The 56,346-nt window shown below is 39.9% G+C and carries 64 protein-coding genes (2 of these 64 running past the window's edge); 41 read left to right on the forward strand and 23 right to left on the reverse strand.

Annotated elements, in window-relative coordinates; translation table 11 throughout:
* Positions 1–233: the final stretch of a bifunctional GNAT family N-acetyltransferase/carbon-nitrogen hydrolase family protein gene (locus tag C1A12_RS07985; protein ID WP_101843357.1), read on the forward strand. Its footprint begins 1,330 nt before the window's first position; 233 of the gene's 1,563 nt are visible here — the last part of the coding sequence; its start codon lies beyond the left edge, outside the window; its stop codon occupies positions 231–233.
* Between the two features lie 40 nt (positions 234–273).
* On the opposite strand, the gene C1A12_RS07990 is transcribed toward C1A12_RS07985, so the two are convergent.
* Positions 274–510, reverse strand: a complete 237-nt coding sequence (locus C1A12_RS07990; RefSeq protein ID WP_101843358.1) for a YhdB family protein — start codon at positions 508–510, stop codon at positions 274–276.
* A gap of 173 nt (positions 511–683) precedes the next feature.
* On the opposite strand from C1A12_RS07990, the gene C1A12_RS07995 reads away from it, so the two are divergent.
* The 8 genes from C1A12_RS07995 to C1A12_RS08030 all read left to right on the forward strand — a co-directional run bounded on the left by C1A12_RS07995 (position 684) and on the right by C1A12_RS08030 (position 8,881).
* Complete coding sequence (locus tag C1A12_RS07995) at positions 684–1,133, forward strand: hypothetical protein (RefSeq protein ID WP_101843359.1); 450 nt, start codon at positions 684–686, stop codon at positions 1,131–1,133.
* 60 nt (positions 1,134–1,193) lie between these two features.
* The gene (locus C1A12_RS08000; RefSeq protein ID WP_101843360.1) at positions 1,194–1,739 is read left to right on the forward strand and encodes a YhcN/YlaJ family sporulation lipoprotein; all 546 of its coding nucleotides are present in this window, start codon (positions 1,194–1,196) and stop codon (positions 1,737–1,739) included.
* Positions 1,740–1,903: 164 nt separating this feature from the next.
* Entirely contained in the window at positions 1,904–3,307 is a 1,404-nt protein-coding gene (locus C1A12_RS08005; RefSeq protein ID WP_101843361.1) for a SpoVR family protein, read from the forward strand.
* Positions 3,308–3,448: 141 nt separating this feature from the next.
* On the forward strand, positions 3,449–4,330 hold the full coding sequence (gene dat, locus C1A12_RS08010) for a D-amino-acid transaminase (protein WP_101843362.1): 882 nt from the start codon (positions 3,449–3,451) through the stop codon (positions 4,328–4,330).
* 46 nt (positions 4,331–4,376) lie between these two features.
* On the forward strand, positions 4,377–4,811 hold the full coding sequence (locus C1A12_RS08015) for a hypothetical protein (RefSeq protein ID WP_101843363.1): 435 nt from the start codon (positions 4,377–4,379) through the stop codon (positions 4,809–4,811).
* 285 nt (positions 4,812–5,096) lie between these two features.
* Positions 5,097–6,101, forward strand: a complete 1,005-nt coding sequence (locus C1A12_RS08020) for a TAXI family TRAP transporter solute-binding subunit (protein WP_101843364.1) — start codon at positions 5,097–5,099, stop codon at positions 6,099–6,101.
* A 141-nt stretch (positions 6,102–6,242) separates the two neighbouring features.
* Positions 6,243–6,761, forward strand: a complete 519-nt coding sequence (locus tag C1A12_RS08025) for a DUF1850 domain-containing protein (protein WP_159462168.1) — start codon at positions 6,243–6,245, stop codon at positions 6,759–6,761.
* On the forward strand, positions 6,758–8,881 hold the full coding sequence (locus C1A12_RS08030; RefSeq protein ID WP_101843366.1) for a TRAP transporter permease: 2,124 nt from the start codon (positions 6,758–6,760) through the stop codon (positions 8,879–8,881). Before C1A12_RS08025 ends, C1A12_RS08030 begins: the two co-directional genes overlap by 4 nt.
* A 399-nt stretch (positions 8,882–9,280) precedes the next feature.
* Here the strand turns inward: C1A12_RS08030 and C1A12_RS08040 are convergent, their stop codons facing one another.
* Positions 9,281–9,919, reverse strand: a complete 639-nt coding sequence (locus C1A12_RS08040; protein WP_101843368.1) for a YitT family protein — start codon at positions 9,917–9,919, stop codon at positions 9,281–9,283.
* Between the two features lie 136 nt (positions 9,920–10,055).
* On the opposite strand from C1A12_RS08040, the gene C1A12_RS08045 reads away from it, so the two are divergent.
* Together C1A12_RS08045 and C1A12_RS08050 are read left to right on the forward strand one after the other, a co-directional pair.
* Positions 10,056–10,820, forward strand: coding sequence for an SDR family NAD(P)-dependent oxidoreductase (locus C1A12_RS08045; RefSeq protein WP_101843369.1), 765 nt, complete (start codon positions 10,056–10,058; stop codon positions 10,818–10,820).
* Positions 10,821–10,979: 159 nt separating this feature from the next.
* Positions 10,980–12,038: a dipeptidase gene (locus tag C1A12_RS08050; RefSeq protein ID WP_101843370.1), complete on the forward strand. Its 1,059-nt coding sequence runs from the start codon at positions 10,980–10,982 to the stop codon at positions 12,036–12,038.
* Positions 12,039–12,078: 40 nt separating this feature from the next.
* On the opposite strand, the gene C1A12_RS08055 is transcribed toward C1A12_RS08050, so the two are convergent.
* Positions 12,079–12,942 (reverse strand): DMT family transporter, encoded by an 864-nt coding sequence (locus C1A12_RS08055; protein ID WP_101843371.1) that lies wholly within the window; start codon positions 12,940–12,942, stop codon positions 12,079–12,081.
* A gap of 151 nt (positions 12,943–13,093) precedes the next feature.
* Here C1A12_RS08055 and C1A12_RS08060 point away from each other — a divergent pair, with 151 nt between their 5' ends.
* The gene (locus C1A12_RS08060; RefSeq protein WP_101843372.1) at positions 13,094–13,372 is read left to right on the forward strand and encodes a hypothetical protein; all 279 of its coding nucleotides are present in this window, start codon (positions 13,094–13,096) and stop codon (positions 13,370–13,372) included.
* Positions 13,373–13,398: 26 nt separating this feature from the next.
* Here the strand turns inward: C1A12_RS08060 and C1A12_RS08065 are convergent, their stop codons facing one another.
* From C1A12_RS08065 to C1A12_RS08075, 3 genes are all read right to left on the reverse strand, one after another.
* The gene (locus tag C1A12_RS08065; protein WP_101843373.1) at positions 13,399–15,060 is read right to left on the reverse strand and encodes an ABC transporter permease; all 1,662 of its coding nucleotides are present in this window, start codon (positions 15,058–15,060) and stop codon (positions 13,399–13,401) included.
* Positions 15,053–15,775, reverse strand: a complete 723-nt coding sequence (locus C1A12_RS08070; protein WP_101843374.1) for an ABC transporter ATP-binding protein — start codon at positions 15,773–15,775, stop codon at positions 15,053–15,055. Before C1A12_RS08070 ends, C1A12_RS08065 begins: the two co-directional genes overlap by 8 nt.
* Positions 15,776–15,840: 65 nt before the next feature.
* The gene (locus C1A12_RS08075) at positions 15,841–16,341 is read right to left on the reverse strand and encodes a GNAT family N-acetyltransferase (RefSeq protein WP_101843375.1); all 501 of its coding nucleotides are present in this window, start codon (positions 16,339–16,341) and stop codon (positions 15,841–15,843) included.
* Positions 16,342–16,434: 93 nt separating this feature from the next.
* Here C1A12_RS08075 and C1A12_RS08080 point away from each other — a divergent pair, with 93 nt between their 5' ends.
* Together C1A12_RS08080 and map are read left to right on the forward strand one after the other, a co-directional pair.
* On the forward strand, positions 16,435–16,986 hold the full coding sequence (locus C1A12_RS08080; protein ID WP_101843376.1) for a sugar O-acetyltransferase: 552 nt from the start codon (positions 16,435–16,437) through the stop codon (positions 16,984–16,986).
* Positions 16,987–17,070: 84 nt separating this feature from the next.
* Entirely contained in the window at positions 17,071–17,823 is a 753-nt protein-coding gene (gene map, locus C1A12_RS08085) for a type I methionyl aminopeptidase (RefSeq protein ID WP_101843377.1), read from the forward strand.
* Between the two features lie 33 nt (positions 17,824–17,856).
* Here map and C1A12_RS08090 read toward each other — a convergent pair whose 3' ends face one another.
* The 4 genes from C1A12_RS08090 to C1A12_RS08105 form a co-directional block, all read right to left on the reverse strand.
* The gene (locus C1A12_RS08090) at positions 17,857–18,057 is read right to left on the reverse strand and encodes a cold-shock protein (RefSeq protein ID WP_079529279.1); all 201 of its coding nucleotides are present in this window, start codon (positions 18,055–18,057) and stop codon (positions 17,857–17,859) included.
* A 250-nt stretch (positions 18,058–18,307) separates the two neighbouring features.
* On the reverse strand, positions 18,308–18,508 hold the full coding sequence (locus tag C1A12_RS08095) for a cold-shock protein (protein WP_101843378.1): 201 nt from the start codon (positions 18,506–18,508) through the stop codon (positions 18,308–18,310).
* Between the two features lie 158 nt (positions 18,509–18,666).
* Positions 18,667–19,524 carry a hypothetical protein gene (locus tag C1A12_RS08100; protein ID WP_101843379.1) on the reverse strand — a complete coding sequence of 286 codons (858 nt, stop codon included), beginning with the start codon at positions 19,522–19,524 and terminating at the stop codon, positions 18,667–18,669.
* Between the two features lie 19 nt (positions 19,525–19,543).
* Positions 19,544–20,368, reverse strand: a complete 825-nt coding sequence (locus C1A12_RS08105; RefSeq protein ID WP_101843380.1) for an alpha/beta fold hydrolase — start codon at positions 20,366–20,368, stop codon at positions 19,544–19,546.
* Positions 20,369–20,463: 95 nt separating this feature from the next.
* Here C1A12_RS08105 and C1A12_RS08110 point away from each other — a divergent pair, with 95 nt between their 5' ends.
* On the forward strand, positions 20,464–21,237 hold the full coding sequence (locus C1A12_RS08110; protein ID WP_101844807.1) for a cobalamin-binding protein: 774 nt from the start codon (positions 20,464–20,466) through the stop codon (positions 21,235–21,237).
* A gap of 27 nt (positions 21,238–21,264) precedes the next feature.
* Here the strand turns inward: C1A12_RS08110 and C1A12_RS08115 are convergent, their stop codons facing one another.
* Together C1A12_RS08115 and nhaC are read right to left on the reverse strand one after the other, a co-directional pair.
* On the reverse strand, positions 21,265–22,098 hold the full coding sequence (locus tag C1A12_RS08115) for an MBL fold metallo-hydrolase (RefSeq protein ID WP_101843381.1): 834 nt from the start codon (positions 22,096–22,098) through the stop codon (positions 21,265–21,267).
* A 206-nt stretch (positions 22,099–22,304) separates the two neighbouring features.
* Positions 22,305–23,678, reverse strand: coding sequence for a Na+/H+ antiporter NhaC (gene nhaC / locus C1A12_RS08120; protein ID WP_101843382.1), 1,374 nt, complete (start codon positions 23,676–23,678; stop codon positions 22,305–22,307).
* A 293-nt stretch (positions 23,679–23,971) separates the two neighbouring features.
* On the opposite strand from nhaC, the gene C1A12_RS08125 reads away from it, so the two are divergent.
* The 4 genes from C1A12_RS08125 (at position 23,972) to C1A12_RS08140 (ending at position 26,117) form a co-directional block, all read left to right on the forward strand.
* Positions 23,972–24,706: an AzlC family ABC transporter permease gene (locus C1A12_RS08125; RefSeq protein WP_101843383.1), complete on the forward strand. Its 735-nt coding sequence runs from the start codon at positions 23,972–23,974 to the stop codon at positions 24,704–24,706.
* Complete coding sequence (locus tag C1A12_RS08130; RefSeq protein ID WP_101843384.1) at positions 24,703–24,996, forward strand: AzlD domain-containing protein; 294 nt, start codon at positions 24,703–24,705, stop codon at positions 24,994–24,996. The genes C1A12_RS08125 and C1A12_RS08130 overlap by 4 nt, the downstream gene beginning before the upstream one ends.
* A gap of 58 nt (positions 24,997–25,054) precedes the next feature.
* Complete coding sequence (locus C1A12_RS21225; RefSeq protein WP_200816571.1) at positions 25,055–25,504, forward strand: hypothetical protein; 450 nt, start codon at positions 25,055–25,057, stop codon at positions 25,502–25,504.
* Positions 25,505–25,586: 82 nt separating this feature from the next.
* Positions 25,587–26,117 (forward strand): GNAT family N-acetyltransferase, encoded by a 531-nt coding sequence (locus C1A12_RS08140; protein ID WP_101843385.1) that lies wholly within the window; start codon positions 25,587–25,589, stop codon positions 26,115–26,117.
* 33 nt (positions 26,118–26,150) lie between these two features.
* Here C1A12_RS08140 and C1A12_RS08145 read toward each other — a convergent pair whose 3' ends face one another.
* Positions 26,151–27,020, reverse strand: coding sequence for a cation diffusion facilitator family transporter (locus C1A12_RS08145; RefSeq protein WP_101843386.1), 870 nt, complete (start codon positions 27,018–27,020; stop codon positions 26,151–26,153).
* 217 nt (positions 27,021–27,237) lie between these two features.
* Between C1A12_RS08145 and C1A12_RS08150 the strand changes: the two genes are divergently transcribed.
* The 4 genes from C1A12_RS08150 (at position 27,238) to C1A12_RS08165 (ending at position 29,890) form a co-directional block, all read left to right on the forward strand.
* Positions 27,238–27,453, forward strand: coding sequence for a hypothetical protein (locus C1A12_RS08150; RefSeq protein ID WP_101843387.1), 216 nt, complete (start codon positions 27,238–27,240; stop codon positions 27,451–27,453).
* Between the two features lie 163 nt (positions 27,454–27,616).
* Positions 27,617–28,225, forward strand: a complete 609-nt coding sequence (wrbA, locus tag C1A12_RS08155) for an NAD(P)H:quinone oxidoreductase (RefSeq protein ID WP_101843388.1) — start codon at positions 27,617–27,619, stop codon at positions 28,223–28,225.
* Between the two features lie 330 nt (positions 28,226–28,555).
* The gene (locus C1A12_RS08160) at positions 28,556–28,798 is read left to right on the forward strand and encodes an IDEAL domain-containing protein (RefSeq protein WP_101843389.1); all 243 of its coding nucleotides are present in this window, start codon (positions 28,556–28,558) and stop codon (positions 28,796–28,798) included.
* A 204-nt stretch (positions 28,799–29,002) separates the two neighbouring features.
* On the forward strand, positions 29,003–29,890 hold the full coding sequence (locus C1A12_RS08165) for a D-alanyl-D-alanine carboxypeptidase family protein (protein ID WP_101843390.1): 888 nt from the start codon (positions 29,003–29,005) through the stop codon (positions 29,888–29,890).
* A gap of 384 nt (positions 29,891–30,274) precedes the next feature.
* Here the strand turns inward: C1A12_RS08165 and C1A12_RS08170 are convergent, their stop codons facing one another.
* Entirely contained in the window at positions 30,275–30,895 is a 621-nt protein-coding gene (locus C1A12_RS08170; protein ID WP_101843391.1) for an NAD(P)-dependent oxidoreductase, read from the reverse strand.
* A gap of 96 nt (positions 30,896–30,991) precedes the next feature.
* On the opposite strand from C1A12_RS08170, the gene C1A12_RS08175 reads away from it, so the two are divergent.
* Positions 30,992–32,287, forward strand: a complete 1,296-nt coding sequence (locus C1A12_RS08175; protein WP_101843392.1) for an MFS transporter — start codon at positions 30,992–30,994, stop codon at positions 32,285–32,287.
* Between the two features lie 137 nt (positions 32,288–32,424).
* On the opposite strand, the gene C1A12_RS08180 is transcribed toward C1A12_RS08175, so the two are convergent.
* Complete coding sequence (locus tag C1A12_RS08180) at positions 32,425–33,336, reverse strand: zinc dependent phospholipase C family protein (protein ID WP_159462169.1); 912 nt, start codon at positions 33,334–33,336, stop codon at positions 32,425–32,427.
* Positions 33,337–33,650: 314 nt separating this feature from the next.
* Here C1A12_RS08180 and fumC point away from each other — a divergent pair, with 314 nt between their 5' ends.
* Positions 33,651–35,039: a class II fumarate hydratase gene (gene fumC / locus C1A12_RS08185; RefSeq protein ID WP_101843394.1), complete on the forward strand. Its 1,389-nt coding sequence runs from the start codon at positions 33,651–33,653 to the stop codon at positions 35,037–35,039.
* Between the two features lie 115 nt (positions 35,040–35,154).
* The gene (locus C1A12_RS08190) at positions 35,155–35,358 is read left to right on the forward strand and encodes an alpha/beta-type small acid-soluble spore protein (RefSeq protein WP_101843395.1); all 204 of its coding nucleotides are present in this window, start codon (positions 35,155–35,157) and stop codon (positions 35,356–35,358) included.
* Positions 35,359–35,612: 254 nt separating this feature from the next.
* On the opposite strand, the gene C1A12_RS08195 is transcribed toward C1A12_RS08190, so the two are convergent.
* Complete coding sequence (locus tag C1A12_RS08195; RefSeq protein ID WP_101843396.1) at positions 35,613–36,710, reverse strand: ABC transporter ATP-binding protein; 1,098 nt, start codon at positions 36,708–36,710, stop codon at positions 35,613–35,615.
* A gap of 118 nt (positions 36,711–36,828) precedes the next feature.
* Complete coding sequence (locus tag C1A12_RS08200) at positions 36,829–37,728, reverse strand: CdaR family transcriptional regulator (RefSeq protein ID WP_101843397.1); 900 nt, start codon at positions 37,726–37,728, stop codon at positions 36,829–36,831.
* A gap of 112 nt (positions 37,729–37,840) precedes the next feature.
* On the opposite strand from C1A12_RS08200, the gene C1A12_RS08205 reads away from it, so the two are divergent.
* Positions 37,841–38,122 carry a metal-sensitive transcriptional regulator gene (locus C1A12_RS08205; protein ID WP_101843398.1) on the forward strand — a complete coding sequence of 94 codons (282 nt, stop codon included), beginning with the start codon at positions 37,841–37,843 and terminating at the stop codon, positions 38,120–38,122.
* Between the two features lie 313 nt (positions 38,123–38,435).
* On the opposite strand, the gene C1A12_RS21230 is transcribed toward C1A12_RS08205, so the two are convergent.
* Positions 38,436–38,606, reverse strand: coding sequence for a hypothetical protein (locus C1A12_RS21230; RefSeq protein ID WP_200816572.1), 171 nt, complete (start codon positions 38,604–38,606; stop codon positions 38,436–38,438).
* A gap of 169 nt (positions 38,607–38,775) precedes the next feature.
* Here C1A12_RS21230 and C1A12_RS08210 point away from each other — a divergent pair, with 169 nt between their 5' ends.
* The 3 genes from C1A12_RS08210 to C1A12_RS08220 all read left to right on the forward strand — a co-directional run bounded on the left by C1A12_RS08210 (position 38,776) and on the right by C1A12_RS08220 (position 41,319).
* A complete protein-coding gene (locus tag C1A12_RS08210) occupies positions 38,776–39,912 on the forward strand; it encodes a DUF445 domain-containing protein (protein ID WP_101843399.1) in 1,137 nt (378 codons plus the stop codon).
* 87 nt (positions 39,913–39,999) lie between these two features.
* Positions 40,000–40,359 carry a YlbF family regulator gene (locus C1A12_RS08215; RefSeq protein WP_101843400.1) on the forward strand — a complete coding sequence of 120 codons (360 nt, stop codon included), beginning with the start codon at positions 40,000–40,002 and terminating at the stop codon, positions 40,357–40,359.
* Positions 40,360–40,545: 186 nt separating this feature from the next.
* Positions 40,546–41,319, forward strand: a complete 774-nt coding sequence (locus C1A12_RS08220) for an enoyl-CoA hydratase (RefSeq protein WP_101843401.1) — start codon at positions 40,546–40,548, stop codon at positions 41,317–41,319.
* Between the two features lie 128 nt (positions 41,320–41,447).
* Here C1A12_RS08220 and C1A12_RS08225 read toward each other — a convergent pair whose 3' ends face one another.
* Positions 41,448–41,633 carry a YhzD family protein gene (locus C1A12_RS08225; RefSeq protein ID WP_101843402.1) on the reverse strand — a complete coding sequence of 62 codons (186 nt, stop codon included), beginning with the start codon at positions 41,631–41,633 and terminating at the stop codon, positions 41,448–41,450.
* 137 nt (positions 41,634–41,770) lie between these two features.
* Here C1A12_RS08225 and C1A12_RS08230 point away from each other — a divergent pair, with 137 nt between their 5' ends.
* From C1A12_RS08230 to C1A12_RS08260, 7 genes are all read left to right on the forward strand, one after another.
* Positions 41,771–42,670 (forward strand): ABC transporter ATP-binding protein, encoded by a 900-nt coding sequence (locus C1A12_RS08230; RefSeq protein ID WP_101843403.1) that lies wholly within the window; start codon positions 41,771–41,773, stop codon positions 42,668–42,670.
* A complete protein-coding gene (locus C1A12_RS08235; protein WP_101843404.1) occupies positions 42,663–43,919 on the forward strand; it encodes an ABC transporter permease in 1,257 nt (418 codons plus the stop codon). The genes C1A12_RS08230 and C1A12_RS08235 overlap by 8 nt, the downstream gene beginning before the upstream one ends.
* A gap of 114 nt (positions 43,920–44,033) precedes the next feature.
* Complete coding sequence (locus tag C1A12_RS08240) at positions 44,034–45,272, forward strand: DNA repair exonuclease (protein WP_101843405.1); 1,239 nt, start codon at positions 44,034–44,036, stop codon at positions 45,270–45,272.
* Positions 45,273–48,137, forward strand: a complete 2,865-nt coding sequence (locus C1A12_RS08245; protein ID WP_101843406.1) for an AAA family ATPase — start codon at positions 45,273–45,275, stop codon at positions 48,135–48,137. It begins immediately after the preceding gene.
* Positions 48,138–48,213: 76 nt separating this feature from the next.
* Positions 48,214–48,783: a GbsR/MarR family transcriptional regulator gene (locus C1A12_RS08250; protein ID WP_101843407.1), complete on the forward strand. Its 570-nt coding sequence runs from the start codon at positions 48,214–48,216 to the stop codon at positions 48,781–48,783.
* 89 nt (positions 48,784–48,872) lie between these two features.
* Entirely contained in the window at positions 48,873–49,820 is a 948-nt protein-coding gene (gene yhaM, locus C1A12_RS08255; protein WP_101844808.1) for a 3'-5' exoribonuclease YhaM, read from the forward strand.
* A 69-nt stretch (positions 49,821–49,889) separates the two neighbouring features.
* On the forward strand, positions 49,890–50,102 hold the full coding sequence (locus tag C1A12_RS08260; protein ID WP_101843408.1) for a sporulation YhaL family protein: 213 nt from the start codon (positions 49,890–49,892) through the stop codon (positions 50,100–50,102).
* 31 nt (positions 50,103–50,133) lie between these two features.
* Here the strand turns inward: C1A12_RS08260 and C1A12_RS08265 are convergent, their stop codons facing one another.
* Entirely contained in the window at positions 50,134–51,069 is a 936-nt protein-coding gene (locus tag C1A12_RS08265; protein ID WP_101844810.1) for a peptidylprolyl isomerase, read from the reverse strand.
* Positions 51,070–51,334: 265 nt separating this feature from the next.
* Here C1A12_RS08265 and C1A12_RS08270 point away from each other — a divergent pair, with 265 nt between their 5' ends.
* Positions 51,335–51,418, forward strand: coding sequence for a YjcZ family sporulation protein (locus tag C1A12_RS08270; RefSeq protein WP_101844812.1), 84 nt, complete (start codon positions 51,335–51,337; stop codon positions 51,416–51,418).
* Between the two features lie 340 nt (positions 51,419–51,758).
* On the opposite strand, the gene C1A12_RS08280 is transcribed toward C1A12_RS08270, so the two are convergent.
* The gene (locus C1A12_RS08280; protein WP_101843410.1) at positions 51,759–52,307 is read right to left on the reverse strand and encodes a DUF3267 domain-containing protein; all 549 of its coding nucleotides are present in this window, start codon (positions 52,305–52,307) and stop codon (positions 51,759–51,761) included.
* Positions 52,308–52,518: 211 nt separating this feature from the next.
* On the opposite strand from C1A12_RS08280, the gene C1A12_RS08285 reads away from it, so the two are divergent.
* Positions 52,519–52,857 carry a DUF1878 family protein gene (locus tag C1A12_RS08285; RefSeq protein ID WP_101843411.1) on the forward strand — a complete coding sequence of 113 codons (339 nt, stop codon included), beginning with the start codon at positions 52,519–52,521 and terminating at the stop codon, positions 52,855–52,857.
* 32 nt (positions 52,858–52,889) lie between these two features.
* Here C1A12_RS08285 and C1A12_RS08290 read toward each other — a convergent pair whose 3' ends face one another.
* Together C1A12_RS08290 and C1A12_RS08295 are read right to left on the reverse strand one after the other, a co-directional pair.
* Positions 52,890–53,468: an HTH-type transcriptional regulator Hpr gene (locus tag C1A12_RS08290; RefSeq protein WP_101843412.1), complete on the reverse strand. Its 579-nt coding sequence runs from the start codon at positions 53,466–53,468 to the stop codon at positions 52,890–52,892.
* A gap of 165 nt (positions 53,469–53,633) precedes the next feature.
* Positions 53,634–54,134: a GbsR/MarR family transcriptional regulator gene (locus tag C1A12_RS08295; protein ID WP_101843413.1), complete on the reverse strand. Its 501-nt coding sequence runs from the start codon at positions 54,132–54,134 to the stop codon at positions 53,634–53,636.
* 269 nt (positions 54,135–54,403) lie between these two features.
* Here C1A12_RS08295 and C1A12_RS08300 point away from each other — a divergent pair, with 269 nt between their 5' ends.
* Together C1A12_RS08300 and C1A12_RS08305 are read left to right on the forward strand one after the other, a co-directional pair.
* A complete protein-coding gene (locus tag C1A12_RS08300; RefSeq protein WP_101843414.1) occupies positions 54,404–55,606 on the forward strand; it encodes a glycine betaine/L-proline ABC transporter ATP-binding protein in 1,203 nt (400 codons plus the stop codon).
* On the forward strand, positions 55,590–56,346 hold the 5' portion of the coding sequence (locus tag C1A12_RS08305) for a proline/glycine betaine ABC transporter permease (RefSeq protein ID WP_101843415.1). It continues 95 nt past the right edge of the window; only the first 757 of its 852 coding nucleotides appear in the window; the start codon lies at positions 55,590–55,592; its stop codon lies off the right edge, out of view. Before C1A12_RS08300 ends, C1A12_RS08305 begins: the two co-directional genes overlap by 17 nt.

The raw sequence follows: 56,346 nt of genomic DNA on the forward strand, positions 1-56,346 counted from the left end.
TCCAATACGCTCAATCAGGAATTTTTACTCCGTCTGACTTCGAATTCGCCAGGGACGGAATCGTAGGGGAATGCAATCCAAATGTCGAAAGTGTGGTAGTCGGTGACGTTGACCTTGAAGTGTTGAGAAGGCAAAGAAAATCAGGAACCGTGCGGCAATTGCAAGATCGACGAAAAGATTTGTTTAATTTGAATTTCAACGTAAACACCGAATTTAAACCTGAGCGGACTTAATTAAAAAAACCACCCTTCCTACAAGGGAAGGGCGGTAAGTCTATACATAATATTCTGTTTGGGTTGTCGCAGCATGGGCGTGGTCTATATAGTGTAATAAATTTTCGTGTGATACATATAGTGAAGCTTCATGGTTTGGGTAGTGAAAAGCGTGAAGAAAACACTCGATTTTCTTAGCTAAGAAGTGATCGCGCGTCCTTACCATTAGGACGAGTAAATCATCCCATTGGCCCCAGATCATATAATGAAGAGCTTTTTCGTAGTCATCTGGATACATGAAGTCACTTCCTTCTAGGAAAGGAGTGTTTTTATTATCTCCTTGAAGGGTAACTAAAAATCAGAGAGTTCTTCACAAGAATGGAAAAATCGACAATCTTAATTGTTGGATAGAACTTAAATTATATTGTTGGGAAGGGATTCGATAGGAAAATGGAAGGAGCAATTGGGTCAATGACGGTACGGCAATGGGTGTGGGTTAACTTTGGAAGCACTGCAGCTTTCGTTCTATTCGTATTACTTACTTTAAGCACAGGTGGTCTCACTGCTCTAGTGGTAATGACGGAAATTATAGGTTTTCTTGCTTTGCTCGTTGCAATTACAACTATTATTTATCATAGAAACGAAGCCATGTGGATGGCTGTATCAGTGACAGCTTATATGATCCCGTGGCTAGTCTTCGCGATTGGATATGAACTGAATATTGGAGAAGAATCGAATTATTATCATTTATGGTTTGTTTTATTCTATATGGCTTTAATTGGTGCTATTGTTTTTTTAAAGAAAAGTTTTCTGGAATTAGAGGATCAATTTAAGTTATTTCCCGTCTTTTTATTATTTTTTCACGCTATGCTGCTTATATTCATGATCGTTCTACATATTTGGTGGCTGCTGCCGATTTAATCGTATATTTCCTCTTTCCTTACACATACTACGTGTAACCACGGAAGGAGGAAAATAAAAATGAAAATTAAAGTATTTACTATTGGCCTTTTGGCTGCGTTTTCACTCGTTGCTTGTCAAGCTGAGCAGCAAGAATCACAGGATAACACAGGTAATTATGATGGAGTAGAAAATACGCGTTTTGAACGAACAACGGATCAAGATAATACGGAAGCTCCCCAGAACAGGGAAGAAAATGACCGCGGCATGCAGCATAATACAAATTACGAAGTAGCTGAACGTGCAGCAGACCGTATTACAAAAGATGTGGAAGGTATTGAGAATGCTTATGTTCTGAAAACTCGTGAAAATGCGTATGTAGCTGCTGAAATGGACAATCAAGATGGCGGAACAGATGAAGTATCAGATGAAGTGGAAAAGCAAATTACTGACATAGTAAAAAATACCGATCAAAATATTGATAACGTGTACGTTTCTACTAATCCGGACTTTGTCGATCTAACAAATAATTATGTCAATGATGCGGAAGAAGGAGAGCCGGTTGAGGGCTTTTTCCGTGAATTTGGCGAAATGGTTGACCGGATTTTCCCTGATCAGGAAGGTTAATAAAAAGTCAGGCTTCTCGTTGGAGAACCTGACTTTTTGTTTTGGCTGAAAATAGGATCTTTAAGGAATTGTCACAAATTCAATATCGAAAATTACTCCTTCTTTGTTCATTTAGATAGTATTTCTTCATATAGATAACTATGTAATTCAAAGGAGGGGGCAACTTGAAACCGCAAGATCAAGTTGAATTAGAAAAGGCGATCAGCGAAATTACTGAAATAGCAGACGGATTTGGTTTGGACTTCTACCCAATGCATTATGAAATCTGCCCTGACGATATTATTTATACATTTGGTGCTTATGGTATGCCCACACGATTCTCTCATTGGAGCTTTGGGAAGCAATACTACAAGATGAAACTTCAATACGATTTAGGGTTAAGTAAAATATACGAGTTAGTTATTAATTCAAATCCATGCTATGCTTTTTTGTTGAATTCCAACAGTTTAATTCAAAACAAGTTAATTGTGGCTCATGTTTTAGCTCACTGTGATTTCTTTAAAAATAATGCTCGTTTTCAAAACACCAAACGGGATATGGTTGAGAGTATGGCGGCTACGGCTGAACGAATTGCAAGCTATGAGAAGAAACACGGCAAAGAAGAGGTTGAATCTTTCCTGGATGCTGTGCTGGCTATTCAGGAGCATATTGATCCGTCCCTCGTAAGACCAAAATTAACATGGCAGAAAGATGAGCCTCCAAGTGAGACGAAAAAGAAACGGACACCCTACGACGATTTGTGGAAATTGGGAGAGTCGCCGGATGAACCTGGTTTCAAAAAAAGTAAAAAGTTTCCTCCGCAGCCGGAGAAGGACCTGCTGTTATTCCTTGAGCAGTTCAGCAGAGAGCTGGAAGACTGGCAGTGTGACATTCTGACAATGATGCGGGAAGAAATGTTGTATTTCTGGCCGCAGCTGGAAACGAAAATTATGAACGAAGGATGGGCGTCTTACTGGCATGCTCGGATTATTAGAGAAATGGATTTAACGAGCGGGGAAGCTGTTGATTTTGCAAAATTAAACGCGAGTGTTGTACAGCCATCTAAAACACAGCTAAATCCTTATTACCTTGGATTGAAAATCTTCGAAGATATAGAGAATCGATACAATCATCCGACAGAAGAAATGAAGCGTCACGGTGTAGAACCAGGTTCGGGACGGGAAAAGATGTTTGAAGTACGGGAAGTTGAATCGGATCAAAGCTTTATCCGGAATTACTTGACGAAAGATCTTGTAAGAGACGAGGATTTATATTTATTCCAGAAGCAAGGACAAAAGTATAAAATTACAGATAAAGATCATGAGGCTGTACGTGACCAACTCGTTACCATGAGGGTGAATGGAGGATTTCCTTATATCACCGTAGAAGATGGGGATTTTATGAAGAGTGGGGAGCTCTATTTAAAGCATCACTATGAAGACGTTGAACTTGATTTAACATATTTAGAGAAAACATTACCTTACATTTATCAGTTGTGGGGTCGTCCAGTGCACATTGAAACAAAAGTAGAGGATCGGGACGTGGCGTTTAGTTTTGGAGGTAAAAGAGTGCAGAAGAAATATTTATAATCCTGCAGGGTCATCCGAGTTTCGGATGACCCTGTTTAGGTCATTCGTCTCATATTCAGAAGATTTAATGAATACCACGACTGTCCTGCGTTTTTTTGGTAAACTAGTCTTTAAATAAAGTCGCTTCAAGGAGGCAGTATAATGAGTGTGTACGATAACGTTTTAACACATAAGGGTTTTATCCACAAAGATGATTTAAATTACCCATTTGAAGAGAGAGGGTTGCAATTTGGTGATGGCATTTATGAAGTGATCCGTGTATATAAAGGACAATATTACTTAATAAATGAACACGTGGAAAGGTTATACAGATCGGCAGAAGCAGTAAAAATCGAAATCCCATTTACGAAAAAAGAAGTGTTTAATTATTTAGAGGAACTTCTATTAAAAAATAATATTAAAACCGATGCCAAAGTTTACTTACAAATAACCAGAGGCTCAGCCCCGCGTGATCATGCTTTTCCTTTAAATACATCAGCAAATTTATACGCCTATGTCCAGGATCTGCCCAGGAAAATGGAGATTATGCGTGATGGAGTAGCAGCGATTACTCAACCAGATGTCCGCTGGGATTGGTGTTATATTAAGAGTCTAAACCTGCTTCCGAACGTGATGGCTAAACAGACGGCAAGTGAGCAAGGGTGTTTTGAAGCGATCCTGCACAAAGATGGAGAGGTTACGGAGTGCAGTTCGTCGAATATCTATTTAGTGAAAGAAGGAAAGGTGTACACCCATCCTGCAAAGAAAAATATTCTTCACGGTTGCGTAAGGATGAGAGTCGAACATTTTTGTAAAGAAAAAAATATCCCCTTTGTAGAAGAGGCCTTTCATGTGGAGGATATCCAGTATGCAGATGAACTCTTTTTGTCAAGCAGTACTGCTGAGGTTACCCCGGTTGTAAAAGTGGATGGAAAACCTGTGAGTAACGGAATGGTTGGAAAAGTAACAAGAAAGATGCAGGAGAAATACGAAAAGGATGCAGAGATTAACGAGGCTGCTTCCATTTTCGCGAAGGAAGTCTAGTTTATGATATAATTACCCTGCTTACATTATCAGCAGGAGGGTTATCATGAAGAAGATTAACCTTGAATTAACTGAAAAACAATACCAGACCCTGGTAGAATCTGTATTCCTTGGAACATGGATGGTCAATTCAACAAAAATGGAACTAGATGAGGACTTTGAAGAAATAAGGGAGCTCGTACTCTCGAAGTATAAAGAAGCTGAACTTGAGGATAAAATCAGCTACCAGGAAGCTTTTGAAGTGTATGATCTGCATACTGATTATGAAAAACATTTATTTGAGAAATATGTAGATGAATATGAAGAATTCAGTTTCTGGGATATGCTTATTGAAAAGCTGTCTGAGAAGAGGTTGAAAGAAGAATACGGAGACATAAGTGTCCCGCTGTCAGATGAAATGATAGAGCGTCGCTTACAAATTGAAGAGGAACTTGGCAAGGAATTGGAAGAACGTGGGTTAACCAATCTGGAATTGAAATAAGTTAACTAAAACAAAGGGTGTACATAAGGTGGTGCATCCTTTGTTATTTCTTGACAATTATATGTTGGAAAATTAAGATTACTTTATGGTACTCAGTTCCTAGACTTTAATAAAGGTTTGCAATAAAATGAAAAGCTATTTTAAATTTTGAGATTTTCATGTAAAATGTGTTGTATATGTGAACTTTCATTACACTTTCGGGCGTTCATTTAAATTCAAATTGTACATATTACCAAACAATTTGAATTTAATTGTTGTCATAAATAACAAAGGGGAGGAATTATCATGTTTAGTAAGAAAAGCCTGTTAACTATTTCAATGTTGTTAACGCTTTCTCTGATTCTATTCGCTTGTGGCGGCGGCACATCTGATGGCGGCGGCGATGACGAAGAAGGCGGCGGAGGAGCGGATGAACAATTCATTCAAGTCCTCACTGGTGGTACTGAAGGTACTTATTACCCGCTTGGAGGTACGTTTGCTCAAGTTATTAATGATAACGTAGATGGAGTAGAAGAAGCTAATGCTACATCTACAGGTGCTTCCGTTGAGAATATGAACTCAATCAGTGAAGGGGACGGCGAAATTGCGTTTACCCAAACCGACATTGCTTCTTATGCTGCAGAAGGGGAAGTAATGTTCGACGAAGCAAATGAAGATTTCGGGGCAATTGGCACCCTTTATCCTGAAACCATTCAAATTGTAACCACTCAGGACAGCGGAATTGAAACAGTAGAAGACTTAGAAGGACAAACCGTTTCTGTCGGGGCACCGGGTTCTGGTACCTATGCCAATGCAGACAACATTTTGGAAATTCATGGTTTGGACATTGATGAGGATATTGAAGCTCGTGATCTTGATTTCGGTGATTCAACGACCGGTATTCAGGATGGTACAATCGACGCGGCCTTCATCACATCTGGTACTCCGACTGGTGCTGTTGAAAGCTTAGCTGCATCTGTAGACGTGAACATTGTCAGTGTTTCTGAGGATAAAGCGCAGGAATTAATGGATGAGTACAGCTATTATGCGGAAGATGAAGTACCAGAAGGAACATATGGCTTAGAAGAAGCGGTTCCAACTGTAGCCGTACAAGCCATGCTTGTGGCTCACAGTGATTTGAGTGAAGACATTGTCTACGATATCACAAAAGCTATTTTCGAAAATACAGACGCTATTTCACATGATAAGGGTGAACTAATTGATGCAGAAAGCGCACTTGATGGTGTAGGAGTCGACTTGCATCCTGGTGCCCAGAAGTATTTCGATGAAGAAGGAATTAGTGAAGAATAACATTAAATAGCAGAGTCTTACGGGGCTGTCTCGGGTTAAGTTGCGTTAAATGTAATAAACCTGGGAGCAGTCCCTTCTCATGTAAAAGATAGTCAGGAAATCACTGTATGAACTGCTACTTACTGGATGATGGTGATCAGTATGAAATTTAAAATTAATTACCTTATTACCGCTTTGCTCCTGACAGGAATGATAATGATGACTGTATGGGTATTTTATCCTTACCGATCAGTCGTAGCCTTTGAGCAATTCGATCGGCAAGGATCAAATGCCTATATGCCTATAAGGGAGAAGGACCATTTTAAACTTAAATTCACTCACTCAGTTCACTTATCTGATGTTGTGGAAGAGTATGAAGTAAAGGATAAGAAACTTTATCCTGTAGAAATGGTTTATGAGGATACAGCTATAGGCATGCCTTCAAATGCAGGTGAAGGAGAAACATTCGAAATGAAAGATGGGAAGTATTATATATCCAACTTGACAGGTTCTCATGAATTCATCAATTTATCGGTCGGACAAGTCCGGGCTGACCATACAATTATATACAAAAATGATTCTTATCTCTTAAAGGACGTCTTAGGAGCTGGTTCCGTAATCCGCATATCTCCTAAGCACGTATCGAATTGGGAATTGATGAGAGGAGAGACGCTAAAATGAGTGAGGAAAACAACGCAATATCTACAGAAAAGCAACAAGAAATCATGGAAAAATATGATCCCGATGCCGGTGGCCGTGAATTAACCGGATGGCTGGGGAGGCTTGCATTTATAGGGTTATTAGCCTTTTCGTTATTCCAACTATATTCTTCTACGATCCACCCTCTGCCTGCACAAATTCTAAGGTCCGTTCACGTAGGGTTTGGACTGGTATTAATTTTCTTGTTGTATCCTGCTACAAAGAAGAACCGAAAATTTAATAAAGTCGCATGGTATGACTTGATTTTCGTTTTACTCAGCCTTGTAGTTGGTACGTACTGGCTCTTTTTTTATGAAAGGATAGTGACCCAGGCCGGTGCTTTAACAACTATTGACTTCTATATAGGAGTGGCTGCCGTGTTACTGGTGCTCGAAGCCACTAGAAGAGCAGTAGGGATTCCTATCACGGTAATTGCTATTCTTTTTTTGGTCTATGCTTATTGGGGCAGGCAAATGCCTGGTTTTCTCATTCATAGAGGGGTAGACGTGGACAATTTAGTTCAATCAATGTTTTTTACAACAGAAGGTATATTAGGTACTCCTATTGCTGTATCTTCTACATTTATTTTCTTGTTTTTATTATTTGGTGCATTTCTGGTAAAAACAGGGGTTGGACAATATTTCAACGATCTGGCAGTGACATTGGCAGGCCGACGTACGGGGGGACCGGCTAAGGTAGCCATATTCTCAAGCGCCCTGCAGGGTACCATCAGCGGAAGCTCAGTTGCTAACGTAGTTACTTCAGGTGCATTTACGATTCCTATGATGAAGAAGTTGGGCTATCGCCGGGAATTTGCCGGAGGAGTAGAAGCAGCTGCTTCTACGGGTGGTCAGTTAATGCCGCCGATTATGGGGGCAGCAGCCTTTCTAATGATTGAATTCATAGGGGTAGATTATTGGTCGATCGCTAAAGCAGCCTTAATTCCTGCAATTTTGTATTTTACAGGGATTTGGATTATGACCCATTTTGAAGCCAAACGTACTGGCTTAAGCGGGATGGATAAAGAGGAGATGCCGAATCGTAAAGCTGTATTCAAGCAGCTGTACTTGCTGCTGCCTATTGTAGCTATCATTCTTTTTCTAAGCAGTGGAATGAGTGTTATGCGTGCTGCCCTTTACGGGATTCTGACGACGATCGTGGTAGGATTACTACGTAAAGAAAAATTCCGTAAGCTCTATATTGTTGCATTTGGAGTAGGGTTTGTCGGCTATGTCATCTATGGTATAGCAACCGGCGGCTTTGAACTCGTTCAAGCCTTTATTGTTGGTGGAATGGTGACGGTTCTTGTAAGTTACTTATATGATGGTAACTTTGCTGAGTCCATTGAAGCATTAGTTGATGGTGCTCGGACGGCCCTGGGAGTAGTTGCTGCAACAGCAGCTGCTGGTATCATTGTAGGTGTAGTTACGAAAACAGGGTTAGGTCTTAAACTTGCCAACAGCCTCGTTTCTCTAGCGAATGGACAAATATTGCTTACGTTGTTCTTTACGATGCTTGCTGCCATTATTCTTGGGATGGGCTCTCCGACCACAGCAAACTATGTTATTACATCTACGATTGCAGCACCTGCCGTCATATTGTTGGGAGTGCCAGACCTGGCTGCTCATTTATTCGTGTTTTACTTTGGAATAATCGCGGATATTACACCGCCCGTAGCGTTGGCTGCCTTTGCAGCTTCAGGAGTAGCTTCTTCCGAACCGATACGGACAGGCTTGAATGCGGCTAAGCTCGCGATAGCTGCATTTATTATTCCATATATGTTTGTACTGGAGAATCAGCTTCTCATGATTGGGGTAGACAACGCCTTTGAACTCGTATGGATCTTGTTCACAGCTATATCAGGAATGATTGCGATTGGAGCTGGGTTGGTAGGATACTGGTTCCGTAAGGTGGAGTGGTACGAAAGAATTCCGGCTGTCATTGGTGGTTTATCACTTATTTACCCTAGTACGATGAGTGATGTCATCGGGCTTTCTATCTTTATCATACTATTGGGCCTTCAATTCCTATTCAAAAGAGACAAAATAGGTGTTCCTGTATACAGAGCAAAACCGAAATCCTCTCATGGTCAGGAAGCATAAAAAAATAAATTCGTTCACTTTTCATGCTGTCGAGAAAGTTCTCGGCGGCTTATTTTTTTGTCTGCCGCGGCTATCAGACAAGCAATGGAAGTACAAGGACGATGAAAGTCTCGGTGTGTGTCTGCCTCCAAGTACTGTAATGGTTATCTTCATTATAAATCTGATCCAAAGTAGAGAAGGACCTCTCCTTTTCTAGCGCAGAACAAGCAAAAACCAAGCCATTATGTAGGGGAACGAAAAGAGCGCGGGATTGATGGCACCGCCTTTCCAATGAGGGGAAGTTGATTTATCGATGAGAAAAGAGAAAGTGAAAGAACAGGAGCTGATGACGGAAGCCTGTTGAACATGAAAAAGCTTGCGGAAAAACAGGGGTTTTTCCACAAGCTGAACGTGAATCCTTTAAATAGATTCATGTTTCTTGCTTGCTGCTGAATCAGTCCATATAGCAGCAACGGGTCTCGAAAGTTGATAAGCCCATTGAATAACCGGACCGAGCCCCAGGGCAACAATGAGTGTACCTATCCCTACCGGTGCTCCTAACATAAAACCAATCAAGGCCATACCGGATTCTATAAATATGCGGGAAGTGCTTTTAGATTGTTTTGTTTTCTGGTCTAAAATCATCATAAAGTGATCGAGTGGAATTCTAGGAAACGGTGTACGTAAATATACTGCAATTCCTACAGCAGTTGCCAGGAGTCCAAGAGTGAAGATTCCCCACTGGGAATACCATGCTTGATAGTCTGCGTTACCCAGCCAGCCGTATAGAAAAAAATCCAGGCTGGTCCCCCTCACGATAATAGGAAGTAACGACTCCAATTGAGGGCGTTTGCTTTCAAGCTTAGCATTTACCAGCAGCAATATGACAAAAGCGATAATCATTACTGTTCCTACTGTAATAGGGGTATGCATGGATACTCCTACTGCAATACTGTCACCAGGACCTACTCCCAGCCCCGAGCGAATAATTAGCGCAAGCCCAAGACTTGAAACTATCAGTCCCGCTAAGTATATAATAAATAAGTATAAGTATTTCATCATTTTCTCCTTTGTCCGTTTACCGAATCTTTCACAATCATATACGTTTGGATAGTTGTTGTAAAGGTATATACGTGATTGTGTTTGGGCTGGAAAACCAGGGGGAATGAAAGCTTTATAAAGGAGGACATATCGAATGAAGATAGCGATTGTAACTGGTGATTCAAGAGGCCTGGGAGAGGCAATAGCTGACAAATTTTTAAATGAAGGTATCCATGTGATAGGCCTGTCGAGGACTTATAACGATACGTTAAAAGGAAAAGCGGACCATAAGGGTGTCACTTACTCTCATATTCGTTGTGATTTAAGTGATTCCGATGATCTTACTCAAGGAATTGATAAAGTAATGTACTTAGCTTTTCAGAATGATATTGAGAAGGTCTATCTTGTAAATAATGCCGGGGTTATAGATCCGATAGAGACTGTTGGTCAATTAGATGCTTCATTAGTTAACAAACATTTTCAAATTAACGTCACTACCCCTATATTGTTTATAAACCGCCTGTTGAAAGAAGCGGATGAGCAGGGGGTGAATGCTGGAATAATAAACATAACTTCAGGAGCAGCTGAGAAAACGATTCACGGCTGGAGCATATACGGCAGCGGTAAGGCAGCAATAAATCAATTTACTGCGACAGCTGCGATGGAACAAGAGCAAGCGGGAAGTGAACATTTTATCATTGCATATAGCCCTGGAGTAGTGGATACCGACATGCAGGGGGAGATCAGAGCTGCAGCCGAATCTGCTTTTACAGATGTGGATAAATTTAAAAAACTGAAAGAAGAAGGACAGCTTCGTTCACCTTCAGCTGTTGCTGAGGTCTTAATGAAGCTTTTAAGTGAAGAAGAATCAATAGACAACGGAAGAGTATATAAATTATATGATCTTATTGATCAATAATCTCGTTCGGAGATGCTGATATTATCTGAGGACATTTACAGGAATAATTAAAATCTGCGCCTTCGTCTTTTGCTGAAAGAAAGTGAAACTGCTGGATATGAGGAGGTAATTGGATAGGCAGTAGAGAAGTTAATAAATGGATAAGAGGGGGATTTTATAATGAAATTTTCATTTTTTGACGGTCATAATGACACATTATTAAACCTATATAATAACCACAAGAATGATGCAGAAAGTTTTTTTAATACGCTCAGTGGTGGACATATTGATTATGAAAGGGCAGTAAATTCTGGAATGGAAGGAGGATTTTTTGCTATATTTCCCCCTCCTTACACAAGTTTATCTCTACCCGATCCTGAAAAATTTTTGACCCCGGAAGGCTATGATGTACCGCTTCCTGAAGCCGTGGACCCGGAAGCGTGTAGAAAGGTTACAGACGAGATGATCGATCTTCTCTATCAGATAGAAACCAATTCAAATCATCGTTTTAAAGTAGTAAAAGATTCAAATGAGCTTGAGAAAACTGTCCAAAATGGTCAAATGGCTGCTGTCCTTCATTTTGAAGGAGCAGAGGTCATTTCGCCGGATCTATCCAATTTGGAGTATTATTATGAGAAGGGATTACGTTCCTTAGGTTTAGTTTGGAGCAGGCCGAATGCTTTTGCGCAAGGGGTTCCGTACCGTTATCCTTCTACAGGTGATATCGGTCCTGGATTATCAGAACAAGGAATAGCTTTAGTGAAAAAGAGTAACCAGTTTGGAATTATGCTGGATACCTCCCATTTAAACGAAAAAGGATTCTGGGACGTTGTTGCACACTCCAATGCCCCCATAGTTGCTACACATTCCAATGCATATGCGCTCAGTCCAATTTCACGAAATTTAACCGATGAGCAGCTCAAGGCAATCGGAGATTCAAATGGTGTGGCAGGCGTTACATATAGTGTAAATATGCTTCGTAAGGATGGAAAGATGATTCAAGAAACTCCTATAGGGGAGGTTGTTAGTCATATCCGTTATATAGTTCAATTAATAGGGGCAGAGCATGTTGCTCTTGGCTCTGACTTTGACGGAACCACTCTTCCTAATGAAATAAATGACGTTACCGACGTTCCTAAACTGATTGAGGCTCTTGAAAAGGATGGGTTTACGAATGATGAAATTGAAAGGATATGCTTCCGGAATTGGCATAGAGTTCTAGCTGATACGTGGAAATAACTAAAGAAAAGCGATTGTCCCCCGGGACAATCGCTTTTCTTTAATAAACAGGTTTCGCTTCCTTATTATTACGTAAAAACATATAAAGCGATGCGCTAAAGATCGTAATGTAACCCAGTATACTAAGCCAGTCAGGCACTTGACCAAACAAAACTATACTAATCAGCGCTGAATAGACGACAGTGGAATAGAAAAATATTGAAATCTCTCTGGCTGGGGCAAATTTATAAGCGATGGTTAATCCGAATTGACCGATTGTTGCAAACCCGCCAGCAGCCAGAAGATAAATCCATTGTTTCGTCGTCATTGGCTCATAGTAGGCAATTGTAAAGGGAGTAAGTGAGACGGTTGTGAAAAAAGAAAAATAAAATACAATTGTATAAAACTTTTCTTTGTCGCCTAATACGCGTAATAAAGTATAGGCTCCGGCCGCAAAAACCGCAGAGAAAATGCCTGCTAAATAAGGAATAAATTCTACTGAGAATTGCGGCTTAATAATAAGAAGAGTGCCGACAAAAGCAATTAATATAGCGATAATTTGATATGGCCTTGCTTTTTCCTTCAAAAAGACAGCAGAAAAAATAATTAATAAAAATGGGCTGAGTTTATTAAGCATATCGGCATCAGACAGGACGAGATGATCGATCGCATAAAAAAATAACACCATACCAATTGTGCCCAGCGCAGAACGTGAAAGCAGCAGTATTTGATTTTCTTTTTTACCGAAGAGTCGTTCCTTGTGGTAAATAACTAATCCAAAGGCGATCACAGCAGAGACCGCATTTCTAAATAGTGTTTTCTGTACGGTGGGTACGTCTCCAGACAGCTTAACAAAAGCGCCCATCATAGCGAACCCAAAGGCTGAGATCAGCAATAAAATAATTCCCTTATTTCGGTTACTCATGAGTCTAGTTCCTCCATCATTTGTAGCTTTTGCTAAAATCCCTGTACTATCCTAATACATTTCTTAAAGGGATGGAAAGGAAAAGCATGGGCTTTGACACGATGGTAATTTATCGCTACGCTGAAACAAATGCAGCAAAGGAGAGAAGCCGTTGATTTGTTCCCAGCCGATCATATGGGTGGTTCGAAAAATCAAGCATAACCAACAGCACTACATTGAGGAAGCCTCCACCATAGATCTTTATCGTGATCGAGTTGTTACTCCTTTTGAACAATTTCATATAAAAGACGTTCATGATGCATCTTATCGGTCCATGTCCGGTCGGTATGATTTCTTTTATTTGCATACGATTCGAGGGGTGTTCTCTTATAAAGTCATAGAATCCCCTGAACATTGGATTGAAGAATATAAGAAGATTCAAATTAAATAAGTCAGCCAGGAATAAGGCTGACTTATTTATATATGAAGTGTAAAAAAACGATGTTGAATCATTTTTTTTAAAAGGAAATGTCCTGAAATAGTGAACATAAGAAGTAAAAGAAACAACGTCACTGAGGATGGCCATAGACCGGTAATAAAAGAACTTTTCCATAATACTAAAATAACTAAACCAAAAATGACAACTTCTGCTGCTAAAGCCAGTAATCCAATCATCCGGCCTTTAAAAATTTCTCGTTCGTCGGTCCATTTCATGTTAGGCATATATAAATCCAGTGAAATGCCGATCACGCTCGTTATCCAGTTGGTCAGCATGGATAAAATCAACCAAATAACTACAATACTGATTGAAATATGAGCAAATCCTACAGCAATAATACTAATAACTACTAATGTAATTAAGTTAATTGTAAAGGCAGCAAGGACTTTGCTGAGTATGATGGTTTCAGGTTTAACTGGCATATACAAATGATTGAACCAGCTCTTTCCTTCACGTGAAACCGAAGAGATAGAAGCTGGGTTTATACCCAGGGCAAACACAGTAAAGCCCAGCATTGCCAGGATGGTAAACTTGGGGTCTGTACGTGCAAGCATATTGTTTAAACCTGCCGCTGAGAAGCCTCCGCCCCCCGAATCAAACATGATAATAACAATAAACAACACAGGGAAGACGAGCGACTGCACCACGATCTGTGTGAAAAATGTCGGGTTACGAAGCATAATTTTCATTTCTCTTAACCAGCTTATATAAAGGATACTGTTCTGCTTTATCTGTTTTGCTATTTTTTTCTCGTTCCATTTGTTTTTTGAACCCGCTGATAATCCAAGAACACCTTTAAAATATAACTTTTGCCCTGCTGTAAGATAGAAGAAAAAGACTAATGTTGAGAGGGCAAAAAGTATTAGTAAGTAAATGAATCCGAGGAAAGAGTCCGGCTGAGTTAAGCTGATTGAGCTTAAGTAAGCGGATGGAAATAAGACTGTGATCATTTCTAATAGAGCGTTTCTCTCTATAAACAGCTCACCGATGTTTTCTCCCAATTGATTAGACCCTGTATCCAGGCGGAGGACGATGTTAAAGCCTATAATAAATATAAACATCAACAGCCCTGCAAAAATTTTGATACGGTCTTTATTTTTAGATAGGTTTAAAAATCGCATAAGATACATAATAATAATTGCAGTCAGTGCAAATGGAATTAATGGTGTGACAAGCCAAATCAACAGTGCATAGATAAAGTAGAGAATACCTCCATTACTATGGAAACCATAGATGAGCAGCCCTGGTCCGAGTACAGCTGCATTTGTAATATATAGAGTAATGAATGGGGCTGCCGATTTTCCGAGCATAAGTTGATAAGGATGATACGGCAGGGAAATGAAGGCTTCAATATCCTCTGCGAAATAAAAGGAACTGATTATGGAACCAATACTAACAAAGCTAAAAAGACCAAACATCGAGATAAACAGGGCACCTAAAATAAAGCTTTGATTGTCTAATGGTTCAAGCACCTCATAGAGGCCTCCAATTATTCCGTCCATTGCAAAGTAGATTAGGAATGAAAATGGAATGATGAAAATGAACAAAAAGAAATAACCGATTTTTTCACCTGAGCTTTTGCCTGCCATGGAAAACTGCATTTTCAGCATTACTCGAATGAGGTTCCAGGTTTTATTCATTTTGGGTCAGCTCCAAAAACACTTTCTCTAAGGATTCATCATCTTTAAACTCACGCTTCATATCAGTCATATTCCCTAAAAATTCGATGTGTCCATTGTTGATTATAGCCACTTCATCACACAGTTGTTCTACTACTTCCAGCACATGTGTAGAAAAAAACACGGTTTTTCCTTTATCAGCATGCTCACGCATCATTTCTTTCAATATATAGGAAGATTTAGGGTCGAGTCCTGTTAAAGGTTCATCTAAAATCCAAACATCAGGGTCATGAAGCAACACCCCGCATATGACAACTTTCTGGCGCATCCCGTGGGAATATGTAAGAATGTGATCGTTTAAAGCCCCATAGATTCCAAATTTTTTGGTGAAATACTCAATTTTATCTTTTCTGACCTCTGTAGGTACTTTATATACATCAGCTATGTAATTGAGATATTCTATTCCCTTTAAACGGAGAAATACATCAGAGCGATCTGGGACATACCCGATTTTTTGCTTGGCTTCTAAAGGGTTTTTCGTAATATCGCTGCCATTAATGGTAATGAAGCCTTTATCAATGGGCAGTATGCCAGTTATCATTTTAATTGTAGTTGATTTACCTGCCCCGTTTGGCCCTAAAAATCCGAAAATTTGTCCGTCATTTACCTGCAGTGATAAGTCACGGACAGCGGTTGTGCCAGGGAACTGTTTTGATATATTTTGGATATCAATCATAGCGATCCTCCTTTTTGTCTCTTGATTATTTATACGTTTTAGAATAGCCGAGGTTTCATACTGTATTAAATATAATAGTCCATCCAATATTGATCTAAATATCGATCATATAATTTAATAGCATGTCGTTCGGTTCCAAACACCTTAAAGCCCACTTTTTCATACAATTGAACAGCTGGTTTATTATCCGTTACAACTGCAAGGTGCAGGACTTCTATTTGAAGAGAGGCAGCCGTATGGATGATTTCTTCCATGAGCTGGATCGCCGTCCCTCTTTGGCGGTGAGATGGAGTGACGTATACACCAGCGATAGAGCCTTTATGAAGGTACTTCGGGCGGGTTTCCTGAATAAGTGTGGCCACACCGGCCAATTGATCATTATAAAAGGCTCCTGCGGTCTTCGTATGAGGGCTTTCTAACCGTTTTGCTGTAAATTCAATTGGATTAGGACGCTGCTTTTCCTGCTCGTATGTGGTTAGAAATGCCTCAGGGTTTGTTAACAGTGCTTCTAACCTTAGTTCTCTATAAGCTTTTGCATCTTGACCTGTTAATACTCTATAATTCATCTTATCATCCTCTCCTAGTTGTTCTAGATTAGCTAATCACTATGATAAAGTAAAGGGAAGACATTAAGATTATATAGGTCAGGGGGAATACTAATGACGGAAAAAGAAAAAATGCTTGCGGGTCAACCTTATAAATCGTGGGATGAAGAATTAATATATGAACGCCAGCGGGCAAGACAAATTCTTTACGAATATAATCATTCAAAAGTAACGGAAAGTCATTACCGTGGCCAGCTGCTTCAGGACCTTTTTGGTTCAATAGGTGAGGAGGCTTTTGTTGAACCGGTGTTTCAATGTGATTACGGCTATAACATTTATGTAGGTAATCATTTTTTTGCTAATTTTAATTGTGTGTTTCTGGATGTATGTCCAATTAGAATTGGTGATCGCGTAATGTTGGGGCCTAATGTTCAAGTGTATACGGCTACTCATCCTCTTGGCAAAGCTGAGAGAGCAACCGGTCTGGAATCCGCAAAGCCTATTAAGATAGGAAATGATGTATGGATAGGGGGAAGTGCTGTCGTTAATCCGGGTGTAACGATAGGAGACGGAGCAGTAATTGGAGCAGGGGCTGTAGTGACGAAAGATATACCTTCAGATGTATTCGCGGCTGGAAATCCTGCTCGTATTATAAAGGAGATTTAAGCATCTATACTGGTCCTTAGCAGTTTTTTTCGATATGATACTAGGGGACAGTAGCATTAAGAGAGTAAAAGAGAGGGAACGAGTATGATAAAAAGAAAAAGTAAACGTGAGATTGAACTAATGCACGAGGCAGGAAAGCTGCTTGCAAATGTTCATAAAGAATTACGTCAGTTTATTAAACCTGGAATAACAACTATGGAAATTGAAAATTTTGTGGAGAAATACTTAGCAAAGAACGGAGCCACAGGTGAACAGAAGGGATACCAGGGGTATGCCTTTACCACATGTGCTTCCGTTAATGACGAGATATGCCACGGGTTTCCGAGAGATGAAAAGCTGAACGACGGAGATATTGTAACAATCGATATGGTAGTGAATTTAAACGGTGCGTTAGCGGACTCTGCATGGACTCATCCTGTAGGAGAGATTAGTGAAGAAGCGGAGAATTTACTTGACGTTACTAAGACATCCTTATATAAAGCTATTGAACAGGCACAGCCAGGGAATCGAATAGGGGATATTGGTCATGCTATTCAATCATATGCGGAAGGCAAAGGATACTCGGTCGTCCGTGATTTTACCGGTCACGGCATAGGGGAGACTATTCATGAGGACCCTTACATTCCTCATTTCGGAGCAGCCGGGAAAGGGGCTCGATTAAAAGAAGGTATGGTTATCACCATTGAACCTATGATTAATATTGGGACTTATGCCAACAAAATGGACGATAATAATTGGACGGCTCGTACACTTGACGGCTCATTATCGGCACAATTTGAACATACTATTGCTATAACAAAAGAAGGACCGCTTATTTTAACAGAGCAGGATAACTAAAAAAGCTCCCATCGTGGGAGCTTTTTTCTAATATTATGCCTTTTGAACGTTGGCAGCTTGAGGTCCGCGTTGACCTTCTTGGATTTCAAAGTTTACTACTTGTCCTTCTTCAAGAGACTTGAAGCCTTCTTCTTGAATTGCGGAAAAGTGAACGAATACGTCGTCTTGACCTTCAACTTCGATGAAACCGAAACCTTTTTCTGCGTTAAACCATTTAACTGTACCTTCTACCATGTAGAATACCTCCTGCGTGGAACCCTGCTCCACCTTGTATTACTATTCTTGCTCTTCACACAATCAAGACGAAAATTACTATGTAGCAACTTCTTTCTTTGAATCGTATCCGAACAACAATAACTATAATTAGTATAACAAATTGTTTATATAAATGATACTATTTAGGAAAAATTTTTCATTTATTAAACTGACTTGTTTGCTTAATACAAAAAAGACTCCCCAATGGGAGTCTTTTTTAAAAAGGACATTACTGCTTATTAACGTTAGCAGCTTGAGGTCCGCGTTGACCTTCTTGAATTTCGAAGCTTACTGCTTGTCCTTCTTCAAGAGATTTGAAACCTTCTTCTTGGATAGCAGAGAAGTGAACGAATACGTCGTCTTGACCTTCAACTTCGATGAAACCGAAACCTTTTTCTGCGTTAAACCATTTAACTGTACCTTCTACCATGTAGAATACCTCCTGCGTGGAACTCTGCTCCACATTGTATTACTATTCTTGCTCAAATATTCAATCAAGACGAACTCACTATTACGCTACCTTCTCTGTTATGAATCGAACAACAATAATTAAATCAAGTATAACAGATTATGACTAAAATGCAAGCCCTACTCTTGAGATTGAATATATTTAGATTCTTCCATTATCTGATAAAGTGACTTTTCAATAACTGTAGTTACTCGTTCTACAGGAATTAACAGTAATTCAGGCATAGTATACCCCCGCTTTAACAAGTGATCAATGACCGACCATCCAACAAAGCCTGCTTCATTCTGATAACCGGAAGCTCCGGTACCTTTAGTGAACGAGTAAATTGCTTTATAATCCGAACGTCTTAAGTGGGGGAAGATATTCATCATGATTCTGGTAGGTTCAAGCTGACACTTAGCCATCCAGGGGTAAAGCGTTGTGCCTCCCACATCGGAAGAAGTAATGAGGTTAGCGGTGTGTAATGCAAGTCCTTCGAGAAAAGTTACAAATGCAATATTCGTCAACTGAAGTGGATTCATTTTTAATTGGTTGAGGTAAACCACTTTAACGAGTTCATTTACAAAATGTACAGGTTTCCATTCTCTTTCAATAGGAAAATAAAGAGTATAAGAGTTATTATCCTCTAATTCTATAAATGGATCCGTTTCAAAGTCTCCGACGAAATATAATATAGCGGCGTGCAGGGGTTCATAGGCATGCAGCTCTTCCTGAATGACTGAAAGATAATGGTTAATTGATTGTTCATTTGGTTCAAAATCTAGAATGTGAGGCAGAGCTGCTTCATATTTCGGGAAGGCTTGAATCAGCATCTCTTTTGCTAACTGCTCGCTATGCTCTTCCCGGTGAAAAGGATTAAAACCATAATACCGCTTCCAAATCGTATAACGTTCCTCTTCATTGATATTTAAGTTGGAAGCCAGCTCATAAAACGTCAAAAATTCTTTTTTATAATGAGTAATCTTGATGGCATTCACATTTATCCCCCTCATCCCTCTATTGAGTAATAAATTCAAGCCGTTTTCTCCATACACTGGCAGCGTTTTTTCCAATCCATATAAGATGACTGTCTGACTCAACATCGTAGATTTCACAGTTAGGAACAGCAGATCTCAGCAAAACAGCATTTGAATAATCCACGCTCCGGTCTTTTTTTGTATACATCCCTAATACAGGTACTTGGACTTCATGAAGTAGATCCGCGTTATGGTGAATGTCTAATAAGAACCCTTTACCTGATTGAGAAGTGGCCAGCATGTTGTATATAAAGCGCCGGTCATTGGCAGAGAGACTGGAAAGGTAGTCATCCACAGGGTCCGTAGTAAGAGAGTTCATGATCTGCTTGATGGCAAGATTAGGTGAAAATTTAAGAAGCGTTCTAATTCCTTTCCAGACTGCTTTTTCTCCTCTGCCAAAAAGTAACTTAGCCTTTGCCTTCGTTTTTTGATCAAACGGTGTAAGTAATGCAGCTTCCATAATAAGTTTGTTGACACGGTCTCGATAGTTAACTGCTAAGGCAATCCCTGTCGGCCCTGCTGCTGACACAGCAATTACTGTCACCACCTCGATCCGCAGGTGATCGAGGACTTCGATGATTGTTGAAGCGAATTCATCTGGTGTTCTGCCGGTTGATACTTCTGTATAATCGTAACCAGGGCGAGAGATCGTCAATAAAGAATATCCCTCGTATACTAAGCTATTGTGTGACAAGTCAGTATCCCTTGTGCAGTGGCCCCCTTTTAAAAGCAGAAGAACAGGCCCTTTGCCTATGTAGGAATACTCGACTAATCCTTTTGAGGTATCAAACAATGCTGATGTCACACTGTTCACCCTTTCTATCTTTTTTCTTATCATAAATATAAGCTATAATGAAAGAAAATGAAACATCAGAGGATTCTGAAAATAGAGGTGGTATTATTCGAATTGTGTCGATTTGCCCAAGCAATACTGAAATTGTAGCTTATCTTGGACTTGAGGAGTTGTTGATTGGTGTCGACAATTATTCTGATTATCCAGAAAGCATTCTTGACCTTCCGAGACTGGGCCCGGATCTTTCGATTGATATTGAGAAAACAGCAGATTTGAAACCTGATCTTGTTCTGGCTTCTCTTAGTGTGCCGGGTATGGAAAAGAATATTGAGGGATTAAAGGAAAGGAACCTGCCTTATATCGTACTTAATCCACAGTCGCTTGAAGAAATTGCTGAAGATTTAATTACAGTTGGAGAGGCTGCGGGGCGACCGGAGCTGGGAGCCAGGAAATCTAACGAGTTCTTAGCGGAGATTCAACAATACAAAAAAGAGGCTTTGCAAAAAAACAACCCACCTTCTCTCTATTGGGAGTGGTGGCCGAAGCCGATTTTTACTCCGGGGGGAAAAAACTGGCTTACGGAAATAAGTGTATTAGCCGGTGGAACGAATATATTTGCTTCTGCAAATGAGGCTAGTGTGCAAACAGATTGGGATGATGTAAAGCAACGGGATCCCGATCACATATGTATGGTATGGGTAGGCGTGAAGGAAGAGAAGATGAATCCTGAGCTTTTAAAGAAGAGGCCGGGATGGAAAGAGCTATCCGCGATTAAAAATAATCAAATACACGTACTTGAAGAATCTCTCTATTGCAGACCCAGCCCCCGCTTATTAGAAGGGCTGAGAAAGCTAAAGACTTTACTTGACCAATACGAGTAAAGACCGCCGGTGAAAATGGCGGTCTTTTTAATGAAGTTTCTTTTGATGTTTTGGAATAGCAAGTTCTTTGAAGTTTAAGGCGAGATGATTGAGCTGTTTTTGCAGTACCTCTCCATCCATAGGTAAACCATGCCCTGTTAACGCTGTTACTGGATTCAGATCTGCGAGTTTTTTCACCGAACGTTCTGCTTCCTGCCAATTGGGAGTGAAATAGGCGGGAGGGCCATGGACGTGCTGGTGCTGAATAAACACTGCCATACTGGATTCTTGCTTTACTGTTATAAATGCATCGCCAGTGATCAATGTTTTGTCGCGGTCTCTAAATAAAGAGATATGGCCTGGAGTATGGCCGGGAGTGTGGATAACTCGCCACTCTTTTAAGAACGGAACAGTCCCGTCTTCGGGGAGTGGATGTACCCATTTCTTCAAGTTGACTGGTTCTGTTGGAAAGAATGGAGAAAGTATAGCTAACAAACCTCCTCCTACAGTCGAGTTCCCAACTGGATAAGCGCGCTTGCCTGTTAAATAATCCATCTCCATCGGATGAGCATAAATGGGAACGTCGTAATGCTGGGCTAGTTTTTTAGCAGACCCTACATGATCAAAATGGCCATGTGTGAGGATGATGGCTTGCGGAGGAACTCTGCCATACCGTTTCTCAGCCGCTTCAATAATCCTTGCAGAGTAATGGTTGATTCCACAATCAATAAGCACCCATTCCTTAGCTCCTGGTTTCCCGATAAATCCTACATTGACCATCAACGTACGATAATAAGCCAGATCGTCTAATATACCGTCTGCCTCAGCATAGGTCATATCTGTATAACTATCCTGAGGCAGCTCGTGATGTTCATCTTTCATTTTCTCACCACTCCTTCTTCTCATAGTTTGGATAGGGAAGCTGAGTTCTATTCGAGAGCAGGCAATGAAAGCCAAACTCGAGACCGAGACTACTGATTAAAATGATTTGGATTTTCAGACAAAAAACCCTAAGATAAACAGTTTTAATAAAAAGTGTCTATCTTTAGGGCAGCATTTGAATGGGGATCAGACCGGGTGCCGTTTTTTTATAACTTCGTTAATGTCTTTCCTGTAAGGCCATAAAGAATCGTCAGGAGAGGACATAGTAAGCAGAAGAATGCAAAAGGCAGATAACTGATTACGGAAACTTCTAATACATCTGTAAGAAATACGCCGCATACACTCCAGGGTACAAGCGGGTTAATAACCGTTCCAGCATCCTCAAGCGTTCTTGATAAATTTTTACGGGCAAGCTTGGCTTTTTCATAGAATTCCTGATAGGCTTCCCCGGTTAGAAGAATGGATAAATATTGTTCACCTATAGCTATATTAATTCCAATAGCTGTAAGAGCCGTTGAAAGGATAACAGAACGGGCTGAAGTAAGCGCATGCTGAACACGAGCTAATATGGAAGGAATAATCCCTGTAACAAAAAACAATCCCCCCAGTGATAAAGCAAGGATAACAAGTGCAATTGTGAACAGCATACCATTCATTCCGCCGCTCGATAAAAGCTCATTTACCATCTCATGATCGTAATCGCCAGTGAAACCGTTGAACCAGGTATTCCACAAGTCTGTCCAGGGAAGAACTCCCCTTACTCCAGCAATTACTGTAGCCGTAACACTGGTAACAGCCAGGGAAAGGAATGCTGACCTTTTACTTAGTGTTAACCCTGCAAGCACGAGCAGGGGAAGCCAGGAACTCCAATGGATCAGGTGAGTGGCAGCAAGTTCTTGTTGAAGTGAGATCAATTCATCACTATTTTCTAATGCAGAGGGCGAGAGAATAGCGAAACCGATAAAACTAAGCACAAAAGCAGGTATAGTTGTCCAAGACATATTCTTAATATGTTCAAACAAGTCAACATCCACTACCGTCGAGGACAAGTTGGTAGTATCTGACAACGGAGACATTTTATCACCAAAAAACGCCCCCGACACAATGGCACCTGCCGTAACCGCTATGGAAAAATCTGCGGAAGCTGCCACGCCCATAAAGGCTGCTCCTACAGTAGCTGCTGTTGTAAATGAGCTTCCCAGCGCCAGACCCGTGACTGAAGTGATCGTAAAAGTTAAAGCATAAAACCACGGGCCTCCAGTCAGCATGAAAGCCGTATACATAAGAACAGGAATGGTTCCGCTTGCCATCCAGCTTGATATTAATATCCCAATGAGAAAAAATAGAAGAACTGCTCCAAGACCTGTTTGGGCGCCTTGAATCATGCCAGACTGCAGGCTGGAAAAGGGGATTTTTTTTAGCAGACCATATGCTGTCATAATAAGAATTCCTAAGAAAATGGGAATGTGTGGGACGGTTTCCAATTCGATGATAAAAAAACTAACTATAGCCATGATCAGCAGAAGCAGTACAGTGGATTCGCCGGCTCCTGGTAATCGTTTTGGACTTAAATGAAACATTCTAATTCCTCCTAATATCATAAAAAGCTTCATCCCAATAAATAAGGGACGAAGCTTTACTACATTAAGCTACCCTATTGATGCTGGAAGTTATCCAATGAAAACTTAATATATAACAGCGGAAGTAAGCTGCCTTTAATCAAGCTTTCTTGTTTTCTTTTTCACTTGAACGCTTTTGTGCACTGAAGAATTCCTTGTAAATCATAAAGCAAATTCACTTCGGTGTCAATTTATTTTCAATCGTATTTGAATCGTGTATAATAGTGGAAATTTGGGGAAAGGAGACGTAAATGATGAACACAGAAGCAGTAGAAATGCCCAGGCAAAGTCGGCTGCAATTGGTTCGGCGCGGAGCAGCAGCAGGGTTTCCTATTGTACTTGGCTATATACCTGTTGCCCTTACATATGGTGTAATCGCTGGTCAGTCAGGGTTGACGATTGCTGAATTAACCTTAATGAGCGTACTTGTCTTTGCGGGAGCTGCACAATTTTTAGCAGTCAGCATGGTTGCAGCAGGAACAGGAGCAATAGAAATTATTATCGCTACTTTTGTCCTGAACTTTCGGCACTTTGTAATGAGCTTATCTTTTATGAATCGTTTACGTAGGATTGCTTTAAAAGCAAAAATTCCGCTGTCGCTGGGTTTAACAGATGAAACGTTTACGATGTCCTCTTTACATAAACGTGAAGCCAAAGAAGAATATGGTTCATGGTTCTATGCTTCTTTAATGCTGACGGCTTATTTATCCTGGGTGGGCGGCTCATTTTTAGGGGGATTACTCGGGGACATCATACCCTCCCGATTAAGTGAAAGCATGGGGGTAGCCTTATATGCGATGTTTATCGGCCTGCTCATACCGTCAGTTAAAAAACATTCACGAATTGCTTATATCGCTGTAATAGCAATGGCGGTCAATTATGTATTCCAGTTGTGGGGAATAAGTCAGGGGTGGGCCATTGTCATTGGCACTTTGGCGGGTGGTCTTTGCGGTATATGGATATTAGAAGATGAGGAGGAAGAAGTATGATCATCTGGATAATAATCGGGATGGCACTAGTTACTGCGGTTCCTCGATTTTTTCCTGCTTTTATCATAGATCGAATTCAGTTTCCAAAATGGATTGACCGCTGGCTGAATGCGATTCCTTATGCTGCATTAGGGGCTTTGATTTTCCCGGGCATCCTTTCTGTGAAACCTGACGCTCCGCAAATTGGAATCATTGCTGCCTTAGCAGCCGGAGCTCTGGCCTGGTTGAACCTTAATATAATTATTGTTGTACTAGGGTCTATTGCTGCGGTTTTTCTTATGACTTTTTAGCACGCTCATCGCCTTTACGCATAACGTATAAAGAAACTCCATGAAGGGATGGAACGTTATGGATAGACAAAATGGAATTCCTGGAGGGCAGCAATACCCTGGTTTAGGTCCCGGACAGGGGGGGATGGGACCAGGTGGACAATTCGGTCCAGGAGGGCCTGGAGGACCAGGAGGCCCGGGAGGACCAGGAGGCTTTCCTTCTTATGGGGGAGGACCTCAGCAGCAGCCGCCACAGGGGCCGCCTTTCTCCGGTGGGCATCTTCCTCCTCCGCCAGGTCCGCCGCCTTCCGGGCAGGGACCTGGTGCGTATGCAGTAGATCCAGGATCATTATATGGCTGTCTTTACCGCTATACATGGGTGCGTTTAAATAATAACCGCCGCTTTTGGTTTTACCCTGTCTTCATAGGCAGAACTTCAGTTGCCGGTTATAGATGGCGGCCGAACCGCCGGCGATGGGAGTACTTTGGGATTGATACCAATCGAATTGCCAGCTTTCAATGCTTCTAACCGAAAAAAGAGGTGTCACAAGCGTGATGCCTTTTTTTCTGCTAAAATGTAAGCATCAACTAGGGGAAAAAGGAGAATGACAATGGCTAAAGTGAGGCTAGCTCAATTTGAGGATGCAGAACAGATCGCTAACATTCATATTCAAACTTGGAAATCTACATATAAGGATTTAATTGATGAACAGGATATGAGCAATATCACCTTAGAAAATCGTATTGCCCTGTGGGAAACTATTTTAAAGTCCCCTGTAAACGGGCAGATCGCTTATGTAGTAGAAAATGAGAATGGAGAATTGGTGGGCTTTGTTTCAGGAGGGAAAGAAAGAACGAAGAAGTATCGTTATGATGGGGAGATTTATGCTATTTATTTGCTTAAAGACTATCAACGTATCGGTTATGGTCGAATGCTCATATCCACTATTGCTCAGGCGATGAAGCAAATGGGATATGATTCTCTGCTCGTATGGGTGCTCACGAGAAACCCTTCTGCTGATTTTTATAAAGTTTTAGGTGCAAAGCCTGTAGAAGCAGAAGAAGTAACAATTGGACAGGGAACTTATGAAGAAACAGCCTTTGGCTGGGAAGACATCAACGAACTTCTTAATAATTTTTAAAGTAAGCCCCCAAGTTCCAGGACACTCGGGGGCTTACTTATCGTAAGGCTCAATATGAATATGTGCATAATAAATGTTAAGTCTTTTTTCCAACAGTGATTCCAATTGATCTGTTATATTGTGACCTTCTTCTATAGTCAAGCTGGGATTTACATGGATAGTAGCTTCCACTAACGTCTGATTTCCCTGAAATCTTCCTTTGACATCTCTTACAGCCCAAACCTCAGGATGAGCTTCTATCAGTTCACGAATTTCTTCAATTTCCTTCTCGTCAAAACCATCTGTCAACCGGTGGGTAGAATCTCTAAAAATATCCCAGGCCGTCTTACATATGATAAACCCAACAATTAAGCCTGCAAGCGGGTCGAGCCAGAAAATGCCGAGTTGGGCACCGAATATACCAATCGCAGCTCCAATGCTGACTAACGCATCTGAGCGGTTATCCTGGGCGGCAGCGTATAGTGCACCGCTGTTAACTTTCTTAGATAATTTTAAATTGTATAGATAAACGCCGTACATAATAACTGCAGCGGAGAGGGCAGTCCAGGCAGTTAATAAAGCAGGCTCGCTTGTATTTTGCTGGATTATGTCCTGGATGGTTCCTATAATGACTTCAAAACCTACCGTTACCATAATAAAGGCAGCAATTAAGGAAGCAATTGTTTCCGCTCTGAAATGTCCGTAATGGTGATCTTCATCCGGCGGCTTTCTGGAAATTTTCAGTCCTATTAAAACGGCAACAGAGGCAATGACATCGGTCGTATTATTTAAGCCATCTGCACGTAATGCTTCAGAATTGCCTATGGAAGCAATGATGAGCTTGACACTGGCTAATATAAGGTAAGCAATAATACTTACCCAGGCCCCGCGTTCACCCTTTTTTAAATTTTCGTATTCACCCATATTCTTGTGCCTCCACTTTGTAACTTAAAGCATGGTTAAGCTTATCAAAACCCTGCCATGTAAGTCTAGAGAAAAAAAGTCACCCTTCTACATATCCCTTGTAGTGAGGAAGATTCTTTGCATGAAGTCAACTCGTAGGATTAATTAATTGGTAGTTGGGGTAAACATCTTACAAGTAAATATTTTAATTCTATAGTGACCAGAGAGGGGAGTATTTATGATTCAGGAAAAGATAATTGTTGAAGGTTATGTCAATGGCATGAAATTTTCAAAGGCACTGGACCTTACGTACAACCCCGATCAGCACGACGTGGAAGAAGCTCTCATTGATTATTATGGAAGCACGGCAATGTCATTCGAAGAGTTAGCAGTTCAGCAGGGATGGCAGGACTCTTATTGGACATATCCAACCTATTTAGACCATGTAATCTAGAGCCTTCTTTCTGAAAGGTTCTTTTTTTTGTGATTATCTTGAAATTAAGAGTCTTTAGTTTGAATAAAAAGAATTACGGGTATAAGTAGTTTGTGAATATAACAAATTGTGTCGGAGACAATAACGTTATCTGATTTAATTAAAGAAAAAGGAGAGGTTCTTCATGGCGAATGCTAAATTGGCGATTATTTATTACAGTTCTACCGGAACGAATTATCAAATGGCTCAATGGGCAGAGGATGAAGCGAAAAAAACCGGAGCTGAAGTCAAACTTGTCCGCATCCCTGAACTTGCACCAATGGAGGCAATTGAGCAGAATCCTGCATGGAAGGAACATTATCTGGCTACAAAGGATAAGGTTCCAGAGGCAAAGGTAGACGACTTAGACTGGGCTGATGCTTTTCTTTTTAGTGTGCCAACGAGGTTTGGAGCCGTACCTGCACAGGCTAAACAGTTTATTGATCAAGCAGGAGGTTTATGGGCTCAAGGTAAGCTGGTAAATAAGGTAGTGAGCGCTATGACTTCGGCACAAAATCCTCATGGTGGTCAAGAAGCTACTCTTTTAAGCTTATATACCAGTATGTTCCACTGGGGAGCGGTAATTGCGGCTCCCGGCTACTCCGATAATTCCATTTTTTCTGCAGGAGGTAATCCTTATGGGACCAGTGTAACTGTAGATGGGGAAGGGAATATGAAAGATGATATTGAAGAAGCGGTAAGACATCAAGTTAACCGGACAGTGGAAGTAGCTCAAAAAATAGTAAAAGGATAATAGGCCTGCACCACAGCTTGTAGAAAAACTGTTTGGTTTTTTTACAAGCGTTTTTTTATATCTCAGAGTTATCGGATCCCGTGTGCTTCCCGCCTGAAATAGAAGGATTGCTTTACTGGATAGAGCGGCCTGTATTCTAAAAATGGTCAGTGGGAAAGCTCCTGATTTCATGGGCGGTTAAAACGTTAAAAATTTTTTGTAGTAGTAAAATGCCTCTATAGAGGTTTAAAACTGACTTTTTCGGGAATTATATAACTAAATATTCAGAATATTGTTGCTAAATGTTCCGAAATCCTTCATAATGAAAAAAAGCAATTAGGGGGTAATCTCATGAGAAAGCAAAAACTAATATATGTGCTGCGCCGTGACCCTGGTTTTAGAAATCGTGAAATCACTGCTAAAAGAGAATTGTCCTTTGGAATTAAATTAGCCTCCAGGCTTTTACTTGACGAGCTAAGCTTTGAGTTTAATAAAGAACGATTAGACGAAGAAATTAACGTTGCAATCGAAAATAACGATCGAAAAGAATTTAAGCGGCTGAGCTTAAAATATCAACCATATACTTGGGAATAGATAGATAGTGCCTCTCTTAGGAGCGGCACTTTTTTTGATGCTGTAAGAATGTTTAATTTCTTTTATAGAACTAAAGTAAAAGAAAAACTACGATGTCCATTGGACTTGATGGTAACCCAGGTTTTTCTTAAAAATTCCATGCAGTTATCCAGGATCAATGTTATAGTTGGAGTGAATATTTTTAATGTAGGAAGGTTTTATGTAATGAAAGTTAAGTCAATTATACTTGTTCTGTCATTAAGTCTTTTGTTAACGGCCTGCTCACTTGATGAGTGGACTAATCAATCAGAGGAGGAATCTCCTTCTCAGGAGCCTTCTGAAGAAGAACAAAAGGAAAATGATAGCGGCACAAACGAAGAAGATGATGAAGAGAATGAGGATAATGAAAAGAATGAGGATAATGAAAAGGATTCAGAGGAGCAGACGGGTGAGGAGCAGCATGAAGACGCCGACCCTCATGCTTACGCTGATGAACTGGATGAAGAAGTCGATGAAGACGGGTTGACAATTATAGAAGAACCAGAAATTAAAGAAGTAGTTGTCAATAAAAGCCGTAAACTTCCAGAGGGTTATGAACCTGAGGAATTAGTAAAACCGGATGTGCGTTTTCCTTTTGAAGAGGACCTTCCAAAGAAATATATGCAGCCGGAAGCTGCTGAGGCATTGGAAAATTTATTCTCTGCCGCTGAGGAAGACGGACTGAAGTTGTACGCTACTTCTGGTTATAGGTCCTATGATACCCAGAAACAAATTTATGAAAATAATGTGGCAGAGCGAGGGCAGGAGGAAGCTGATAAATTCTCTGCCAGGCCTGGGACAAGTGAGCATCAGACAGGCTTAGCAATGGATGTAACGACAGCAGAAATGGAATTTAAGCTTGAACAATCCTTTATTGATACCGAAGCGGGAAAGTGGCTTGCTGACCACGCTCATGAACATGGTTTTGTTATACGTTACCTTGAGGGAACAACTGATATAACTGGATATGAATACGAACCTTGGCATTTACGGTACGTCGGCGAGGATTTATCAACTGATATCCATGAAACAGGAGGGACCTTGGAAGAGTTTTTCGGATTCCATCCAGAATAAAAGACTGTTCAGCTTGTGGAGAAACCTTTGGTTTTTCCGCAAGCTTTTTTCTTCTATAATGTTCTGGCAAACAGCCGTCAGTCATAGTTGTTTGCACATTTCCCTTTAAGGGCAAACGAAATAACGCCGCGTGTAGTTCTTTAAAATCTGAAAAACCAGGCTCCATTTTCTTATTCAATAGTACTATTTATATAAAAAAGGGTTCAATTAGACAGTACTTTAGCTCCTTCCCGCGCATGATGTTACTGAGTTTGCTCTTTTTTTAGCTCCTCGCAGGCTTATTTGCAAGAGGATATTATTTGGGTCTTACATACTTTCTTAAAAGCTAAAATAAACACTTTCTTACCAGCCTAAAGAGCCTTTTTTTATAAAGTTGTTTTAGGTTTAATAACTTAATCCTACGCGTGTATGGTGAAATTCCTTTGCCTTGAGCTCTTTGAATGCAAATAGAGCTGTGTCTGTTACAGTAATCTTTTTGCCATTGTCCGGAAGATGATTCTCCTCATAGCGAGCCGTCCCTTCTGAAGCTCCATCTGGTAAAAAAGTGGGGCAGAGAATAACCCAGTCCAAAGTACTTTTATTTAATAATTGATAGGCTTTTGCATGTTCTTCTGCTGCAAATGTAGAGCGACGCTTGGACTCTTTGGACTGAAATCGATATTTCCCTTTTTCATATTGGCTGTTTAAAATTCCCGCTGTTCCAATTGTAATAATTCTATTTACCCCATAAGAAAGCATACTTTGAATAATAAGAGGTGTAGCGGTGGATAAAGTATAAGTTTTATCTGTATTTAAAGCGCTGAACACTATATCACAATCTTTTATTGTTTTTTCCACGTCCCGCGCTTCAGTTGCCTGTCCATGGATAATATGAACTTCAGGAGGTAAGTTTTCAGCTTTTTCCTTATCTCTCACTAAAGCATTGACTTTATAACCCTCTTTTACGCAAAGGTTAGTGACAATCGAGCCAACTCTGCCGGTGGCACCAAAAACAGCAATCTTCATAAAATAACTCCTTTTCTTGTAAATGTTTCAAAATAGTGAACTAAATGATGTATATTTTTGCTAAGCTAAGAGAAAGCGACGAAATGGGGAAAGCTTATGAAAAACAAGCGGGAGATGAGCTGGATCTTATATGACGTCGGCAATTCTGCCTTTGCCACGACAATTATGGCAGCTGTATTACCCGTGTTTTATTATGATGTGGCTGCTAAAGGCCTGGATGAATCGTTGGCAGCCAGCTACTGGGGGTATTCCCAATCGATTGCTGTTCTAATCGTAGCAATTCTGGCTCCTGTTTTAGGAGCGGTTAGTGATTTTTCAGCAGCAAAGAAAAAATTCCTAATGTTCTTTGCTTTTATGGGAATGATAGCAAGCGTCCTGCTTGCTTTCGTAGGAGAAGGTGCTTACTTGCTGGCTTCAGCTCTGCTTATTGTAGGAACAATTGGGTTCTCTGGCGGAAATGTGTTTTATGATGCATTTCTTCCGGAAGTATCGAACGAAGACAATATGGATAAGGTTTCCTCCTGGGGATTTGCATTCGGTTACATTGGCGGGGGGGTCCTCTTTGCAATAAAATTACTAATGATCTTGAACTATGAGGCCTTTGGACTTCCAAGTACCATAGCAGGGACGAGGCTGGCGTTTATTTCAGTTGGCATCTGGTGGTTGATATTTTCCATACCGCTTTTGAAGAATATTAAAGAAGAACGAAAACAGCAGACAAAAAAAGAATCTTCTTACATCCATATTGGATTTAAACGCGTAGGCTTCACGTTTAAAGAAATAAAAAAACACAAACAGGTACTCTTATTTTTAACAGCTTTTTGGCTTTATAATGACGGAATATCGACAATTATAAAAATGGCTACGATTTATGGAAGGGATATAGGAATAGATAGTAACTCCTTAATTATTGCTCTACTTATTACCCAATTCGTGGGGATTCCTTGTACCTTCTTTTTTGGATTTTTAGCTGGAAAAATTACGGCTAAAAAAGCTTTATCGTTTTCTTTATATATTTATCTTGGAATTGTAGCATTAGGCTATTTTATGACAAGTGCCTTACATTTTTATTTGCTTGCTATTTGTGTTGGTTTAGTTCAAGGAGGGGCTCAATCGTTAAGCCGGTCTATTTTTGGAAAGATGGTGCCAGGTGATCGGCATGCGGAATTCTTTGGGTTCTATGGGATTTCTGCTAAGTTTTCAGCTATATTTGGACCGTTTGCTTTTGCACTGGTTGGTCAACTAACAGGCTCAAGCCGCCTTGGGATATTATCTCTGATTGTATTTTTTATTGCAGGGATTATTATATTAAGGTTCGTAGATGTGGAAAAAGGAAAAGAAGAAGCCAGCGCACAAACGAACCCTGAGGTGCAGACCACAATTAAAACATAAAAGTAAGGTTCCGCTTCGTTATCGTGAGAAAAGGGACTGTGGCTTTACAAACTTTAAACTGTAAAGCATGTAATGTACCTGTAGATCAGGCGAAACAACTGATAAAAAAAGCTGTCGAGTTTTTCGACAGCCTGCTTCTACACAATAGGATTACTGAAGAGGTTATCGTGGTTTTGAGCCAGAGGCGTCCCTGTATCGTAGGAAATGTTTTGTAATAAAAGCTCTACTTCTTTAATGGTCTTATGCTCTTTAGTTGTCCAGTAGTGTAATATTAATAAAATAAGGGTTGAAGCCTCTTCTAAAGCTTCGAGGTATAAGTCATTAAACGAATCGGTATGCTGCTCATAAGTTGCTGAATGGTGCCATATTGTACGTTCGCTGTTTAAATAATCGATATGATCTTCAATAGGTTGATGTGAAAATGAGGAAACAAGGGAACCAAGCCATTTATTTTTCCACCCATGAGGATCAAATAGTATTCTTTGGGCATTGGCCAAGTCTTTAAAAGACTTCTCAATAAACCGTTTAGGTAAATTTCGAGAAAAATAATATTTACTGATGGTCGGTTCAAGCAAAGTAGATAATTCCTTTCTTTCTCTTCTTGTTAAACGAATCAGTGGAGCAACGGGTACTTTCCATGTTTGTACATGACGCTGCTTTTCAAGCATTATCGTATCAATTGCAACTTCTAAAGCTTGATGTTTGTTCCCATCATATCCAGCTTTGTAGTGAATATACGGATGAGTGACACGGTCAAGGATGTGATGGCTTACAAATCCTAAGATATAAGCTTGTTTGTGGTTCTTTAAAGACACTCCCTGTATAATCAAATCCATTAAGAATCTGCCGCATTCCTCCTTATGCAATTGGAGCCCTAAATTATTCACTCCGTGATCCTTAAGCTTAGGCCAGAAATTATAGTAAAAAAAAGGATCAGGACCTTGAGATCCTAAATAAAGAAATCGTTCACTCGTGGCCAGCAGCTCATCTATTTCGATCTTCATACAAATGTCTTCTGCAAACAATATATGGGTCCAGATGTTTGGCATCGATGATCCAGCTCCTTGCATTCATAAAAAAGAGCCTTTCTGCGAAGGCTCTTTTTTAACCATTTACCCATTGAAAAAGATCAAGCAAAAACAGCTTAAAGTTCTCCAACCCTCCTTAAAGGAATATGTAAAACTCTTCTGTTTCTGCCTCCTTTCATTAAGTTATTCTTATAATACAACAAAGTTTGAATAATGTAAATACTCTGATTATTTATTTTTCGACATGTTTACTTACGTGGATATCGATTGTTTGTAAGAATATTGATACAATTAGATGTGGAATATAAGTTCATATAAAAGGGAGGATCCGCGTGATGGATTATCGTATTGAAAAAGACACATTAGGTGAAATTAAAGTACCAAGCGATAAGTATTGGGCAGCACAGACTCAAAGAAGTAAACAAAACTTCCCAATCGGGCAGGAGAAAATGCCGGTTGAAGTAATTGAAGGTTTTGCGATCTTGAAAAAAAGCGCTGCCAAAGCGAACGCTGAATTAGGTTTGCTGGAAGATGAGAAAGCTGAAGCAATTGGGTATGCTGCCGATCTTATCTTAAAAGGGGAGCTGGATGAACATTTTCCGCTCGTTGTATGGCAGACTGGAAGTGGCACCCAATCTAATATGAACGTAAACGAAGTTATTGCTAATGTTGGAAATAATTGGCTTGAAGAAAAAAGAAGTGAAGTTCGTTTACATCCCAATGATGATGTGAATAAATCACAAAGCTCTAACGATACTTATCCCACGGCAATGCACGTGGCTTCCGTCAGAAAAGTAGAAGAGGTACTATTACCTGCCATTGCTCAATTTAAACAAACACTTAAAGAAAAAATGGAAGCGTTTCAAGAAATAGTTAAAATTGGGCGAACTCATTTGCAAGATGCTACTCCGCTTACATTAGGACAGGAAATCAGCGGCTGGCATCGTATGCTTGAAAAAACAGAAAATATGCTCGTGGAAAGTACGAAATACGTGAAGGAATTAGCAATAGGCGGTACTGCGGTTGGAACTGGTTTAAACGCACACGTAGATTTTTCAGAGCAAGTTGTAAAATACATTAATGAAGAAACCTCCAATTCATTTATCTCAGCTCCTAATAAATTTCATGCCTTAACATCTCATGATGAACTCGTTCATACGCATGGGGCAGTGAAAGCATTGGCAGCCGACGTTATGAAAATTGCGAATGATGTTCGATGGTTAGCCAGCGGACCGCGATGTGGAATTGGAGAAGTAACGATTCCTGCAAACGAGCCGGGAAGTTCTATTATGCCTGGTAAAGTGAACCCAACTCAAAGTGAGGCCATTACTATGGTGGCATCTCAAATTATGGGGAACGATGCAACAATCGGATTTGCAGCCAGTCAGGGTAACTTTGAGTTAAATGTTTATAAGCCTGTGATCGCATATAATTTCCTGCAATCTGCCCAGCTTCTAGCTGACAGTATTGTCTCATTTGATGAGCGATGTGTGAGTGGGTTAGAGCCAAACCACGAACAAATTGAGAAATATTTGCGTGACTCACTTATGCTGGTAACGGCTTTAAATCCTCATATTGGTTATGAAAATGCTGCTAAAATTGCAAAAACAGCTTTTGAGAAGGATCAAACCTTGAAAGAAACAGCTGTAGAATTAGGTTTATTAACCGAAGAACAATTTGATGAATATGTTGATCCGAAAGCGATGACGAAACCCAACGCATAACTGAAATATTGTTAGCCATGACTGGTAGGAAAATACCGTTTATTACCAATGCATTTCTGTGATAAAAATAGTGGTCCGTGATCATACTACTATCATACACAGGAGGTGAGACAACATGGCTAACAACAACAGTTCAAACGAGTTAGTAGTACCTGGTGTACAACAAGCTCTAGACCAAATGAAATACGAAATCGCACAAGAATTTGGAGTACAGCTTGGTGCTGATTCTACTTCCCGTTCTAACGGTTCTGTAGGTGGAGAAATCACTAAGCGTCTAGTACAAATGGCTGAACAACAGTTCGGTGGACAACAAAAGTAAATAATATGAATGAGGAGAAAGGGTGCGCCCTTTCTCTTTTTTTAATGCTTTTGGTGTAACTCTTGGGGATCAAAGTTGGCTTCTATCCACTCTCAGCAGGATGTTTGCCTTATTATTCATATCGATCTTTAGCCGATATATAAATAAAGAAGAATGTCAATTCATATTATGCTCTTCACTCACCGCCTGCGGTCTATCATCTTATGACACCTTCCCATAAAAAACACACGGTCGAAACCGTGTGTCAGGAAAAGTTAGCGGATACGTTTTTCATCTTCAACATCAAAGAAGTGAACTTTATTCATGTCGATAGCAAGCTCTATTTTGTCCCCGCCCTGAACGTCTGAACGTGAATCAACTCGTGCGATAAATTCCTGGTCACCAATTCTTGAATAGAGGTAGGATTCTGCTCCCATTAATTCTGCTACTTCAATGTCTGCCAAAATCTTCTTGTCCGGATTGGCATCAATAAAGAGCTGCTCGTCGTGCATATCCTCTGGACGGACACCAAGAATGATATCTTTTCCAATATAATTTTGATCGCGCAGAGTTTTTAACTTCCCTTCTGGAATCGCAATCTGTACATCTCCAATTTTTACATGTCCATCTTCTAGAGTCCCGTTAAAGAAGTTCATCGCAGGGGAACCGATAAATCCACCAACGAAAACATTCTCAGGCTTATCATACACTTCTTTTGGCGCGCCGACTTGTTGAATGATGCCATCTTTCATAACGACAAGACGTGTCGCCATTGTCATCGCTTCTGTTTGGTCGTGTGTAACGTAAATTGTAGTTGTCTGCAGACGCTGGTGAAGTTTTTGAATCTCTGCACGCATTTGGACACGAAGTTTCGCATCAAGGTTGGAAAGAGGTTCGTCCATTAAGAAAACCTTTGCATCACGCACGATTGCACGACCTAATGCCACACGCTGACGCTGTCCGCCTGACAGCGCTTTCGGTTTACGGTCTAATAAAGCTTCGAGACCAAGGATTTGAGCTGCATTGTTTACCCGCTGTTCAATTTCTTTTTTATCCATTTTACGAAGTTTAAGGCCGAATGCCATGTTATCGTAAACGTTCATATGCGGATAAAGGGCATAGTTTTGGAATACCATCGCGATGTCACGGTCTTTTGGAGCAACGTCATTCATTCTTCTTTCATCAATTAAGAAATCTCCGCCTGTGATTTCTTCCAGCCCTGCGATCATGCGAAGTGTGGTCGATTTCCCACAGCCTGAGGGACCTACAAATACAACAAATTCTTTATCACCAATATGTAGATTAAAGTCATCTACCGCTCTTACATTTTTATCATATACTTTTTCAATATTATTGAGCTTTAATTCTGCCATTATAATTCCTCCTCTTTTGAAATCGCTTTCTTTTGTATGTATACAGTCTAGCGATTTTTTTAATCGAGGTAAATGGACAAAGTGCACAAAGAATTTTGACGATCTTTGTGCACACTGATTAAAGGTTTGAATGAAGTAAGAGTAAATAAACAACCAGCCCCTGTTCAAACTGTTTAATATCTACTCCTGTCTTTTCCACAAATTTATCTACTCGATACTGGAGGCTGTTACGATGCATAAATAAAAGCTTGGCAGCTAAACTGGCATTAGAACCGGATTCCAGAAATACTTTAATGGTTCGAAGCAAATCCCGGTCTTCCTCTACCCCTGCCAGCATTAATCTATTTAACGCGTATAAATCCTCGGGTGGAAGTGAGTGAACAAATACATACGGGATGACATCATTGAAACTGACAACTTGACCAAGCTGGTATTTTTTTGCCAGAGAAAAGCACCTCTCAGCCCAGGTATAGTGCCGGGGAGCATGAGAAAGGTCTTCAATATCTTCACTCACATAAAAATCAATTTTTGTGTAAAAATCACTCATTAGCACTTCAACTACACTGTCAAGTGATACAGGCTCTTGTTCAACATCAACAAATTCTTCTATTAACAGGCCTTTATTCTCATTCAGCCAAATTAGCGGCATTTCAAAAGGAAAAAAAGCCTGCAATGCTTCTCGAAACGTGTCAGGTTCTAATGAGGGATCAGAAACCGTAAAAAGAACAAACCGAATTTTGTAAGGTGTTTTTAACAATCGAAGAGACTCACTCTTTCCGTCAATAAATGCCTTCCATTGAAGATCTTTTTGCGTTAAAGCAATTTCATGGTTTTGCACTGGCTGCAAAAACGTGGATAATAAGTTGTATTCTCGCTCATTCAGTTCTTCTGCAGCAATCCCTACTACTTCCTCATTATTTATGCGGAACAAGTAATACTCTCCAGATGGCCGGCCTTTACTGGAATCATAAACAAACAAAGAGGTGTATGTTTGCTTTAATTGGTCAATATAGGACATAGAAAACTTCCTTTTTTAAAGTGAATTTACTATTATGATACTATAAAGTATAAAATAAAAAGTTTATCATTCAATAGTATATACCAATAAATTGAGACAGGAGGAAATATCAGTGGCAGATGTAAAAGATAAATATGTATATCCTCAGGAAACCAAAAATCGATTAAAACGGATTGAAGGACAGGTGCGCGGTGTCCTTAAGATGATGGAAGAGGACAAAGAATGCAAGGATGTAATTACTCAGCTTTCAGCAGCTCGTTCTGCAATGGATCGAGCTATTGGATATATCGTTGCGAAAAACTTGGAAACCTGTATTAAAGAAGCAAAAGAAGAAGGGGAATCCGCAGAAGAGTTGATTAATGAAGCGGTAAATATGATCGTCAAAAGTCGTTAAGTAAGAAGAGGCTGGGACATAACTGAATAAAGAAAAAAATAATCCGAACGATTTTGTTGAAAACAGTTCGGATTATTTATTTGGCAAGAAAGAATTTTGACCATCGCTCCGTCAAAACCCTTCAATGTGTACGGCCTTAAGCCTTCCCCGAAAAAGCAAAGAGCGCTTTCCTGCAGGATCTTCGACTTGCCGCTGTTCCCACTGGAGTCTGCGCCTGTTGACTACTCTAATGATTTAATGATTTGCGTATATATTATTCAATTTTTATTGTTCGTTTTTTGCTGTCATTGCTGGACTGATGTCTCATCTTCTTCTATTGACCTTCTTTTTTGTTCTGTGCAGGAATGGGATGAACTTCACCAAATTGCTCGCGACCGTAGGCCGACTGGGGACGACCTCCGCCCATACCTTCATTAATCATTCTGTCTACATCAAGTTCAAACTTCTCTTTACCCTCATATGCTATTTGCTTTTTTTCCTTCAAATGCTCACCTCCTATAGTAATAGTGTTCCCATTTAAGCAGACACGTTATTTGCTAATAATTGGTTCGTCGATTTTATAATCCCCAGATGAGCTGTGGGTTTTGAGAGTAGCGAAGCTTTAGATATTCCTCTATAATGGGACAAAGTTAAGAGTGAAGTGAGGGTTCATCATGAATGCCGTATTGTTAATATTATTTATGATTTTAATTGGAGCTGCCATCGGCGGAGTTACGAATTCACTGGCAATTAAAATGCTATTTAGACCTTATAAAGCAGTATATATGGGACGTTACAGACTTCCTTTCACCCCTGGTGTGATCCCGAAACGTCAAGAAGAGTTAGCCAGACAGCTTGGAAAAATGGTTGTTAATCATTTGTTAACTGCCGAAGGGATCAAGAAAAAAATTAAAGGTCAGGAATTTGAAAATCAGCTTACGACCTTTGCCCAAAGGGAAGTAGAGAAAGCTTTAAACAGTGATCAATCGCTGAATCAGCTGTTTAAGTCACTTGAATTAGGTATGAGCAGAGAGAATATGGAGAATGCGCTGGCCGAGTGGGTAGAACGAAGGTACAGCGGAGTAATGGAAGACATGAGGAAGCAAAAGGTAAAGGATGTTTTTCCTGAAGAGTGGCAGCACCGGGCAAAAGAGGGTGCGGATCAACTTGCTGGTTACATCCAGCAAAAAGTTCACCAATTTTTAAAGAGCAGAGAAGGGAAAGAAAAGGTTGGGGAGCTGATTGATGATTACTTAGAGAAACAAGGTTTTTTAGGAAGTATGATTCAATCATTTATGGGTTCCGACCGTGTGATTGACCGTGTTCACCCAGTGATTATCCGCTATGTAACAGCAGGGGAAACTAAGGAATGGCTGGGGTCTATGCTGCATAAGGAGCTGCACCACGTGCTTGATCAACCATTAGGTTATTTTGAGGAAAAAATCGGAAGACAGAGGATTACTAATGGACTGGGACAGGCTGTTACGAAAGCACTCCCACTAGAAAAATGGTTAAATCAATCCGTGGCTGAATGGACAAAGCCTTTCCAAACAAAAGTTATTCTTGACTTAATTCCTGCCTTCATTCCTAAAGGGACACATTTCCTTGCTTCAAAGATTGAAAAGATGATGGAATCTATGCATTTAGCTGAGATCGTACAGGAACAGGTGGAGTCCTTTAATGTGAGCCGTTTAGAAACAATGGTGCTCGATATTTCCAGAAAAGAATTTAAAATGATTACTTACCTGGGGGCTCTCCTGGGCGGGATAATAGGATTATTACAAGGAATCCTCGTTCTTTTTCTTGGATAGCCGTCAATTCCTATACATGGACAAACATGTTTGTTATAGTGAGGAAGGAGTTCAATACTCAACATTCTTAGGAGGTACAACTAACTTATGGCTAATATTTACGATCACGCATATGATCTTGAAAAAGCAATTCGTAACAGTGACGAATTTAATGGATTAAAGGATGCTTATGAAGCAGTAATGAACGATGAAGCTGCTAAGAAAATGTTTGAAGATTTTCGTCAGACTCAAATGACTCTTCAACAAAAGCAGATGCAGGGTGAGGAAATTTCTGAAGAAGAAGTAGAGAAAGCCCGCCAGGTGGTTGAACTTGTTCAGCAGCACCCGCAAATTTCCAAGCTTATGGAAGAAGAACAGCGTTTAAACACTGTTATTAACGATATAAGCAAGATTATCACAAAGCCGCTTGAAGAGCTTTATGGTAATCCAGAAGAACCACAACAGTAATTTTTCGAAAGCTGCCTTTTTAGGGCAGCTTTTTCTTTTTTCATTTGAATATGGTTCTGTTCGCATCGTTTGTTGCTCCTTTTTCACCCCCACCGTAAAATGGAAGCAAAAATAATTTGTCAGTTAAGCAGGAAAAACAGCTTCTTCTGGCGAAATTTGTAATATGCAGTATGAAAGGGGATACGTATGGAATTTTTTACTGTTGAAAGAGAAGGTCCGATAGCCTATTTAACACTTGCTCGCGGCGAAAAATACAATGCGTTGCATGTAGACATGCTGGGAGAATTCGCAGAAGTTGTGGAAGAGCTGAAACAGGACGACCAATCCAGCATTGTTATCCTGTCAGGCGCCGGAGACGGATTTTGTGCCGGTGGAGATGTCTCAATGATGCAGGATGTGAGCAGTCCAGAGGTCTATGATCAGGTAATGGATAAGATTGAGGCCATTGTAACTGGATTTTATACAATGTCGAAAATAGTGATTGCTGCCCTGCATGGTCCTGTGGTAGGTCTTGGTCTTAGTATTGCTTTATCTGCTGACTATCTTATTGCTGAAGCAAATGCTAAACTTTCTATGAATTTTATTGGAATTGGTTTAGCTCCTGATGGAGGGGGACACTTCTTCCTGGAACAAAGGCTCGGAACCCATCGCGCAAAGCAGTTTGCCTGGCAGGGCGAGCAGCTTAGGGCAAAAGAAGCGTTTGACTTTCAATTAATTGATTTAGTGTATGAAGGAAATATTCATGAGGAAGCAAAGCTGCTGGCAGAGAAGTGGAGCCGCAAGCCCCTTCAATCAATGATTGCTACCAAAAGCATTTATCATCAGTACGGGATTGATCAGCTTCGTCAATACCTGGCAAACGAAAGACAGTCTCAGTGGAAACTGAAGCAGACAGCTGACCATCGGGAAGGAGTAAAGGCCTTTTTAGAAAAACGCAGTCCGCAGTTTAATGGGAAGTAAAAAGCCGCGTATTTGTTTAAACGCGGCTTTTTTGCTGACTAAACCATTTTAATACTTGAAGCCGCTCTTCTGTTTTGAATTAATAGTGAAAAACTCGTGGCACGGATTCCTGACATGGGAGGGTTCTATTATCGGTGAAAAAGAATAAGATGGCCTTCAGGGGCCGCGCATCGATGAGTATATTCAGCATAACCTTTTTCTTTTAATTTTTTTGACCCGATTTTCCTGGCTTCTGCGTCATTTTCAGCTTCAAATGACTCGTCAAGAATATTATTCCCATTTTTCTCAAAAACCGTAAGATAGTATTTTTTCATTGAAGAAACCTCCTAAGGTGAATGGTGACTCATTTTATACATTAGGCATGAAGGTGTCAATTTCCTGCTTCATACTTTAAAAAACAGAAACTTTTTTCCATTCAGCTCGTATATATTGATAGAAAGGGGAAAAGCGCGTGACTTTAAAATTACATAATGTAAGTAAACAGTTTGGAGGATTTACAGCTGTCGACCAATTATCGCTGGAAATACCCGAGAAACAAATTTTTGGTTTTTTAGGAGCTAACGGTGCCGGCAAAACAACAACATTTCGGATGATTCTCGGATTAATCGAGGAATCAGGGGGAGAAATCACCTGGAATAATGGGATGATTGGCTATGGCCAAAGCCATTTAATTGGATACCTCCCTGAGGAACGCGGCCTATATCCAAAAATGAAAGTAGTTGATCAGCTTGTCTACTTAGCGAGGTTGAGGGGGATGAATCGCTCAGATGCTTTGAGGGAGCTTGAATTCTGGCTTGAGAAGTTTAAAGTACCTGATTATAAAAAGAGAAAAGTGGAGGATCTTTCTAAAGGGAATCAGCAAAAGATCCAGTTTATATCGGCGGTGTTACATAAGCCGAAGCTGCTTATTTTAGATGAGCCATTCTCCGGCCTTGATCCTGTTAATGTGGAGATGCTTAAAGAGGCTGTAGTGGAATTAAAAAATGCCGGAACCTCGATTGTCTTTTCCTCTCACAGGATGGAGCATGTAGAAGAGCTGTGTGAGAATCTGTGTATTTTACACCATGGAAAACCTGTATTACATGGTGGTCTAAAAGAAATAAAACGTTCTTTCGGAAAGAAGAATGTGCGGGTAAGCGCAGACTTTGATTTGGATTACTTAAAGGAGATCCCCGGAGTAACTAAATTTAAAAGGTATGGGGACAGTTGTGAACTTCAAGTGGAAAATGAAAAGGTATCTCAAGTGATATTTAAAGAGATTACTGGAAAAGGATTTGTGCGCACCTTTGACCTCGAAGAACCTTCTTTAAACGACATATTTATTGAAAAGGTAGGGGCTTCTTATGAATAAATTTTTAATAATGGTGGTGCAGACCTTTAAATCCAGGGTGAAATCTAAGTCATTTGTCATTTCAACCGTAATTACATTAGCTTTGATTCTCCTATTAACTAATATTCAATCGATCATGGAGGCTTTTGAAAGCGGGGAAGAAGATGGGAATAACACGACAGAAATAAGTGTCGTTAGTGAAGAAGAAGGATGGATCCCATTATTTGAAGAACAGCTTAGTTCAGCCGGACCTTTCGAAGTGGAACAAGGCCAATCAATTGAAGAGGCCAGAGAAGAGGTAGAAGCAGGAGAGTTAGACTCGGCTTTAGAAATTGAGAAGGATGATGCAGGCATGCCGGCGGCAACAGAGTACGTCGGGGAGCAATCTGTCCCTTCCACCAGTGAAACTATTCAACAGGCACTTCAGCAAGTTAAAATGAATGTTGCTGCTGATCAAGCAGAAGTTGATCAGGCAGCCATTGAAGCAATTAACTCGCCTGCAGCCTATGAAACCGTTGCTTTAGGAGAAGAGGCGCATACTCCTGAAGAGATGCAGCAAACCCAGGGTCTTGTATACGTTATGCTTTTTCTCCTTTATTTAACTGTTATGATGTATGGCAGCATGATTGCAACAGAGGTGGCAACTGAGAAGTCCAGCAGAGTAATGGAAATATTAATCTCCAGCGTCTCTCCTGTGTCACAAATGTTTGCTAAAATAACCGGAATTGCCTTACTTGGATTGTTACAATTCTCCTTAATCCTGGGTGCAGGATATATTGGTATACTGCAAAATGGCGGAGAAGGTTCTTTACTGGATAGTTTTGGTTTAAGTGATATTCAACTGGACGTGATTGGATATGGCATCGTATTTTTTATTCTGGGGTATTTTTTATATGCTACATTAGCCGCGACCCTTGGATCTCTCGTCAGTCGGCTGGAGGATGCCCAGCAGATGATTGCACCAATGATTTATTTGATTATCATTGCTTTCTTTATTTCCGTATTTGGGCTGAATGCACCTGATACGTCGTTTATTACAATTACTTCTTATATTCCTTTTTTCTCCCCGTTAATAATGTTTCTGCGGGTTGGGATGCTCGATATACCTGCATGGGAAATCGCTTTATCGATTGGTGTACTTGCGGGCTCGATCATTCTTCTTGCGTTAATAGGGGCAAGAATTTATAAAGGCGGAGTTCTTATGTATGGAAAGTCTTCTTCCATAAAAGACATAAAACAAGCAATACAGCTATCAAAAAAAGAAAATTAAACCTTTCTCCCCTTCTGTATTAACAGGAGGGGATTTATAATTCAAAGGTAAGCCTTTGACAATGTTCAGGCCTCTTATATCCGTGCTAAACTATAAGGGCAAAGGGGAGATTATATGACTACACTTAAATTTATACATAGTGCTGATCTGCATTTGGACAGCCCGTTTAAAGGAAGAAGTCATTTTCCTGAACATTTAAAGGAAAAACTTCGCTCCTCAACGTTTGAGGCCTATGAAAGGTTGATTCAGCAAGCAATTCACCATCGAGTGGATTTTGTACTATTGGCAGGGGATCTGTTCAATGAAGAAACAAGAAGTTTAAAGGCACAAGTAAAACTGAGAGAAGGTTTTTTCCGGCTTAATCAGTATGGAATTCAAGTTTATATGAGTTATGGTAACCACGATTATTTAGCTGGAGCTCACTATCCGATATCTTATCCTGAAAATGTTCATATTTTCGATAAGCAAGTGGTGGAATCCATTCCGTTTTGTCGAGAAGGTGAGGTTATTGCACAAATTTATGGGTTTAGCTACGAGGAAAAAGCAGTTTCAGATAAAATGGTTTCTTTTTATCATAAAGAAGGAAACTCTCCTTTTCATATAGCAATGCTTCACGGAAGTCTGGAAACGCAAACAGACCACGATGTCTATGCTCCGTTCTCCATGAATGATTTGTATCATTCACCAATGGACTACTGGGCATTAGGACATATTCATAAAAGTCAAATCCTATCCTATAGTCCGCCTGTAATCTACCCGGGAAACATTCAAGGCCGTTCCCACAAAGAAAGTGGGGAAAAGGGGTGTTACCTTGTAGAATGGAAGGATGAGCAATTCACATGGCGGTTTCTTCCCCTGCACAGTTTTACATATGAGAGTGTGGAAGCCTCTTGTTATCATATTGAACATCCTCAACAGCTTGAAGATGTAATAGAAGAAGCTAAAGCTAAACGCAGTTTTTCATCTCCAGCTCTTCTTAAGCTTACCCTTAAAAGTAGTCACGGTAGGTTGAAAAAATGGAAGAGCAAAGGGGTTATTCAGGAATGGATAGAACTTATAAATGAAAGAGAGCCTTTAGAAGGTAAGTGGATATGGATAGATGAGGTTACGGTTGAAGATGTCCCGGATTGGGATGAAGAAGAGCTGAAGAATAGTACCCATTTTGCGGGCGAATTCTTAAGAAACCTGGAAGACTTGACACCGGAACAGTTTCAGCAGTCGATTGACCCGCTTTACTCCCATCGCAGAGCCTCAAGATGGCTGGATCACTTAACGGAAGAGGAAAAGGAAGAGGTATTGGAATCAGCAAAAGAGATGATGCTGCAACAAATTATAACGCGGGGGAACGAGTAAATGAAGCTGTTATCATTAGAGATTTATGGTTTTGGAAAATGGAAAAACTATTCACTTTCTTTTTCCAAAACAGAGCTGAATATAATTGCCGGAGCAAATGAAGCTGGAAAATCAACGCTGCAGCACTTTATCTTATTCGTTTTATTTGGACTGCCTCCGAAGCAAAGAGCATTTTATCAACCTAAAACGGGGGGGACCGTTGGCGGCAGGATAACAGTTCATACCACAGATGGGGAAGTTACCATAGAACGCGTGGATGATCGTAATCAAGGGGAAGCGATTTGCTGGCTTTCTAATGGTGAGAAAAAAGGTGAAGCTTTCTTAAAAAAACTGCTGGGTGGCTTGTCGAAATCTGTTTATCAATCCATTTACAGCTTTAATGCAGATGATTTAAATCAGCTTCAACGACTTACAGGAGAGGAACTTGGAGAAGTCTTATTAAATGTAGGACTGACCGGATCTGATCAAATTTATCAAGCGGAGAAAAACCTGGATAAACAGCTGAACGAACAATTTAAGCCAAAAGGGAGAAATCCTTCACTTAATCAAAAGTTGACCTCTATTGAAGAACTAGAAGCAAAAAGAAACCGCGCAGAAAAGGAAGTAGGAGAGTATCAGTTAATTAAAGAAAAGCTGACAAGCCTTGATCAAAAAATTGAAGATGCAGGAAAGGAAAGGGACAACCAAAGCCGTCTATACTATAGCTATCTGCAATTAAATAAAGCGATCCCCGCTGTACAAACTTATCATCAGCTTATCATTGATGAGGCTGAATGGTCGATGCCTCCACGGGCGCGGCCAAGAATGCAGGAGTATCAGGAACAGCTGCTGCCTCTACAGAGCGAATTGAAGGCAGTACAGGAAAACCTTAGTAGTAAAAGAGAACGATTGAATAAAATAGATACGGAGCTGGTTCCTGTTTATGAACAGGATCTTCAACTGATCATAGATAAGGAATCCGTTTATCAAAGATCTGAGCAGGAAGACAGCAGACTTGAGCGCCACATTCAGAAACTGAATGAAGAGATTGATCAAGAAATGAAAAGGCTGGATCTAGCCATCGACAAGGAAGAACTCAAAAATTTTGAATTTCCTTTTTACCTTGAAGACACCTGGAAATCCTTAAAAGAAGAACGCCAACAAATTGATCGGGAAGAAGAACAGCTATGCAGGGACAAAGATGCATTGCAGCGTCAGGAAGAACAGACGAATCAACAGCTTCACAATTTGCGTAAAGGAATAATCAGTGAACAGCAGGCAGTTGAGCACTCAGAACTTATTGACCGTTATATTCATTCACAGCACGGTGAAGAAAAAACATCCAGTAATTCTAAGCGAACGTACCTTCTCGCTTCAATTGCCCTTTTAGGAGGCATATTCCTGTCATTGGAAACAGCACAGGTCATGCCCGTCATTATAGTGGTTTTTACAGCTGCAGGACTGCTGATTATGGACAAAAAAGAATATCCCGGGAAAAATCAGCCTGAATTCAAGATTACGAAAGAAATGTATACTCAAGCAAGACAGCAGCTGCAGCAATATGAACAAGCTAAGGGGGAAGCTGTCTACTTACAAGAACTGCAAAAGGAACATGCCCAGAAGAAACATATTCTCCAGGAGCAGGAAAACCAGCTTGAACGAAAAATAAATAGTTTTGAACAGAAGATGGAGGAACAGCTTCAGCATTATCCGTTTCTACAGTCTCTAAAGCTGGCACATTGGGAAAAGCTTTATCATTTACTAAAGCAGTTACAAGACAAGCAGCATGAAATTGTGAAATCGAGTATAGCAAAAGATAAAGCAGAGGCTGAGATGCAGCAGATTAAAGAAGACGTAAACAGGTTTTTCGCCGAGCAAAACTGGGAACATAGTGAACGGAGTATTCTTGAGCAGCTTAATCATATTAAAGAAGTTGCTAATAAACAAATTCAGTTAAAAGAAGAGTACAAAAAGATTAGTGAAGAAATTAGAAGTCTTAATGAAAAGGAAGAGCTTCTTGAAGGGAAAATCCGCCCCCTTCTGCAGGAAAGAAATCAACTAATTGAAGCGGCAGGGGCAATAAATATTTCGGATTTTTATGAGCAGCTCGATCATTATGATGAGGAGCAGAAGAAGAAAGAGCAGAAATTACAATTGAAAAAGCAAATTGAAGTACTTCTTACTCCTGCAGAGCAGGAAAAGTTTCAAGTATGGAATTCCCCACCGACAGAAACTGAAATCGCCTTTCAATTGGAACAATTAGAAAGGGAAGTTAACGAGTGGCAGGAGCAGGAGAGAGAATTCCAGCAGGAAAAAGCCAATTACGAGCATCAAATTAATAAATTGGAGAGTTCAGATGAGCTTTCCCAGCTGAATCATCAACTACTTTTAGAAAAAAATGAATTTCGTGAAAAGGCTAAGCAATGGGCAAGCTTCAAAATAGCGCTTGATTTGCTTACGAAAACTAAAGAAATGTACCAAAATCAATACTTACCTAATGTTCTAGTTACCGCTGAAGCTTTCTTTACTAAGACTACTCACGGCAGGTATGAATCGCTTCATTTTGATGGGCTGCAGCAGCAATTAATCGTAAAAAATGAAAATGGATTTTATTTTACTACGGAGGAATTGTCACGAGGGACAGCCGATCAACTGTATGTTTCTTTGCGACTAGCTTTAGCAAAAACCCTCTCCGAGGAGTTTAGCGTCCCTTTTCTTGTAGACGATGCTTTTGTCAACTTTGACGCGGAGAGGCTTACTACTATGCTGCATATTCTCAAGGAGCTTTCCACAAGCAATCAGGTTCTATTGTTTACATGGAGAGAAGACGTGCTCACTTATCTTGATGCTGAGAGTGTAACCTCACTTCAACTCTCTAGCGGATAGTGGTCGCAAATCTATCCTATTAATGATAAAATGTTTTAAGATTAAATCACGATCGAGTGAATGGAGGGTGGACCCTTTGCCGGAAAATCAAAATAAAGACTGGGAAAAATATCAAAATACAATCGAACAATTTATTCAAGTTATTGCAAAAAATATGAATCTCTATGGGGTTACCCCATCCATTGGTCGTTTGTATGGTGTGCTTTATTTCGCGGAAGACCCCATGACTCTGGATGACATGCGTGAAGCTTTGGAAATGAGCAAAACAAGTATGTCCACAGGAGTACGTGCTCTCTCCGATATGAAAATGGTAGAGCCTTCCTTTAAAAAAGGAGTACGAAAGGATTTATATAAATCAGAAGAAGACTGGTATAAATCGTTCACTTCATTATTTGGCAGCCGCTGGAGGCACCACACTGAAACGAATATTGAAGAAGCTGATGAGGCCATTTATGAGCTGCAAAAACTAAAGGAGCAGACAAATGATCAAACGTTAATAGATAAGATTGAAGTAGATATCGACCGGCTGGAGTATGCCCAGGATTATTACCGTTGGCTGATGCGCTTCATTTATGTTGTTGAATCAGGTGAAATATTTGAGTACGTACCTAAGATTCAGCATAAAAAAAGCAAGAGAAGTGAATGACAAAAGACTGTTCCTGTATTCGTTTCCTGTCCATGACCGGAGGTGAAGAAGGAACGGTCTTTTTTTACAAGGGAAAGGGAGTGTTTTTTATGAATAAAGGGATTTCGAACTTTCAAATCGGAGAAACCTTTGATCATTTCTTACTTATAAAAAAGTCTATAAAAGGTGTCGCAAGTAATGGAAAACCATTTTTATCCATGCTGTTAACGGATAAATCAGGAGAAATAGATGCCAAGCTTTGGGAGGCTACTCCTGAAGATGAAGCTTTGTTTACTCAAGGCGAGCTTGTAAAGGTAGCAGGGGAAGTCGGACAGTTTAGAAACCGACCTCAGCTGAAAATACAAAGTATTAGACCTGTACAAACTACAGATGGAGTTGAAGTTTCAGATTTTGTAGAAAAAGCTCCGGTAAACAAAGAAGTACTCATGGAAAAAGTAACAGAGGTTATATTTGAAATGAAAAACCCTAATATTCAACGGGTTACTCGTCACTTTGTGAAAAAATATCAAGATGACTTGCTCACTTATCCGGCCGCGGTGAGAAATCACCATGATTATGTGTCAGGCCTGGCTCATCATATTGTATCTATGCTTAACATTGCTCAACAGTTAAAACAGCTGTATCCGGAAATTAATGCTGACCTGTTGTATGCAGGTATTATTTTACATGATTTAGGTAAAATCAAAGAACTATCTAACGCGACTTCTCCTGCTTACACATTAGAAGGGAAGTTAATTGGTCATATTCCGATGATGGTGGAGGAAATAAAAAGTGCTGCTGATGAATTGCAAATTGAGGGTGAAGAGATAACTATCCTTCAGCACATGATTTTGAGCCATCATGGGAAAGCAGAATGGGGAAGCCCTAAGCCGCCATTAGTACGGGAAGCTGAGCTGTTACATCAAATTGATATGATTGATGCCCAGATGAATATGCTGAATCGCGCATTAAATAAAGTGAAGCCTGGAGATTTTACAGAGCGTATCTATGCGCTGGATCAACGTGCGTTTTATAAACCAGTGTTTGAAGAGTCATAATTACCCGGCATATCTACTACTGCTTGTTCATAAACTGATAGTAAAATGAGTGGACAGGGAGGAAGCGGCATGATTGTAGGACTTCCGGTGTGGGTGTTCTTTTGTATTATATTGATCTTTGTAAGTGGAATTATGGCTTACAGGGCGATGAGAGCGGAGCAAAAGCTAGAGCAGCAATTTATAGAGAAAGAAGGCAAAGTATACTTAAACAGAATGGAAGAAGAGAAACAACAAAGAGAGAAACAAAAAGTTGATTCTAACGTAAGACAACGAGCAAGGTAGTGTAACCTACCTTGCTCGTCTGTGTTATGATTTATTCTTCACTATTTTCGTTATCTTCACTATCTTCCTCTGTATTTTCCTCTGATTGTTCAGGATCTTCTACAGGTGCTTCAGGTTGTTCGAATAAGTCTTCATATTCCTCTATTTTTACATCAATCTCTGCATCTTGCAGCAACTGATTCATTTGACTTTGGAGCTCCTGCTGATCTACTTTCTGACTGACAAGGGTACGTTTTATTTCGTCTTTAGCGTCCTCGTATGATTCCACATCTTCTACCTCACGCTTGTCCGTTACTTTTATAATGTGATAGCCAAACTGTGTTTCAACTGGATCGCTTACTTCATCTACCTCTAAGTTATAGGCTGCTTCCTCAAAGTCAGCGTCCATTGCACCAGGTCCGAAGAATCCAAGTTCTCCTCCCTGCTCAGCAGAGCCATCGGTAGAGTATTCACTGGCAAGGTCTGCAAAATCTTCGCCTCCGTCCAGCTTTTCTTTCACTTCATTTGCCGTTTCTTCATCTTCTACTAGAATGTGACTGGCTTCTACTTCGGTTTTCATACGCTCATAGTATGTTTCCATTTCTTCTTCAGAAATATCTACGTTCTCAGCAGCTGCCTGTTCCTGTAAGAGACTTAAGCGGATTGTTTCTTTAAACTCATCTTCATCGGAAAAACCGCTTTGCTGAAGAACCATATCGAATTGTTCACCATATTGCTCTTTTAAAGCATCGAGCTCTTTCTCTACGTCTTCGTCTGATATTTCGTAATTATCTTCTAATACTTCATTTAAAACAAGCTGCTGCAGGACTTCTTCTCCGGAATTCTTCTTGAGTTCTTCATAGAATTCCTCTTTTGTAATTTCTCCACCATTTGTTTCCACTACTGCTTCAGAATCACCTTCATCTGAGCATGCTGTTAAGACCGTTAATCCAGTGGCAAGTAAAACAGTAAGTATCTTGTTTTTCATTTTCAATTCGTACACTCCCCAAGCATATGTTGTTATAAAGGAACAGACAATAAAACTTCAAATCTTTCGACCATCAGGCCAAATGGCGAAAAATACAATTCTCATCCCTGAAAGTTTTACGTATAGTCCATTTACTAATATACCACATTTTAACTACTTCGTACTATATGGTTTAAAAAAATAGGAAAATGGGTAGGTGGCTGCCCATTCGAATGATAAGAAAAAGGCATATGATGTGTTATGTCTTAAGCATGGGGGTGAAGATATGGGTTACGGATATGGTGGAGGCTTTGCGCTAATCGTAGTATTGTTTATTCTACTCATCATCGTAGGTGCGGCTTGGCTATAAGATGGAAGAAAAACAGGCTATGCTTGCTGCATAGCCTGTAGATTACATATGGTTGATCACATCTACGTAGGAAGTAATCAATAAGATTGTAATGAGTACATTAATTGTCCGGAATACCCGCGATTGTTTTTCATTAGACATCTTAGTTTTCAAACATAAGGAATGTGTAAGAGAATTAAATGTGAAAAGAACGATAAGTCCATAAATAACAAATAATATTGCAACGATTGTAAAAACCTCCTTTATTCCCTATGAAACTACTCTACCAAAGATTCCCCCTGTTGAACAGAATAAAACCTCAATTAAAAACACAGTGCTCTTCTAACGAGCACTGTGTTTGTTAGATTTCCTGATTACGGATAAGAATATCATACCCATCTTTTGCATTTTCGATAATACATTGACGAGGTGCCCTGACAAATTGATTTAAATAAAGAAAATCACTAAAGGACAACCCAATATTAACCGAAGCGATAATGACAAGATATGCAAAATATCCTGGAAAGACAAAACTCATTACAAGTGCTGGCGCGGTTATAAAAAATGTAGGCGCCAGAGCCATAAGAATTGAAGTGCTTTTTGATAATTTTGATTTACATTGATAAGCGAAAGTAGGTGTCATGCGATTGACCACAGCAAACTGCACTTTCACTTTTTTATAAGTTAACAATAAAGGCAGTATATGCATTAAACGATGCATGGAAGGCAGGAATAATAAGATGACCATCAATGGAAGAAATCCATGATCTTTAACATCCTCAGTTCCATGCATAATGGAAAAAGGCAGGTAAAGGATTAAGAAGGACATCAGTCCAGTTAAAAAAGACATTAAATATACACGGTTGAGTCCGAATTCTTTATTGATGTTTACTGATTTCCAGCAATTCATCTTAGAATCCCCCTTTGCTGTAAAAATTTCTATGAAAAATAGTGTGATTTCGAGTATGATAGGTGGTGCTGCTTTCTTTAAACACTAGATGAATAATAGTATGTTTTAGGGGAAAAAGCAATAGGTTTTCTGTAAAAAAAGATTTAGAATTTTTTAGAGGGTGCAAACCGCGTGAAATCAATGTTTACAAGGAATGAAGGAGAGAGTGTGATTGTCGAAAGATGACGTAAAAAATGACTTGCATTTCCGGTTGCAATTGCTGCTGAATTTAACACTACTAGATCAGTACCCATTCACTAAATTAGTAGTGGAGAAATGTTTAACAGAGAAAGAATACAAGGAAACGATGGAACTTGTCGAATACTTATACAATAGATACCTTGAAGAAATAGAGGAGGGATTTGTCCATCATGAGCAGTTACTAATTCATTTCGCCGGAATGCTTTGCTTAAAGCTGCCTGTAGAAAAAACATTCCTGGCAATGTATCAAGAAGGTCTTTACAGTGACTTGATGGAGCTGTTTATTTATTTAACATCAGGGCATAAATAAAAACCCCTTCTTACAGTAAGAAGGGGAGAGTTTTAAGATGATTGACTTGTTGATGTCTTATAGACTTCTAATTCCGTTTTTTCGTCAAGCACATGGTTGTCGTCTTCAATGTTTTCGAGGGACCGCTCAAGAATCTCCATATATTCATCTCCGTAGATCTCTTTAATAAGTGCGGACAAGTCAAGGAATTCCGGCAGTTTACCGTACATTTCTGTCATCGGGAGAACACCTCGTAATACAGAATTATCATTGGGGTCATATTCCTTCAGCGTATCTTCTAGCAAATCTGTACCTTTTTCCGTCAATTCGATATACGTGTTTCTCTTATCATTCTCACGTTTGGAAAATCGAAGCAGTCCCCGTTCTTCTAATTTTTTTGAAAAATTAAAAGCCGTTGAAACATGCATCACGCCATATTTTGAAATCTCGGATATGCTGGCTCCTTTTAAATGATAAGCGATCCAAAGAATATGATGCTCATTTATATTAAGTTTAAAAGGCTTTATCCAGTCCTGCCAGTCCTTCTCAATAGCCTTCCATAACGCTTTGGATAACTGGGCCATTTTATGACTATAAAAAATCGCATCCTGCTTGGAAATTTTATTGTTCATACATCTCACCTTTTCTAGGTTCTAACTTCATTCTACAAAACCTCTGAATTCCCTAAAAGCAGAAATGATAGAGTCCTCGAAAACTGTTACTTACTCTTTATTTTAGTAGATATTATTTTTTTTTCAAGATTTAATGTGCTGGTATATTATTTTTGAAAAATATTTTTAATTATCTGATAAAGGTGAATGTTTATAAACGTTAAAACTTCCTTCAAAAGAAGCAGTTATCTGTTTATGAAATTCAATCATTTGATTGAGACGATTCTGCAGGATCTCTTGATTTGTGGAGGAAAGACTTTCCTTTAATCTTTCCAGCGATTGAGTTTGAGCGTAAGAAGCTTCAATCCAGCGCTGTACATAAGTTATCATAAACTTTTTATAAAGCTGCTCATCAGCCTTGTAATAATCTTTACGAACCCCTTTTTTCCACACTTTCTCGACTAGCCCCTGCTCGACAAGGTTACGGATTCCTGTACTGATTGAGGTCTTACTCTTCCCAAGCAAATCACTCATTTCATCTAGGGTCATCGCTTTCCCCTTCAGGTATAAACTTGCAAATAACCTGGAATCAGCTGTGGTAAATCCAAACATCTCAAGTGTTTTTGAAAATTCTTGGACGATCGCAATATGTACATTCTCTTGTGTTTGGCTTGGATGTAATTCCATAAGCTCCTCCTTCACGATTGGCTAAATCACACAATACTATAGATGAAAAAAATAGAAAAATAGAAAAGACAGTCGAAATATGGAGCAATAGCGAGAAATTTAAAAGGAATATGCTTTAATACTATGTACAGTTTAAACTGTACATTATTTTTAAACTAAATTAATAGAATTTATGGTTTGAACTTTATGTTACAAATAGGTTACAGTGTATAGAGTGTGCAATGGAACGCAAACCAAAAAATGTGAAAGAAATGAAGAGGTGAAAAGCTTTGCCGATTATTGAGGTAAATAATTTATCTAAAATCTTTGGGAAAAATCCAAAGAAAGCCACCAAGTTTTTGGATGAAGGCTTATCGAAAGATGAAATATTACAGAAAACAGGAAATACAGTCGGTGTAAACCGGGCTTCCTTTAATGTGGAGGAAGGTGAAATATTTGTCATTATGGGACTTTCCGGAAGTGGTAAATCTACATTGGTTCGATTAATTAACAGATTAATAGACCCGACTGAGGGAAGTGTACTTATTGACGGAAATGACCTGGCAAAAATGGATAAAAAAAGCTTGCGTGAAGTAAGACGTCAAAAGCTTAGTATGGTTTTTCAGAGATTTGGGTTATTTCCTCACCGAACGATACTGGAGAATGCTGAGTTTGGATTAGAAGTTCAGGGGCTGGATAAAGAGGAAAGAAAAAGCAGAGCGAAAGAATCATTGGAAATGGTTGGTTTAGGCGGCTATATTAATCAGTATCCAGCTCAGTTATCAGGAGGAATGCAGCAGCGTGTTGGTTTAGCGCGCGCACTTGCTAATGATCCAGAAGTGCTGCTGATGGACGAGGCTTTTTCTGCCTTAGATCCGCTTATTCGTAAGGAAATGCAGGATGAGCTCCTTGAATTACAGGAATCCATGAAAAAGACAATTCTATTTATTACTCATGATTTAGATGAAGCATTGCGCATCGGAGATAGAATAGCTCTTATGAAAGATGGGCGGATTGTACAAATTGGGACACCTGAAGAGATTCTGGTCAATCCTGCAAACGATTATGTAGAAAAATTTGTTGAAGATGTAGATCGTGCGAAAGTGTTAAACGCTGAGAACATTATGAAACGTCCGGAAACAGTGGATATTGAAAAACATGGACCCCGTACGGCTCTTGAACGAATGCGTAAAGAAGGGCTTTCCAGTATTTATGTAACCGATGCTAGACGAAAACTGTATGGTTATGTGACGGCTGAGGATGTATCTGAGGCAGCTAAGCAGGAAATGAAAGATTTGAAATCTATTCTGCGAACCGACGTTCCAAAAGTGCAAAAAGATACTTCAATGAACGAAATATTTACAATTATTCATGATACTCCTGTCCCTGTGGCAGTCGTAGAAGATAATAAACTTCTGGGGATTATTGTACGCGGTGCTGTCATTGCAGCATTAGCAGGAAATGAGGTGAATCTAAATGGAACTAATTCCTAAGCTTCCGGTAGCAGAATGGATATCTGACGCTACCGATTGGATAAAAAATACCTTTAGTGGGTTATTTAATTTTTTAAAAGATGACTTTGGAGATTTTATTGAATTTTTCGCAGAGACTGTTTTAATGGCCATCCCGATCTGGTTGTTTATCGCAGTTGTTGCGGTGCTGGCGTTTTTTGTCTCTAAGAAAAGGTTTGGACTGCCGGTCTTTGTCATTGTAGGACTCTGGTATATTCAAAACCAGGAATTATGGGAAGAATTAATGAACACTTTCACACTCGTTATTTTTGCAAGCTTAATTTCAGTAATTATAGGGGTTCCATTTGGGATCTGGATGGCAAAGAGTAAGGTGGTTCAGCAAGTTCTTACTCCTGTTCTTGATTTTATGCAGACAATGCCGGCATTCGTTTATTTAATACCTGCTGTCGCTTTTTTTAGTATCGGAATGGTACCTGGTGTGTTTGCTTCTGTGATTTTTGCTACCCCTCCAACTGTTCGTTTTACAAATTTAGGGATCAGGCAAGTTTCTCACGAATTGATTGAGGCCGCAGAAGCATTTGGAACCACAGGTACACAAAAGCTGTTTAAAGTTCAGCTGCCAATGGCTAAAAAGACGATTATGGCTGGAATTAACCAAACGGTCATGCTTTCACTTTCTATGGTCGTTATCGCTTCTATGATCGGTGCGGAAGGTCTGGGTCAAACGGTAATTACAGGTCTTCAGCGTGCTGATGTAGGAA

This window comes from Halobacillus sp. Marseille-P3879, from assembly GCF_900240285.1.
GTDB lineage: Bacteria > Bacillota > Bacilli > Bacillales > Halobacillaceae > Halobacillus_A.

Excerpts from the sequence above, each read along its gene's own strand:
- C1A12_RS07990 (WP_101843358.1), bottom strand. The coding sequence starts at position 510 with ATGTATCCAGATGACTACGAAAAAGCTCTTCATTATATGATCTGGGGC.
- C1A12_RS07995 (WP_101843359.1), top strand. The coding sequence starts at position 684 with ATGACGGTACGGCAATGGGTGTGGGTTAACTTTGGAAGCACTGCAGCT.
- C1A12_RS08000 (WP_101843360.1), top strand. The coding sequence starts at position 1,194 with ATGAAAATTAAAGTATTTACTATTGGCCTTTTGGCTGCGTTTTCACTC.
- dat (WP_101843362.1), top strand. The coding sequence starts at position 3,449 with ATGAGTGTGTACGATAACGTTTTAACACATAAGGGTTTTATCCACAAA.
- C1A12_RS08015 (WP_101843363.1), top strand. The coding sequence starts at position 4,377 with ATGAAGAAGATTAACCTTGAATTAACTGAAAAACAATACCAGACCCTG.
- C1A12_RS08020 (WP_101843364.1), top strand. The coding sequence starts at position 5,097 with ATGTTTAGTAAGAAAAGCCTGTTAACTATTTCAATGTTGTTAACGCTT.
- C1A12_RS08025 (WP_159462168.1), top strand. The coding sequence starts at position 6,243 with ATGAAATTTAAAATTAATTACCTTATTACCGCTTTGCTCCTGACAGGA.
- C1A12_RS08030 (WP_101843366.1), top strand. The coding sequence starts at position 6,758 with ATGAGTGAGGAAAACAACGCAATATCTACAGAAAAGCAACAAGAAATC.
- C1A12_RS08040 (WP_101843368.1), bottom strand. The coding sequence starts at position 9,919 with ATGAAATACTTATACTTATTTATTATATACTTAGCGGGACTGATAGTT.
- C1A12_RS08045 (WP_101843369.1), top strand. The coding sequence starts at position 10,056 with ATGAAGATAGCGATTGTAACTGGTGATTCAAGAGGCCTGGGAGAGGCA.
- C1A12_RS08050 (WP_101843370.1), top strand. The coding sequence starts at position 10,980 with ATGAAATTTTCATTTTTTGACGGTCATAATGACACATTATTAAACCTA.
- C1A12_RS08055 (WP_101843371.1), bottom strand. The coding sequence starts at position 12,942 with ATGAGTAACCGAAATAAGGGAATTATTTTATTGCTGATCTCAGCCTTT.
- C1A12_RS08065 (WP_101843373.1), bottom strand. The coding sequence starts at position 15,060 with ATGAATAAAACCTGGAACCTCATTCGAGTAATGCTGAAAATGCAGTTT.
- C1A12_RS08070 (WP_101843374.1), bottom strand. The coding sequence starts at position 15,775 with ATGATTGATATCCAAAATATATCAAAACAGTTCCCTGGCACAACCGCT.
- C1A12_RS08075 (WP_101843375.1), bottom strand. The coding sequence starts at position 16,341 with ATGAATTATAGAGTATTAACAGGTCAAGATGCAAAAGCTTATAGAGAA.
- C1A12_RS08080 (WP_101843376.1), top strand. The coding sequence starts at position 16,435 with ATGACGGAAAAAGAAAAAATGCTTGCGGGTCAACCTTATAAATCGTGG.
- map (WP_101843377.1), top strand. The coding sequence starts at position 17,071 with ATGATAAAAAGAAAAAGTAAACGTGAGATTGAACTAATGCACGAGGCA.
- C1A12_RS08090 (WP_079529279.1), bottom strand. The coding sequence starts at position 18,057 with ATGGTAGAAGGTACAGTTAAATGGTTTAACGCAGAAAAAGGTTTCGGT.
- C1A12_RS08095 (WP_101843378.1), bottom strand. The coding sequence starts at position 18,508 with ATGGTAGAAGGTACAGTTAAATGGTTTAACGCAGAAAAAGGTTTCGGT.
- C1A12_RS08115 (WP_101843381.1), bottom strand. The coding sequence starts at position 22,098 with ATGAAAGATGAACATCACGAGCTGCCTCAGGATAGTTATACAGATATG.
- nhaC (WP_101843382.1), bottom strand. The coding sequence starts at position 23,678 with ATGTTTCATTTAAGTCCAAAACGATTACCAGGAGCCGGCGAATCCACT.
- C1A12_RS08125 (WP_101843383.1), top strand. The coding sequence starts at position 23,972 with ATGAACACAGAAGCAGTAGAAATGCCCAGGCAAAGTCGGCTGCAATTG.
- C1A12_RS08130 (WP_101843384.1), top strand. The coding sequence starts at position 24,703 with ATGATCATCTGGATAATAATCGGGATGGCACTAGTTACTGCGGTTCCT.
- C1A12_RS21225 (WP_200816571.1), top strand. The coding sequence starts at position 25,055 with ATGGATAGACAAAATGGAATTCCTGGAGGGCAGCAATACCCTGGTTTA.
- C1A12_RS08140 (WP_101843385.1), top strand. The coding sequence starts at position 25,587 with ATGGCTAAAGTGAGGCTAGCTCAATTTGAGGATGCAGAACAGATCGCT.
- C1A12_RS08145 (WP_101843386.1), bottom strand. The coding sequence starts at position 27,020 with ATGGGTGAATACGAAAATTTAAAAAAGGGTGAACGCGGGGCCTGGGTA.
- C1A12_RS08150 (WP_101843387.1), top strand. The coding sequence starts at position 27,238 with ATGATTCAGGAAAAGATAATTGTTGAAGGTTATGTCAATGGCATGAAA.
- wrbA (WP_101843388.1), top strand. The coding sequence starts at position 27,617 with ATGGCGAATGCTAAATTGGCGATTATTTATTACAGTTCTACCGGAACG.
- C1A12_RS08160 (WP_101843389.1), top strand. The coding sequence starts at position 28,556 with ATGAGAAAGCAAAAACTAATATATGTGCTGCGCCGTGACCCTGGTTTT.
- C1A12_RS08165 (WP_101843390.1), top strand. The coding sequence starts at position 29,003 with ATGAAAGTTAAGTCAATTATACTTGTTCTGTCATTAAGTCTTTTGTTA.
- C1A12_RS08170 (WP_101843391.1), bottom strand. The coding sequence starts at position 30,895 with ATGAAGATTGCTGTTTTTGGTGCCACCGGCAGAGTTGGCTCGATTGTC.
- C1A12_RS08175 (WP_101843392.1), top strand. The coding sequence starts at position 30,992 with ATGAAAAACAAGCGGGAGATGAGCTGGATCTTATATGACGTCGGCAAT.
- C1A12_RS08180 (WP_159462169.1), bottom strand. The coding sequence starts at position 33,336 with ATGCCAAACATCTGGACCCATATATTGTTTGCAGAAGACATTTGTATG.
- fumC (WP_101843394.1), top strand. The coding sequence starts at position 33,651 with ATGGATTATCGTATTGAAAAAGACACATTAGGTGAAATTAAAGTACCA.
- C1A12_RS08190 (WP_101843395.1), top strand. The coding sequence starts at position 35,155 with ATGGCTAACAACAACAGTTCAAACGAGTTAGTAGTACCTGGTGTACAA.
- C1A12_RS08195 (WP_101843396.1), bottom strand. The coding sequence starts at position 36,710 with ATGGCAGAATTAAAGCTCAATAATATTGAAAAAGTATATGATAAAAAT.
- C1A12_RS08200 (WP_101843397.1), bottom strand. The coding sequence starts at position 37,728 with ATGTCCTATATTGACCAATTAAAGCAAACATACACCTCTTTGTTTGTT.
- C1A12_RS08210 (WP_101843399.1), top strand. The coding sequence starts at position 38,776 with ATGAATGCCGTATTGTTAATATTATTTATGATTTTAATTGGAGCTGCC.
- C1A12_RS08215 (WP_101843400.1), top strand. The coding sequence starts at position 40,000 with ATGGCTAATATTTACGATCACGCATATGATCTTGAAAAAGCAATTCGT.
- C1A12_RS08220 (WP_101843401.1), top strand. The coding sequence starts at position 40,546 with ATGGAATTTTTTACTGTTGAAAGAGAAGGTCCGATAGCCTATTTAACA.
- C1A12_RS08225 (WP_101843402.1), bottom strand. The coding sequence starts at position 41,633 with ATGAAAAAATACTATCTTACGGTTTTTGAGAAAAATGGGAATAATATT.
- C1A12_RS08235 (WP_101843404.1), top strand. The coding sequence starts at position 42,663 with ATGAATAAATTTTTAATAATGGTGGTGCAGACCTTTAAATCCAGGGTG.
- C1A12_RS08240 (WP_101843405.1), top strand. The coding sequence starts at position 44,034 with ATGACTACACTTAAATTTATACATAGTGCTGATCTGCATTTGGACAGC.
- C1A12_RS08245 (WP_101843406.1), top strand. The coding sequence starts at position 45,273 with ATGAAGCTGTTATCATTAGAGATTTATGGTTTTGGAAAATGGAAAAAC.
- yhaM (WP_101844808.1), top strand. The coding sequence starts at position 48,873 with ATGAATAAAGGGATTTCGAACTTTCAAATCGGAGAAACCTTTGATCAT.
- C1A12_RS08260 (WP_101843408.1), top strand. The coding sequence starts at position 49,890 with ATGATTGTAGGACTTCCGGTGTGGGTGTTCTTTTGTATTATATTGATC.
- C1A12_RS08265 (WP_101844810.1), bottom strand. The coding sequence starts at position 51,069 with ATGAAAAACAAGATACTTACTGTTTTACTTGCCACTGGATTAACGGTC.
- C1A12_RS08270 (WP_101844812.1), top strand. The coding sequence starts at position 51,335 with ATGGGTTACGGATATGGTGGAGGCTTTGCGCTAATCGTAGTATTGTTT.
- C1A12_RS08280 (WP_101843410.1), bottom strand. The coding sequence starts at position 52,307 with ATGAATTGCTGGAAATCAGTAAACATCAATAAAGAATTCGGACTCAAC.
- C1A12_RS08290 (WP_101843412.1), bottom strand. The coding sequence starts at position 53,468 with ATGAACAATAAAATTTCCAAGCAGGATGCGATTTTTTATAGTCATAAA.
- C1A12_RS08295 (WP_101843413.1), bottom strand. The coding sequence starts at position 54,134 with ATGGAATTACATCCAAGCCAAACACAAGAGAATGTACATATTGCGATC.